Source organism: Vibrio sp. Vb2960, assembly GCF_033337665.1.
Classification (GTDB): Bacteria; Pseudomonadota; Gammaproteobacteria; order Enterobacterales; family Vibrionaceae; genus Vibrio; species Vibrio alginolyticus.
On record NZ_JAWORD010000002.1, the window covers coordinates 1 to 57,671 of the forward strand.

Sequence of the window (57,671 nt, forward strand, 5' to 3'; positions counted from 1 at the left end):
TTCTTTTAGTTGTTGATTTCATAACACTCTCCAATTTTGGGGGGTGGAAAGTGTCAACCTTATTTAGGACGGCACACTAACACAGAGAAAAGCCAGCGTTATTGCTGGCTTTTTTGTCTTTCTATTTAGAGACCAAATTGGCAACATTCTAGAATGTCTTCTCTTTTCGTTTTAGCGAGATTGATCATCAATTCTCTCTTCAAGTTGTTTCATTAAATCCTTTAACTGTAGAGAATCGAAATTGTCTGAATTCGGCACTTGGTAAGCGTCGTTGACTGTGTAGAGCATCAAACTTTTGCTAGAGAAGAACTCTTTCTGTATTTGGACTTTGACAATGTCATCAAGAGGTAGACGGAAGTAAACCGTTGAGCCCTGGCGGTACTTCAAGGTGTTGGTGCTTGCATCGATATCTAGCGTTTTAGGATTGAACGCGCGGCGCGTGAAGTACGTTGAGAGCAGTTTCAATCCTATTATTGTGAGTGCTACGAGTCCAAACTCGACGACCTTGTCTGCTAGGTAGGAAAAATAGAACAGCGACAACAATAAAGTTCCTAGCAAGAAAGGGTTGTTCTTGGGCAGATTTTGTGAAGTTTCATGGATAATCATCCGACATATTCCTCGACTTTATTCAGAAGCGACGAACGTGAGTTGGTAGACACAAACCTTTCGTTCTTTGCCTTGCATGCGCAATGTTTTGTCACCGATGTAAGGGATATTTAGTTTTTGGATCACCGATTTAGAACGCTGATTGTCCACCAAATGCATCACGGTTATTCCGTTTAACTCAAAGTGCATTCGAGCAAATTCGAGTAAGGCTTTGGAGGCCTCGAATGCATAGCCTTTCCCCCAATGTGGCACGCCAACCCAGTAGCCTAATGTACCGTAGCCCTCTTCGATACACGGTAAACTCACTGCACCAAGTAACTCACCAGTGTTTCGCAAGGTAATAGCGTACGCCACGCCTTGATGCTGCTGATACATCGGATCGTGCCTATCTATCCATGCTTGCGCCATCGGTCGCTCATAAGGATGAGGGATGTTTGCTGTCATGTCGGCAATTCGCTTATCTCCAGCGAGTAAAGCCACTTGTTGGCAGTCATCGATATTGAATGGCCGGAGGACGAGTCTTTCGGTAGTAAGAATCGGTTGTATCGTCATGCATTTCTTCCTTGATGAGACGGCTATAGCTGCTAGCAACTGGTTTGCGAGATAAATCAAGATAACAAGGCGTCTCGAAAGCTCGATCTAGCCAGCTGTAAAGTTGTCATGCGCCTTACTAAATAATAAGCCCGAACAATTGCTTATGTGTAATGTGTCGTATTATTACACACATAAGCACGTTTGCTCATATTGATGGTACAAAAGTTGAGGTCTGACCAATGTCTCAGTTTTTTGATACTTTCGTTCAATTTTTTGAAGATAGGGCACAAAAAATTAAAGGAGCTTTTTAATTGTGGAATTATTTTGAACAAAATATGTCAATTGTCAGTAGGACGAAAAAGTAGGGAGAAGAGAAATGCCGGATATATATTGCGCAGCTTGTAGAAAATCAACGCAACATAAAGTGATTATGAAGCGTTGCGAGCCTCAGTCTGTTGACTCGTTAACAGGCAAAATGGTGAGTTTTACACAGCTGATGGCGAAATTTGTATCAGGTGAACATTATTACGAGATGGAGCCTCAATACTACTGCCGTTGTTGTAATCATCGTGCAATTGGAGAGGTTGTTCCACATCCTGCACGGCATACATCGGCCGCACTCTAACTCTGAGTGATAGCCATGATTAATGGCTAAATAGGGCGGCGTTGCCCGAACGACATATCTATACAGGCGTGTCATGCGCTTTCAAATTTGCGACTCCGCGGGAGCCGATAGGTTGCTTTTTCTCTTCATATCACGGTTACTAAGTGAGCGGCAATAATCATAGCTCTTTCCCTCCTTCGTTGTTTTCTGGTTATTCTCTGCTGAATTTCACATGCTGTGCATTTGATGGTTTGCAATTGTTTGAGCAACGATTAATGTGATGCTTTCTAAGTGGTTACAAGGAAGTGGGTTAATGAGTTATCAATTGGACCGGATTGATTTACATATTTTGAGAGTGCTTCATTCGAGAGGCAGAATTCCGGTTGTAGAACTAGCAAAGCTGATTAACTTAACGACTTCTCCATGTTCTGACCGTGTAAAGCGACTAGAAAAAGAAGGGTATATCAATGGTTATCATGCGGAGTTGAATGCGGAAAAGTTGGGGCTGGATGTGCAAGTATTCATCCATATTCGTTTAGACCAAACCAGTTTTTCTATTTTTGAAAAGTTTGCGAAAGCGGTGGAATTGATGCCTGAAATTGAAGAGTGCTACTCGCTCTCTGGAGATTTCGATACCATGATAAAAGTTCGTGTTAAGAGCATGAAAGCGTATCAGGAGTTTATGTCGAGCAAGTTAGGCACGCTTCCGGGCGTGATTCAAACTCGTAGTGAAGTGGTCATAGAAGAACATAAAACGGGATTTGGTGTTAATCCCGAGCTCCTTGGTTAGGCGAGGCATGTGTTGATCCTCCTTATTTAGCGTGGCTTGGTATATTACTTTTTCACGATTAAAAAAGGAGCCGAAGCTCCTTTTTAATAAATCGGTGAGCGATTATGCCCCGATAAAGGTGCTGATAACGCCAATTAAACCACCAAAAACACCGCCCCAAACGACTAGCCAGCCAAGGTGTTGTTTGATCATCTTTTGCACCATTTCTTTAACTAATGCCGGTGTTAATTCGCTTAAACGTTGATCGATGATACCTTCAATGTTCTGCTTTATCTCATCCATCATTGCAGGAGATTCGAATTGCTCTTTCAGTGCTTCTTTGATGTTATCGCTCTTGCTCAACTCAATGATGGATTCTTGCATCTTTTCGACGAAAGGTTGGCGCATGGGTTGTAGCGCTTCCGAGCCGCCAAACATCGCTAGCATGCCACCAAACTGAGAGCCTTCAATTACTTCCACTAGGGAATCAAATGCTGGATTTAAATCTACTTTCTCAATTACTGGTTGAAGATCGATGTTCACACCGCCCGCCATTTCTTTATTCAAGAATCGGTCAATGTTCGCTTCAGTAAAAAACTGTTCCATCATCAGGTTTTTGATAGCCAGTTTAAACTCTTCAAATCGCGCGGGGATCACGCCAGAACCGTATAATCCAGGCACTTTCTCAAACAGCATATGGATGGCAAGCCAGTTGGTGATGGCGCCTGAGAACGCAAATAGCCCCGCATACCAAAGATAGTCGTTTTGTAATTGATGACCTCCAGCCATCAAAGCGATAGCGAGGACATTCGTTAGCAAACTTTTGTTCATAGTGACCAGTTATATGTGAATATCGGAAAGAATAAGTGGGCCTGATTCTATACCTAAGTCACATTGAGATGCTAGGTTTTGCCGTGATGAGTGACCGTGTTGCGAAGGGATAAAAATGGATGTACAGAAAAACAAAACCCGACAATCATTGTCGGGCCACTGCTTTTTCTTAGAAAAACTAAGATTCTATTTTTAATTTTAGATGCGGTAGATCTTACAACAAAGTTGGCATTTCCATCTTTCTGAGTAGCCAAATAGCTTGTCAGCCCAACTTGGTTTGAGTTGTACGATCTGCATTGAACCACATTTACACATAAGCTAATTACCTTATTGTTAATATAATAACTAAGCCATCTATTGAGTATAGCTGTTTCTCAAAAAGTGAAATGACAAATGAAGACGGCTCAATACTCTGTATTGTGTTCATTGCAATGGATACGCAACGAGGCGGTATATTAGCAGAAAAAGTGTGAGCTTTATCATGGAGAGTGTTTCATATATGAGAAACCACAATGGCTATATGAGCGTCTAGCCATGGATTAAAATAAAAAACGGCGCTTAAAGCGCCGTTTTTATTGAGCTTATCACTCGTTAAGAAGCGTGTTGATTGTCTAGCTCTTCAGCGATAAATCCGCCAGTTTGATGAGCCCAGAGCTGGGCGTAAATACCGTTATTCGCAATGAGTTCTTGATGAGAACCTTGTTCAACGATGCTGCCTTTATCTAGCACGATGAGGCTATCCATTTGTGCTATGGTCGATAATCGGTGAGCGATAGCAATAACCGTTTTCCCTTGCATTAATTCATTCAAGCTTTCCTGAATCGCTGCTTCGACTTCTGAATCCAGAGCCGATGTTGCTTCATCCAGTACCAGCAATGGTGCATCTTTGAGTAGCACACGAGATATTGCGATACGCTGACGTTGGCCGCCAGACAGTTTCACACCACGTTCACCAACTTGCGCATCGTATCCGACATTACCAAATGGGTCGGTCAGAGTTTCGATAAACTCATGGGCATGCGCTTGCTTAGTGGCTTTCAGCAAATCTTCTTCTGTCGCATCTGGATTGCCATACAAAATATTGTCACGAATTGAACGGTGTAGCAGAGAAGTATCTTGGGTCACCATACCGATCTTTGAACGCAAAGAGTCTTGTGTGACTTCTGAGATGTTCTGTCCATCGATCTTAATGCTGCCGTCTTCGACATCGTGGAAACGAAGTAACAAGTTCACCAAAGTCGATTTTCCGGCGCCGGAGCGCCCAACCAAGCCTACTTTCTCTCCTGGTTTGATGTTGAGATCGAGATGGCTAATTACGCCTTTGTTCTCACCGTAATGGAAGCTGACGTTATCAAAGTGAATGCCACCTTCAGTGACTACTAAGTCTTTTGCGCCTGGTTTATCTTTAATATCAATAGGCTTAGAGAGCGTTTTCATTCCATCGACAACGGTTCCCATGTTTTCAAAGAGGGCGCCAACTTCCCACATAATCCACATCGACATACCGTTTACACGCAATGCAAGACTAACAGCAATCGCAATCGCGCCAACGCTAATGGCACTATCCAACCACAGGTAAATCGATAAAGCAGCAACGGAAAAGACCAAAATATAGTTTGAGATCTCTACAGCGACGTCGAAGCCGGTCACTAGGCGCATTTGACGATAGACCGTATTCAAAAATCCTTTCATGCCTTGCTCGGCATATTGGGTTTCGCGCTGGCTATGAGAAAACAGTTTGACGGTTTGAATATTGGTATAACTGTCGACGATGCGCCCTGTCATTGTCGAACGTGCATCGGCCTGCGCTGAAGCGACGTCTTTGAGCTTAGGGACAAAATAGATTTGGATAGCGATGTAAGCGAGTAGCCAGACGATCATTGGGATCATCAAACGCCAGTCTGCCGTCGCTAACATAATGATCATGCTGGTGAAGTAAACCGTAACGTAAACAAACACATCCATAGCTTTCATCACGGTTTCGCGCACCGCTAATGAGGTTTGCATGACTTTCGTTGCGACTCGGCCTGCAAAATCATCTTGATAGAAGTTCAAGCTTTGATTGAGCAAATACCGGTGTGCAAGCCAGCGTATAGACATTGGGTAGTTGCCCAATAACGTTTGATGAACGAGCAACGAGTACAAGATCACCAATATAGGCATGACAACCAGCAATAAGGCTCCGTAGAAAATCAAATCCGATTTGTTGTCTTGTAAGAACGTTTCTGGATTGCTGGTAGACAACCAATCAACCAATTGTCCCATGGCGCCAAACAACATTACCTCAACAACAGCCACAATTGTGGCCATCAAAGACATGATGATCAAAGGCTTTTCATAACCACGAGTGTAATAACGCAGAAAAGCGAACATCCCTGAAGGAGGCTGATCCGGTGTAGATTTGGGGAACGGCTCTGTAAAGCCTTCAAATCGTTTAAACATAACTCATCCTAAAGTTAAAACAGTGCCATTTGGGGTGGCTAAATCCATCGATTCACGCTGCTTTGGACGAAACCGCGTGTATGAGAGTTTCTTGCCTGCTCCTCGATAAAGCAGACCGATTGACGAGAGGGGCGAAAAAATAGTCTAACCGATTGTGTCTTAAATGTAACTAGTTGGTTATGAGTGTGATTGTCTATGGTTCTGATTCTTATGATGAATTCTTATCATGTTCATCACGGTGCCATAAAATCTTAAACCTGCAAAGTGACAATAAAATTTAGGGAAAAATAAACTTAATGCAGCAAAAAACACTTTTGTGCAATTAAATTAATTGTCAAAACAGCAAAACTGAAGTTAACAATAAATTTACAATCTCCTCATTCTAGTGATAAGGAATATATTGGATGCTATTACACGAATCAGTGACCCAATTTGCTAATGGGAAAGAAGAAAGCACGCAAAGTGCTCAGCGCCAAACCGCAAACTGCGTAGTGATGGTGCCACCGAAAGAGTTTCGTTTTAATGAAGAAACCGCACAAGATAATGAGTTCCAACATAAAGTGTCACTCAGCCAAGAAGAAGTCTCACGTCGAGTAATGGCCGAGTTCGCGAGTATGGTTGCAACGCTGCGTCAAGAGGGCGTTCAAGTTGTTGAGTTTGATTATCCAACTTCAGATGTTGCGACGCCAGACGCGGTATTTCCAAACAATTGGTTTAGCACTACGCCAGATGGCACGTTGTACACCTTTCCAATGGCCTGTGAAAACCGTCAAAAAGAAGTACGTCCCGATGCGCTTGTGGCAGCACTAGCGCAAGCAGGGCGAGAAGTTCATCGACGCAGCAGTCTAACTGAATATCTTGACGAGCAAGCGTATTTAGAAAGCACGGGTGTGATGGTGTTTGACCACCTAAATAAAACGGTCTATGCCGCACTCTCACAACGTTGTGATCGTCTGGTTTTAGAAGATTACGCCGATCGTATTGGCTATGAACGAGTGATTTCTTTCCAAACTCGTTTGCCGTCTGGTGCGCCGATTTATCACACCAATGTGATGATGGCGGTTGGCGAACAGTTTTGCGTGATTTGTGACGAAGTGATCCCAGAATTTGAGCGTCGTTTTGTAATGAAGTCACTCGCCAAAGACAAGCAAGTCATCTCAATTTCGCTTGAACAGATGAACCAGTTCTGCGGTAACATTCTGCAACTGGAAACGATCAACGGCGACAAGGTGATTGCGATGTCGCAATCGGCGTACGATGCATTCTCACCAGCACAAAGAAACCAATTGGCAACGCACGGTAAATTGCTGCCATTCGACGTTTCTACCATAGAATCTATTGGTGGTGGTTCGGTTCGTTGCATGTTGGGTGAAGTGTTCTTACCGAATCGTAAAGCTGTGCTTTAATAAACTGCACATTTCTTTTCAGCCGCAGTGAAAGGCTGACGAAGCGTTCTCTTCAAGGGTTTTTAGCCGTTAGCTCTGTGGCAGTACAGACTAACGGCTTTTTTGCGCTTTTTAGTTTTCTGAAGATTTGCGTAGGCGACGCTTGGTTTAAGCGCCTAAAATAGGATGGTTCACCTAGCAGATTGTGGTAAAGTCCGCGCCTGCGTTTTACCGCATCTTCATTGTTTTTATTGCCTCTTCAACCAAAAGTACAAGGTTTCGCTAATGCCATTTTCTACTCTCTCATTGAGTTCTGAGCTGATTCACGCCCTGCCAAAAGACTTCAAGAAACCGACCGATATTCAAGCGTTGGCCATTCCTGAGCTGTTGGCTGGTCAAGATCTATTGGCTTTGGCAAATACAGGCAGCGGCAAAACCCTTGCTTATGGTTTGCCTTTGTTGGAAAAGCTGGGTGTCAATCCAGAGCAAAAAGCGCTGATTCTTGTGCCAACTCGTGAGCTGGCAATGCAAGTGAGTGAAGCAATTAACCAAGTTGGTCAAGTTCTTGAACTCAACGCAGTGTGTTTGTGTGGCGGCGTTGATAAAGAGCAACAACAGCAGGCGCTAGCGACAAATCCTCATATCCTTGTCGCGACGACAGGTCGTTTGGTTGATCTGGCAAACAACGGTTTAGACTTAAGCAATATCCATTACCTAGTGTTGGATGAAGCGGATCGTCTGTTGGATATGGGCTTTTGGCCTGATGTTCAAAACATCGCGATGCAAACCTCCAATCAGCGCCAAACCGCAATGTTCTCGGCAACGTTTTCAGATGAGTTGAAGAGTAAAGTGAAGCTGCTTATGCAGGCACCAAAGCAAGTCACAGCGCATCAAGAAAACAGCACGAATCAAGACATCGTTGAAACGTTGTACATGGTCAATAAAGGCAGTAAAACCAAGGCATTGATTGAACTGATTCAAAAAAACGCGTGGACTCAGGCGTTAGTCTTTATTGGTGCGAAAGAGAATGCTGATGGCTTAGCGAAAAAGCTGAATAAAGCGGGCATCTCAACCAATGCACTGCATGGTGACAAGAGCCAAGCAGAGCGAGAAGAAGCACTGGCGCAGTTTAAATCTGGGCAAATTCAGGTGTTGATTGCCACCGATCTACTAGCGCGCGGCATTCACATTGAGCAATTGCCTGTAGTGATCAACTTTGAACTGCCAATGCATGCAGAAACCTATGTTCACCGAGTAGGACGCACCGCTCGCGCAGGCGAACAAGGTGTGGCGGTGTCATTGGTTTGTCATGGTGAAATGGACGCACTAAGCGCGATTCGTCACCTGACTCAACGTGCATTACCAGTGCAAGATCTGGCAGGCTTTCCAGTAACGGATAAGCCATCAACTGGCGAGAGCAAACGCGCGCCACGCGATAAAAAAGCCAACCGTCGAACTCATGCTAAGAAGAGCATTAAGCAGTTTCAAGGTAAGTCGAAACGCCCAGCCCCGAGTGCGAAGTAAAACAAAAAACACGCTCTTGACGGCATAGTCGGTTCAGAGCATGGCTTACAAATTTTACTTTTGAGTATTAACGGCAGTTGGGCCAATCAAGCGCATTTCCCAATCTTCGACTTCACCAGTTTCTAGACGGCGCTCGACCAGCTTGCCCCAAGACTCGACTAACGGCAGCTCAGACAGCTTAGTGAGTTCTTTTCTATCTAAACAGCCAGTGAAAACCGCACCCATGATGCGAGCCAATGGCCATTCTGGATAAGGTCTTTCACACAGAATAATATCGTCACCTGCACCGATATCGCCTTCTTCCAGCACTCGGAAATACCAGCCTGTTCGAAGCGTATCTTGCAGTCTTCTCGCCATGTCGTGTTGGTCAAAGCGTACGTTAAGTTTCCAACAAGGCATACGACCTTGCGACACTTCCAGTAGTGTTGAGCCGATGCGAATTTTATCTTTCAAGCAAATCGTGGATTCGGTGACGCCTTCGGAGCTGATGTTTTCGCCAAAGCCGCCGGCGGATTGGAAAATTGGTCTTTCGCCTAATTCTTGTTGCCAGATTGGGTAGTGTTCGCTTGGGTAAATATGAAGCGCTTTTTGAATGCCACCATGAAAGCGCGGATCACCTTGCTCATCACTGATAAAACCGAGCTCTGTTGCATGCTGGCGCTCAGGCAGCACTTGTTTGTTGATTGCGCTTTGCGCACCATGAGCATAAGGGACGGTTTTCCCTGCTAGCACAGCTTTTACGACGCCGATTTTCTTCATGTAACCTCCTTATTATTTGAATGAGAGATAAAGTGTTTACCTTCATTCGCGATGCGGAGCATGATAGCCTAGTAAACTTGTGTCGGTATAGGGATGAAAAGACAACTAACAATGCTAGCTCGCCAAATTGATTCGAAGTCAGGCGTCGTCACCTCCAATGAGATGATGGCCGCGAATCCCCATTCTCCTGTTTTAGTGAAAACCATCGACATGCCAAAAGGTTACACTGATGCGCTGCATCAACACACTTGGCATCAAATCATCTTTCCTATCAAAGGGTTATTGCAAACACAAACTGAGCATTATCAGCATTTGGTTCCGCACACCTCTGCGTTATTTGTTCCTGCGGGTGTTCAACACGAGTCGATTGCTCTAAGCAATACGATATTTGTTGGCATTTACCTCAACCCTGAGTTTGGCGCAACGTACGAGCCACAAGTGAGAACCATTGCTTTAACGCCGTTTTTAAATGAGCTTTTACAAGAGATCCGCAGACAGTGTGAAGGTGAGACAAGCCACGAAGAAGTGCTGCATTTGCTGGCGGTGTTGCATGATCAAATTTTGAAACGCAACGTGCAGACATTTCAGTTATTGCTACCACAAGACAGACGACTAAAACTGATTTTCGAGCAGTTGACCGACGAGCCCGCGTTGAGCTGTTCGCTAAAAGACTGGGGAGAGAAAATTGGGGCGTCTGAGCGCACTTTATCACGGTTGTTCGCCAAGGAATTCAATACTTCATTTCTGCTTTGGCGGCAACAAATTCGGCTAATTTACTCGCTTTCTTTGTTAGATGAATCGTTGCCAATCCAAGCCATTGCAGACCTAGTGGGTTATCAAAACGACTCATCCTACATCAAAGCATTTAAAGCCTATTTTGATATGACGCCACAACAGTTTAGAGTGAACGGCGCATCGCGCAGGTAGAAATACAGAGTTTCGACTTCACTTAATGCTTTTGAGTAGAAGTTACGAAACTTCCTTTTTGAATTTCAATTACATGGTATGAATAACAATGGCACCAACGATAAATACTCGAGTGAATCAATTCTGTTTTGGTCAACCAAAAACGTCGCTGTCGTTGGAAAAAGAGCCCCTCAAACCGCTTGCTCAGGGCAAGGTTCGGGTGAGACTCGAAGCTACAAACATTAACCCAAGTGACTTGCTTTCCATTCATGGTGTTGGGCAATACCGCCGCGTTCACGTACCACCTCGCGTGCCGGGATTTGAAGCGGTTGGGCGTGTGGTGGAAGTCAGTGCAGTCGGTCAAACTGACCTTCAAGTTGGGCAAAAAGTGTTGGTGGCGATGAGTGGGACTTGGCAATACTACATAGATGCTTCGCCCGAGAATCTTTTTCCGCTACCTGAACGTTTGGAGAACGGCTATGCCTGCCAGTTGTACATCAACGCGTTAACCGCGTGGGTGATCACCACTAAAGTAGCTAAGTTGAACAAAGACGATGTGGTGATCATCAATGCAGCAGGGTCAGCGATCGGTAAGATATTTGCCCAGCTCGCCCATTCACTGGGTTTTGCACTGATTGCTGTGACCTCAAAGCGAGACGAGTATCCGTACGATACCATTCCAGTGTTGGACGCGAAGAAAGACTTACAAGCGCAGCTGCAAACGCGCCAACTGCCACAACCAACGGTCGCTCTGGACGCGATAGGTGGTGACGCTGGCACGGATCTTATTCGTACCATGAAAGAAAACGGCCAATACATCAACTACGGAACATTGTCGTTAACGCCTTATACGCCTGAGTTTTTTGAATCGATGAAGGCCAACAACATCGACTTTAGTACATTCTTTTTGCGGTATTGGGAAGAATCGGTAGGTAAAGGCGGGAGAAAGACGGTGTTTGCTGAAATGTTAGAACACTTTATTAGCAGCGAAATAAAGTTAAACGTTGCATATGATCTGCCGTTAGAGGACTTTCAAACAGCGATTGAAATGGTTGAGCGACGCTCGTCTGCAGTGTCAGGAAAAATCATTTTGACGCTGTGAATTACAGTGAGCCTGTTGAGAAAAGGGAGGATAAAATCCTCCCTTTTTTATGGGTTTATTTGTAATGATGGGGCTATTTTAGATGGAAGATTTGCTCTGTTTCGAGCGATGTCATCGCACGTACTTGACGCCAAATGTAATAAAAAATACCGAACATCATCAACATACTTGGGATGGCAATCATTGGGTAACTGTACAGCGTCATTTTTCCTAACTCTTCGTTAAAGGCAGCAGTACCAGAAGGGCTAGTCACAATCCAAGTCGCAAGGAAGTAGTTCATTGCAGATGAGAACGCAAAAGTACTTGCAAACAGGTAGTTAGAAGACATAAGGCAACGTTCGAACGCATCGGTTTTATCATTTTCTTTTAAACGTTGGTTAATCAACGCGAGGTTCAACACTGTGTCATTCAGTACTAACTTCTGCATCAGCGGGTAGCGGGTAAACGTTGAACCCAAAACCGCTAAACCGATCAGGCCAGGAATCAGGGCTTCTTTTAGTGCTAACCAGCGTGTATCAAGCTCTAACAAGCCGATGCCACCAGTTAGTAGAACACTGATAAAGCCCAGAGCAGAAATAAAGTTAAATTTCTTGTTACGGACAAGGTCCATACCGCCATAAATGATAGGAAATAGCAAAGCGACAACCAGCGCCATTGCTGTCCCTAGATGCTCATCGCCACTAAACTTCATCAAAATGAAGGAAGGGATAAATACGTTGAAAAGGATTTCAAATAAGGGATTCGGCTTTTTCGCCGTCGTGTTACTCATAATGTTTTACTGACTCTACTCTATGTCGGCTGTTATTGTACTTTGACAAGAAGTGTTCATCTAGTCGCGCTTGATGTAAAGCGTTAAAGCGTCGAGTTGTGTAACGACTTATGAAATAGACCGGAGCATAGCCAGTTAGTTTACATGGTTGACTACTTTTTGTGTCTTAATGACTCTCCTTCTGTGCGATGATCTGATTACGCGCTCTGAATAATCGAGTCGCCACTGTGTTGTGGTTGAGCCTCAAGGCTTGGGCAATTTCATCATGATTCAACCCAGCCACTAAGCTCAAGAGCAACGGCTCTCGGTATTTGGGTTCGAGAATCATCATTTGTTTTTGAAGCCAATCTTGGGCCATGTCGTAGTCACTGCCAGGGTAGGTTTTTGTCTGTATTGCACACTCATCAATGTCGACAAAATCGTACTGTTTTCTATCAAAGCGCCGAGCATTCTCACGACGCAAAATAGTAATGAGCCAAGACTTCGCGGCGTTGGGGTCATTTAATTTATCAAAGAATCGCCACGCTTTCAGAAAGGTTTCTTGCGCTAAATCTTGAGCAAGGTGGTGATCTTTGCATAACCAATACGCGAGACGGTAGATCTCTTGGTATCGATCTTTCGTCAGTGCTTCGTAACGTTTATGTTTTTCCATAGCATTAAGATAAAAAGTTTGGAGAGCACGTTGTGTCTGCCAGATGAACGACAACCCTTTTTATCGCTTTTACAGTGATAAAAAGGGTTGTTCGATTAGGAAGACAAATTCGAAGAGTTAACCTTCCAAATATCGAAGGGTGACTCTGATTTCTTTCTTACACGCTTAAAATGGTTGGTTGGAAAAGCGTGAGTACTGGATGGCATCTGCGACTTCCTGAGCTTTAGACTCTGAAGTCATAAGGTGAAGTAGCTTAAGAGCAGCTTGATAGCTAACTAGGCTACCGTTCGAAGTGATAACGCCATCATCAATGACAAAATTCTGGTCGACTTGTACTTTGACAGCAGGGTAATCTCTTTGAAAGCCGTTTTCACCTCCGGCCCAAGTTGTTGCTTTTTTACCGTTTAAAAGGCCAGCTTCGGCTAACAAATACGCGCCAGAGCAATTACTTGCCATCCAATCTGCCGCCTTTGATGTCGTTTTAATAAAGTGAATGAGATCTTTATTTTCGATTAGTGCATCCATGTCATAGCTGGATGTTAAAACCAGTACGTCGAGTTCCGGCAGATCACCAATCCAAGCATCCACACCAATTTTTAATCCTTCTTCAGTGGTGATGGTTTTCTGATCGGAGACGGAAATGGTGAGCACGTCATAATCACTAAACCAGGTGAGACGACTTGCGACGCCAAAAACCTCTAAAGGCGCAGTAACATCAGAGGTCAGTACGCCATCGTAAACCAGAATACCAATTCGTTTATCTGCGGCATGTGCTGTTTGAAGCACCCCAAAGAATAGGACTAGTGTCGCTATCAATAGTTGTAGTGCATTCTTCAATCCGTTTTTACCCATGTTTTTTTCCTCGCTAACAGAGCATCAAGTTATTGAGGTCCATTATATTTAGGCTAATTAGTGATTGAAGAGCCACTTGGTCTTTACTAAAGTGAATAAAATTCATGAATAGAGTTCATTGGTTATATGGATAAGATACGGTCCCTACGATTTTTTATTGCCACTTTAGATGGCGGTAGTTTTGCTGCGGCTGCCAAAGTGTATGGCACTGACCCTTCGACCGTGAGCAAAGCCATACATCGTCTCGAAAGCGATTTGGGTATACAGCTTTTTCAACGTTCTACGCGACAGAGCCGCCTGACAGAAGCTGGTCGTCGGTACGCAAATACTGCTAGGTTTGTACTGGAAGAGCTGGCGGCATGTGAGGATTCATTAAAAAGTCACAATGATGCGCTTTCAGGGCAGCTTAAGATTAATGTGCCAGTCTCGTACGGTCGCCTCTATATTCGTCCTTTATTAAAAGAGTTTTGCCGCCGCTACCCTAACATCACTATCGATATTCATTACGATGACGCCTACGTTGATATTATTGAGCAAGGTATTGATGTGTCGATTCGCTCTGGTGTCGTTCACGATAGTCAATTGATTGTGCGTCAGTTGAGCCCTATCGATTTTATCATTTGTGCCAGTCAGGATTACTTAGCGCGCCATGGTGTTCCGAGTGGCCCGGATGTATTCAATGACCATTCTTGGGTTCGTTTTCGTTTTAAACAAACGGGGAAACTGTTGCCGATTCGGATGCCAGAACCAGACGGTGCGAGTGAATATGACCCCGAAAGAAACTACATTGTAAATGACGGTGAATCCATGGCAGAGCTTTGCGCAGAAGGCTTAGGATTAACTCAGATCCCTCATTTTATCGCGAGAGACTGGCTTAAAGCGGGGCGTTTAGTGCCGATATTTCCGAGCATGCGCCAAGCAGGAAATGGCGTGTATCTTCTCTATGCCAACCGGGAATATGTGCCTGCCCGAGTTAGGGTGTTCATCGATTTTATCACTCAAGCAATACAGGATATGGATGAAACGCCATTCCATACTTGGGCTGAAACGTTGCCGATTTATCGACCGAACCAAGGCGATTGAAAACTTCATGTGAGTCTTTGGTTAAAAATCCCTAAGCTATATGGTGCTTTTATTGGTTTTTGTTAGTTTATTGGGCGTTATTATCGAAAAGCGCAGTTTGCTCTTCGTCACTCATAAAGGAAAGACAATGCCAACTAAGATCTTAGTGCCTGCTTTGGCCCTACTTCTCAGCGCATGTGGCGGCGATGGGGAGTCGTCAGCCCCAGCAGAAAGCGGCTCACAAAACACAGGTTCCACATCGTCACAAGGCACATTTGCCGAGCAGATGCTTGCAGCGGTCAACAGCGCCCGCTCTACTACACAACAGTGTGGCGCAACCACCATGCCACCTGTAGGGGCCCTGACTTGGAGCTACGATTTGGAAAGCGCCGCTTATCGACATTCAAGCGATATGGCGAACAGCGATTTCATGAGCCACACAGGCTCTGATGGCAGCAAAATGTCAGATCGAGTTAACGCAACGGGTTATGCTTGGAGCGCCATTGGTGAGAATGTCGCCGTAGGGCAAAGCACCATTAACGCCGTCGTGAATGCTTGGTTATCGAGTGAAGGTCACTGCCTCAATATCATGAGTGCGGATTTCGATCAGATGGGCGCGTCGCTTGTCGAAAATCACTCTGCAAGCTACGGGTATTACTGGACTCAGGTTTTTGCCAAACAGCGCTAATGAGATAAAGAAGCCCGATAGATAAAAAATAAAACGCCAGCAGTCACTATCTGCTGGCGTTTTATTATTTACATCTCTTTTAGCTTGTCAGGTTACGAAGTTTTGGGTCATCCGCCAGGTATTCAACAAATTCAATCTCAAAACCGGCAGGGTCAACAAAATACACATTCTTGCGGTATGGCTCATCAGCCCCAGGTTGGGCAATCGGATAACCTGCATCGGTTAGTCTTTTGATGATTGCATCGACGTTGTTGGTCACATAAGCAAAATGCGCTAGCCCAACTTGGTGCCCGCTCAACTCGCGGTTTTCTCCTTCGCCGTGGTCACTCATGGCTATGTATTGATACTCGTCGCCAAAATGTAGCCAGTTTCTTGGTTTGCCACTCCATTCGCCTTTACCTTCATCACGCACGTACCAATGTGGAAATGCAGTTTGGTAAAACTTCAGCATTTCAGGGATATCTTTCACGACTAAGTTAATATGTTCTAGTTGGATCATGAGGTGCTCCTTTTTGTCATTTTCTAGCCAACGATGAATATGCTAAAACCTCAAGTTAAGTTGAGGTAAAGGGCTTTTTTAAAATTTTTTAGGGTTGATATCTTTGGAGCTGGATACATTGAGAGATTCGGTGGGTTTGGTGCTTTGAATCTGAGAGCTGGGTTAGGGGCTTGCAACCTTGTTTCACCTTTTGTTTGTTCGTGTTCTTGCTAATCAATTTCGATCGAGTTTGTGGTGAGTAGATTCCCAGCCTCACCTAGGTTCGCGGGAATGACGGAAAGAGAGTGCTAAACGAAGAGCGTCATTCTGAAAGAGCCTAAGCGAGTATTCAGAATCTACTTTCAGTGTGTTGTTATGTTGCGTTGTGAATTGAACTATCCGCGAGCACAGAACCAGTTCCTCCCTTTTGAGCTCTGCGTGTTGAGAGCTTCGGAGTTTGATACAAGGGGAGGTTAGGTGGGGTTGCTGGTTGAATGTTGGGTAAGGTGCTTGCAACCTTGTTTCACCTTTTGTTTGTTCGTGCTACTCATTTTCGATCGAGTTTACGGTGAGTAGATTCCGAGTCTCACCTAGGTTCGCGGGAATGACGGAAAGAGAGCTAAACGAGCAGCGTCATTCTGAAGGAGCCTAAGCGAGTATTCAGAATCTACTTTCAGTGTGTTGTTATGTTGCGTTGTGAATTGAATTATCCGCGAGCACAGAACCAGTTCCTCCCTTTTGATCTCTGCGTGTTGAGAGCTTCGGAGTTTGATACAAGGGGAGGTTAGGTGGGGTTGCTGGTTTGAGGTTGAATGTTGGGTTAGGTGCTTGCAACCTTGTTTCACCTTTTGTTTGTTCGTGCTACTCATTTTCGATCGAGTTTACGGTGAGTAGATTCCCAGTCTCACCTAGGTTCGCGGGAATGACGGGGAGAGAACGCTAAACGAACAGCGTCATTCTGAAGGAGCCTAAGCGAGTATTCAGAATCTATTCGCAGCGCGTTGTGATGCTGGTGGAGTGAACTGAATTATCCGTGATTGTAGAGCCATTCCCTCCAGTTTGAACTCGGAGCGCTGAGGGATTTGCTTACACCTCTCCCCAAACCAAAAAAGCCAGCAGTAGTACCTGCTGGCAAAGTCTTTGGGCTTCTAGGTTTTTTGATTGTATTTCTTGTTACTCATCGCTGTCACGGTGCCCCGATTGGTTTTCCGGGGAAGAAAACACAGCACCGTGCGCTTTGTGCTCAAGAAATTGGAGATTAACCTTGCTTACGGATTAGGTAGTCAAATGCGCCTAAGCTTGCTTTTGCACCTTCACCCATCGCAATGATGATCTGTTTGTAAGGAACGGTTGTTGCGTCACCAGCTGCGAATACACCTTCTAGGCTAGTATCGCCACGACTACCGACTTCGATTTCGCCGCGCTCAGATAGGGCTACTTCTGAATCTTTTAGCCATTCTGTGTTCGGTACTAGACCGATTTGAACAAAGATACCTGACAGCTCAATCTCTTTGATTTCATCTGTGTTGCGGTCTTTGTACTTCAAGCTTGTTACGCGAGTACCGTCGCCCACAACTTCAGTAGTTTGCGCCATCGTGATGATGTCTACGTTTGGTAGTGAGTTCGCTTTGTCGATAAGCACTTGGTCTGCGCGAAGTACGTCTGCAAATTCAAGAACCGTTACGTGTTCTACGATACCAGCAAGGTCGATAGCCGCTTCGATGCCTGAGTTACCACCACCGATAACTGCGGTTTTCTTGCCTTTGAACAGTGGGCCGTCACAGTGTGGGCAGTACGCGACGCCTTTGTTGCGGTACTCTTGCTCACCCGGAACGTTCATTTCACGCCAGCGTGCACCAGGGCTTAGGATGACACTCTTACTTTTCAGTGTTGCGCCGCTTTCAAGTTGGATGTGAATCAAACCGTCTTCTGTGTGTGCTGCGCCCATTAGCTTCTCAGCTTGTTGCTCAGTCACGACATCTACGTCGTATTCTTTTAGGTGTTCTGCTAGGTCAGTTGCTAGTTTTGGACCTTCAGTACGTTTTACCGAAATGAAGTTCTCAATTGCCATGGTGTCCATAACCTGACCACCAAAACGCTTAGCAACAACGCCAGTACGAATACCTTTACGAGCAGCGTATAGTGCAGCTGCGCTACCACCAGGACCACCGCCGACAACAAGTACGTCATATGGGTCTTTTTCGCTCAGTGCTTTCGCCGCTTTCTCGCTCGCGCCGTCATCCACTTTGTTTAGGATTTCAGTCAGAGACATACGACCTTGACCGAATAGCTCACCGTTCACGAATACGCTTGGTACTGCCATGATGTCGCGTTGTTTCACTTCATCTTGGAACAAGCCACCGTCGATCATGGTTGCTTTTACTTTCGGGTTGATTGCCGCCATCATGTTGAACGCTTGAACCACGTCCGGACAGTTTTGACACGACAGTGAAATGAAGATTTCTACGTCTAGATCTTTGTCTAGTGCTGCTATTTGCTCAATCACTTCTGGTTCTAGTTTGATTGGGTGACCGCCAGAGTGAAGCAGTGCCAATACTAGAGAGGTAAATTCGTGACCCATTGGCAAGCCTGCAAAGCGTAGTGCTGTGCCTTTAGCTGGGTTAGTTACCGCCATCACTGGTTTACGTGCGCTTGCGTTGTCGTCACGTTCAACGGTGATTAGGTCGCTCATCTCTGCGATTTGGTTCGCTAGAGACAAAATGTCATTCGATGCTTTGCTTTCATCTAGACTAACCACTAAACGAACTTCTTCTTTTACATTAGCCAGATATTGTTTGAGTTGTTGTTGGATCGCTTGGTCTAACATAGTTGTTACTACCTTAATTAAATAGTTACCAATCAAAACAAGTATTTGTTCATTCTTGCTAGCTAAAATCGTTGATAACTGCGTTATAGATTTTGTAGTTAGAGTAACTAGCTATCGAAAACCTATGCCTGGTTCTAAACGATTTTTTCTACGCAATTACTGCACACCTACTTATTCAGATAGGCAATAAAAAGTGGTTACTGTAGATAAAACCTGAGGGGGAGAGAGCAAATCAGGCAGAAGGTCGTCAAGGTATCTAACCTGAAGTGCTCTCTAATTCAGTTCTAATCAGAAAAAGGAAATCGGGAACTGATTAGAACTTAAATTTCAGTGGCTTAGATTTTGCCAACTAGGTCTAGTGATGGAGCTAGTGTCTCTTCACCTTCTTTCCATTTAGCTGGGCAAACTTCGCCTGGGTGCGCTGCTACGTATTGAGCTGCTTTCACTTTGCGTAGTAGGTCTTCTGCGTCACGACCGATACCTTCAGCAGTGATTTCCATTGCTTGGATAGTACCTTCTGGGTCGATTAGGAACGTAGCGCGGTCTGCAAGACCTTGACCTTCACGCATCACACCGAAGTTGTTTGTGATGTTGCCTGTTTGGTCGCCAAGCATGTAGTACTGAATCTTACCGATTGTGTCTGAGCTGTCGTGCCATGCTTTGTGAGTGAAGTGTGTGTCAGTTGATACTGAGTAAACTTCTACGCCACGTTTTTGTAGCTCTTCGTAGTGGTCTGCTAGGTCGCCCAGTTCTGTTGGACATACAAACGTAAAGTCTGCTGGGTAGAAGAAGAATACTGCCCATTTACCTAGAACGTCTTGTTCTGTTACTTCAACGAATTCGCCGTTTTTGTACGCTGTAGCTGCAAATGGTTTGATTTGAGTATTAATCATAATTTACTTTCCTTTGAATGTTTTAAGCTGAGCTGTTGTTGCTTTCGGAAAGTATATTCTCATCGGAGTGTGTTTAAGGAAAATCGCTTGTAACTATCCTATTGATAGCCATTTCCTATTTCCCTTGATAGGGAAATCCGATGTAAGTGAGTTTGCTTTGATAGGTTTTATTGAAGATGAAGGCAGATTAGCAATAGAGAATACCGATGATTACTTTGAGTAGATCTTCTCGCTAAGATCGAAGGAGCCTGCATCTCGGCAGGCTCTTTCTAATAGGAAGTGAGGAAGCGGATGTTTCTATCTTGTTAGCTCAGATTGTCGAGCACTTTGCCACACAGCTTCTTCAGCATGATCATTTCATCTAGCTCTAAGGTGATTTTACACATCATGGCGTTTGGCACTGACTTAGCTTGTTCTTTAAGGTCACGACCTTGCTCGGTGAGGTTGAGTACGCGGACGCGCTCATCGGTTTCACTTCGGCCGCGCTCCACATAGCCCTTTGCTTCTAAGCGTTTAAGCAGAGGTGTGAGTGTGCCTGAGTCCAAATGCAGTTGTGACCCCAACTCTTTCACACTGGCACCGTCTTTCTCCCACAGCACCATCATCACTAAGTACTGCGAATAAGTCAGATCAAGCTCGTCCAGCAACGGGCGGTAAGCTCGGATCACTGCGTTTGCTGCGCTGTAGAGCGGGAAGCAAACTTGGTTTTCGAGTAAGAGTTTATCGTCGTCGGTCATGGTGTTGTCGGTGTAACACTGGCTCATTGGCGTTGCCTACCTGCTCACAGAGAAAGAGAGTTATAAAATAAATTGTGCACAATATAGTTGCAAACGATCTTTACTTCGATATAAGATTGTAAGCAATTAAATTGCGCACAACTTAAATTAAGAAGGACACTCGCATGACTACTCTATACAAAACTCAAGCTACCGCTTTGGCTGGTCGTAATGGTCAAGTAAAAACAGATGACGGTCTTCTCGATCTAGAGCTGTCATACCCGAAGGAAATGGGCGGCACAGGCGCAGCAACTAACCCAGAACAGCTTTTTGCAGCGGGCTATTCAGCGTGTTTTTCTAACGCGATTTTGCACGTAGCACGTGAAGGTAAAGTAAACCTGAAAAGCGCTCCTGTAACGGCAGAAGTGGGCATCGGTCCGAACGATAACGGCGGCTTTGCACTAACAGTGAGCCTAGCCGTAGAGCTAGACATGCCACAAGAACAAGCGCTAGAGCTAACGCGCATTGCACACCAAGTTTGCCCATACTCAAACGCAGTTCGTGGCAACATTGATGTGGCAGTAACGGTAAACGGCGAAGCAATTTAAGCGGTTCTTATCACTGCACAAAGACAAGAAAGCCTGCAAGTACGCAGGCTTTTTTTGATTGGTATGAGTCGAGAATACTTAACGCGACTCTAGCGGGTAAGAGCGGTAGCTCCACATGCCGTATGTACGCAGTGCATCGCGGTAGATACCAAGCAGTTCGCTATCGCTGGCTTTGGCTAAGTCTTTCAGTGGCTTGTCTGGGTAGCTTACGGTGTCGAAAGTGATGCCTTGTGGGCCAGTTTGCCAACTTGCGATTTCAAACAATGTTTGACCACGGCGCACGTGACTCGCTGAGCTGATGATGGTCGCGTGTTTAATGTTATGACGCGCCAATGCGTAGCTGCTAAATAGAGCGTTACCTACCGTGCTGGTGGCGTAGTTTTCTTCAATGATGCGATCTTTGCTGATGCCTTTTTCAATCAGCCAATCCGCCATTAACTTGCCTTCGGTTTTGTGGTTCTTCGGTACACCACCCGTCAATACGATCAACGCGTCTGGATTTGCTTTCGCCATTGCTAGCGTGGTTTCCAGACGCTCAACCAAGATTTGATGCATTGAACCATCTGGGTTCAGCGCGTATCCCAACGTGACTATAGCGCCTTTGTCATCCAGTTTGCCTTTATCGGCTTTCTCTTTTAGTGGCGTTGCAAGTACGCGGTCTACGGTGTCGAAGATGCGTTGGATATCTGCCGCTTTACCTGCATTGAGCTTCATGAGCGTCGCCATGTGTTTCGCTGATTCTGCTTGGTTGCCCTCAAAGCGTTGCCATACCGCTAAGTAAGCGTGCAAATCCACATCGTCTGGTGCGACAGAAAGAGCTTGTTCAAATAGTTCAATCGCGCGGTCTGCATTCTTGTTGTAGATCTGTGCGTTTGCCGCAGAAATCAGTAGGTCAGTGCGGTACGGCTCAAGTTTGTAGGCTTCTAGTAAGCGGTCGGTAACAATCTCCATGTTGCTCGGCATTTTGGCGGTAAAACCCGCATGCGAGATACGCGCAGGGGATTTGAATGCTTGTACCGCGTCATTCAGCAGTTGGTCGACAACCTGACGTTTAGTGACGATCTGTGAGTAGTCGGTGGAAGATTGGACGGCAGCATCGTTAGCCGCGATAGAGTATGGGGCAGCAGTCAGCGCAATCACGCTACCAAGAGCAATGGCAAGTAAGTTCTTCTTCATGGAATGTCCTAGAGGTGCTGTAGTACCTAGTTTTTATTGTGCCTAGCGTTGTAGGTCGAACGGGGTCGATAGAATTTTTTCAGTCTAGGTTCGCTTCATGAATAATCTGTGAAATGAATCCCAACTCAGCCGAGCGAATGAGCGCGCGTGGTCAAAACGCGAAGTAGGATCACGAAAATATTGAGGTATTCGTTCGTGTTCTAAGTAATTGGATTAAAAGATAAACAGCGTTTGGAAGAACGGATTTAAGCAACCAGAGTAAGAAATGAAAAAGCCTGCAATGATGCAGGCTTTTGGTTTATTTGATGGCAGTGCAGAAGCTAACGTCTGCATGGTGCGTTTGTGGGTCGAAGCTGTGGTAAAGCTCGAAGCAAGGACGGTCGTCGTTCTCAATACCGGATTCAATCACTTTGCTCATGACATCATCCCACGCTTTTGAGTATTGGCTCGGGTCAGTAATGTGCTGGCGCATCACCGCATATTGACCGCCGGGGAAATCTTGCAGCTCAATGCCTTTCGGAACTTCGGTATCTTCTGGCACCATCAAGCAGATATCAGTGCGACACTTCTCGTCTGGCGTGATTTCTGGGTTGTCGTGGTAGATAAAGATGCAGGTATTGCCCGCCAAACCTTTCATTCCTGCCCATTGATACAGGCGACCTGATGGCTCTTCATAGCCTTGGCCGTAAGGGCCGTTTACACGAATGTAAGCCAGTTTTGCTTTTTCAAAGTTTTGCGTTTCCATTGTCGTGCTCCATTTGGTGAGTTCAGAGCCAGTATATGAATCGCTTGGTGTTACTTCGTTTCCATTCTTGCGCAACGTGTGTCCAATCTTGCTGTTTCGTGCTAATTCAGAAAACTGCTGGTAGTTTTCGCAGTCACGAAAGGCCGTTGGTGTAACGCCATAATGTTGTTTGAAGGCTTTGGCTAAGCTCTGTGAGCTAGAAAATCCGTACTCTAGGGCAATGTTCAATACCGGTTGCTTGGATTTGAATAAGTCATCGGCGGCGGCTTCTAGACGCAAACGTCGAATGAAATCGGCTAATGTCTCGCCTTGCACGGCTTTGAAGGTGCGATGAAAGTGATAAGGGGAAAGGTTCGCCAGCGCGGCCACTTCTGGCAGGTTGAGTGGCTCATTAAAGTGTTGTTCTAAATAACGAATCACAGGAACCAGTCGTTGGTGGTAGTCGACGCGCATCGGGGTATTTCCTTGTTCTGTTCAGCTTGTTTTCTCTGCTCAAAGCCTACCGCAATCCAACAAGCTTGCAAGGGAGCAGGGTGAGAAATGCGTGGCGAGATGAGCGTCAATCAGTCACACTCAACGAGCAGATGTTTAAGCAAAAACGTTGCGCTCATTACCTTTACTAACCGCTAGGACAATCATGATAGCTTGGAAACAGTCTCTGCCTGAGTACGAATGGCTCATTCATCAAGTTTGGTACTTGGAAGTGCCAGAGGGTGAAGTCATTGATCCCAAGCCGCACCTTATTCCAAACCCGCGTGCTCATTTACTCTTTACGCCACCAGAGCAAGGCTACAGCTACGACACGGGAGACACTAAGCTTGCTGGCAAAGGCTGCCATTTATTAACGGCTAACGAACACTTGCTGCTGTTGGAAGATACGGCTCCCATCAAGCGTATTGGTATCACCTTTCGCCCAGAGGGTTTGTATGCCATTGAATCACGGTTTCGTGATGCACCCCAAGTTAGCGCAATTAACCAATGCGAATGGTTTGATTGGCTCAACACGGCGTTTGATGAGCGCTTTCAACAGGGGTTATGGCAGCTAGAGTTGCAAGATTCACCGCAATGTTTGCTGAACTACATCAAACCGTTTTTGGCATCGCAAAAAGCGGTGGCCGTGATGGACGCTCAAGCACTACGTTCACCTGAGTTAGCGATGGATATTGATGAGATAGCCAAACAGTGCGCCTGTTCTCGAAGAACGCTTGAGCGCAGTTTCAAGCAGGTGGTGGGGTTGAGTGTTAAGCAGTATCAACAAATGGCACGTCTGGAGCAGATGATTTTGACCCTCTACAAGCAACAAGAGGCGATTGATTGGGCGAGCTTCTCACAGCAATTTGGTTTCAGTGACCAATCGCATTTGATTCGTACCCTCAAACAGCAGCTAAGAAAAACACCGAGCAAGCACTTGAAAAAGCGCGACTTAACCATCGATATCTATGGCGATTTTGAGTCGTAATACATCGCTAATCAGCCCGAAAGTTGTCGCAAAAATCCAATTTTTCTCTTATTCGCTGGGCTACTATTTTCAGCAGATAACGAGGTAACACATGTCATATCAAAAACTAAAACAAGGCGAAGCCATCCCATTTAACGAATCGTTGACTATCCAACTGATTCAAGGCTCTGATCTACAAGATATTATCGAGATGTTGAACGACGATAAGGTCAATCAATATCTGTTCTTCGCACCTGCTGACAACAGCCTATATGAAGGCTTCTTTGGCCCTATTATTGAAAATACGGCACAAGCGATTAAAGACGATGTTTGGCCAGATAGCCCAACGTTCGTGATTCGCGACCAACAAGGTCAGTACATGGGAATGTGTTCAGTGACCGCAGTGATGTTCTTAACTGGCAACTACGAAGTGGGTTATCAGTTACCTACTTGCGCATGGGGCAAAGGCGTTGCGACTCACGCTTGCCAAATGATGACCGAGATTGGCTTTACTGAGTTAAACGCCCATAAAGTCGGTGCCGATTGCTACGCTTCTAATGCTGGCTCTTACAAGACGTTAGAGAAAAATGGTTTTACTCAAGAAGGACGTCAGAAAGACTACTACAAACTAGAACAAGGCTTTGACGATAAACTTTACTACGGCATGACCGCAGAACAATTCGCGTCTTTAAATCGCTGATTATTAGCCGACAAAAAAGTAGCTAAAAACAAAGTAGTGAACAAAAAAGGCCGTTAACCCACATGCTCGGGTTAACGGCCTTTTCTATATTCAGCGCTAAATGGCTAAGGCTTAGTTGCCTTGGTTTTGGCTTTGAAGCTTCTCTTTTGCTTCTTCAACCTTTGAGAAATCCAATCCCAACTCGTCTACCGCTTCTTTAATTAGCGCAGGGTTTTGCATCACTTGTGCCATCAGCATTTGTAGCTTCTCTTGTGGCAGACCTAGTTGGCTGATGGTTGCCATTGCTGCGAGCGGGTTTTGCGTCAGAGTCTGGAAGATTTCGTTGATCTGTTCATCGCTGATGTTGTTCTCTTTCAGCAAGGCGATAATTGGGTTCATCATATTTCCTTTCAATCAGTGTATGACTTGGTTGCCAGTATTTGTTCTAGCAGAATAATTGGGGCTCCCGCGCAATATTTCAATACCCGGTTAGTTCCATATAACCAGTCCCAGAATGAGAGCCATCAATACGCACTGGGCCTTCCCAATAAGGCACCGAAAGTGGCATTTTCGAGTTCGGATTGAGGGCAGAAACGGTTAGCTCGATTTGCTGATTAGGAATCGACACTCGCCACTCGGTTGGATACTTTCGCCCTTGGATTTCAGTTTGCTTAGTCGCCTCTAACTGAATGTCTTTTTGTGAGATAGCGATGCCAGAGCCGTCTTGCTGCATCAGTCTTGCACTGGAGTAACTGGCTGCTCCGGTTTTGGAATCCCGCAATTGGAACACCACCAAGCTGGTGTCGTCACTCAACCTTAGGGCAAACCAGTCCCAGCCTTGTTGTGAGTCGAGTAAGAACTGCGAGCTCCACTCTCGGTCTATCCAACCTTTGCCGGATACTTGATGGGTTTCGCCGTCGATAGTGACCTCACCAGACACATCAATAAACGGCTGGCTGTAGTAATACGAAGCCACCTGACCATCGGCACTTTTGGTGCTGTAACCTTGTTCGCCTTGCTTTTGATAAGGTGCGCTGCTGGTAAGCGTCAGCGAGTAGCCAAACTGTTCGGAGTTTGCCTTCAATGTGGCAGGGAAGAGGTCGTTGGTTGAAGAAGTCCACTGCCAATCATCGAGGTAAACACGAAAGGGTGAAGTGTCGACGCCGGCTAGAGAGGCTTGAGCGCGTGACCATTTTTCATCGGCGTAATGTTTGTCCGTTGTAGTGACCGCGCTGTGCGCCATGTAGATTTGTTGAGCTTGCCATTCGGTTTTCTTTACGTCATCTTCGCCCGTTGGCGGCGCAGTAGCAAAGCGAAATTGTGTCCACTGAACGCCAATTGGGTTGCCTTCTTCATCAATTAAGTTAGCGGTTAAGTACCACCATTCATGACGAAAATTCGGGTGCGCTTGATGATCGGTAGGAAAGGTGAGTTCAACCCCTTTTTCTACGGGTGTGAATAAGTTGCTCTCGCTTTGCGTGTCTCCACTGCCCAGCAACGTGCCCATATTTTGCGTGCCCATATTTTTTTGTTGGGCATCTTCACAACCGAATAGGAATAAGCTGCTTATGAGTAGAGTAAGTTTGCTTGCCAATCGAACCATCACAACACCTCGCTTTGCAAACTGGATACGACAGGCTTACTGACCAATCGCCACAGCGGGATCAAGGTTGCAATCACCGCAACCAAGATGGTGATTGCTGCAATGCTCAGCGCGTCACTCCAATTCCACAGATAATTTAAGCTCCAACCAAAAGCTCGTAAGGTGACGATGTCTGTCAGTACGTAACCCACCATGGCTCCGAGGGGCAGGGCGATAACCAGAGTAAAACTGACCAAAGCGACGATCTGTCCGACCACCATGGTCATTAATTTACTACGACTAACGCCAAGTGCATACAGCCTTGCAATGGCGGCTTTACGCGCGTCGAGCAACATGAAACAAGCGCTGAACAAGCCAATCACCGCGACCATCAACGTCACGCCGTTGAGCGCACGCGTAATGGCGAAGGTCTGCGAGAATATATCCAACGCGATGGATTTGATTTGTGCCTGATCGTAGAGCTGACTTGGATGCAGATTCAATTGCTCGCGTAGTTGCTCGTAGACGATTTGTGGGTCACCTGAGACTTTAATTCCAAGGCTTGTTGGCAAGTCGGTAAAGCCGCTCTCTTGCCATAATTTGGGTGCCAATAACACTTCACCATTGGGTGAGCCGTAATCATGGAAAATCGCTCCAACAAGTAGAGTCTTGCTTGGAATTGCATCAAGCGTGAGCTCGCTACCCAGTGATAAACCCAGTTTGACCGCGGTTGGTTCACTGATCGCGACTGACTCACCTTGGTAAAAACGCTGCCAGAAGTTCTCCAAATGCGATTTGAACACCATGGTTTGTTCTAAGGTGTCTTTGTCTTTGGTGCCAAGCAAAATTGGTAAGCCTTGCAGGTTATCGTCGACGTAGTATTGCTTGTAGACGGTCTCAACCTTGTCGAACTGCCCTAATGCTCGCTCTACATCAGCGATTTCTCCTTGGGCAGGGCTGACGTAAATGTCGGCGTGTAGCCTTTGTTCTAACCACTGTTTTAGGGTGGATTCAAAGCTGCCAACTAGCGTGTTCATCCCCATATTGGCAGTAACGGCGAGTAGCAGTGCCATCATGGCGAGAGAAAGCGGAGAAATCAGCTCGCGTAGCTCGGCAAACAGATACTGCATCAAACCGGAAGTGGTGCGCTTTTCACACCAATTGGCTAACACGCTGAGTGTTTTGGGTAGGTACAAAGGAATCGACACCACAAGCACGCCGAGCCACGCCATGGTGAAGCGGTGGTGCTCACTCAGCCATAACCCTGCGAGTGCGAGAGCCGTCAACGCAGCACCTATCACGAACAATTGGTTTTCGTTAGAGGCTTCCGGCGCTTGATAAAATCCGCCATGAGAGGAAAGCGGCTGGCGCACTCGCTGTTTAAAGTGCTGCCAACATGCCAATAGGGTTGCGGTTAACGTGAGTAGCAGGGCTTGCGCCCACCATTGCCACTGCCAAGTGCCGGGCAGCAGTGTCGCGCCATAAAGTTGTTCTAGAGTCAGTGCCACGGTCGGATGTAACCAGTGGCTAAGCTGCATGCCCAATACAAAACCGAGGGAAGCGCCGATGGTAACGAGAATAGTGAGTTCAACTAACAGCGCAGAGAACACAATGCTCGGCGCAACACCCGCTTGTTGAATTTGCACTAACAGCCGATTGCGTTTAAGCAAGCTGTACTTTACGCCGTTGTAAGCGATGAACAGCCCGACTAAAAACGCGAGTAAGCTCATTGCCGTGAGGTTGAGGTGAAAGCTGTCGGTCAGCGAACCAAGGTCGGTACTTTGATTATTGGCAATCCATTGTCCTTGCTCACCAATAAGGTTCTGCCAATTTGCTTGCGTGTCTTTATTCCCTTTATCACCCGAATGGAAAACCGCAATGTAACTGAGCTGTCCTTGTTTATTGAGCAGTTGCTGGGCAAAGCCAATGTCCATCAACATTCGGCTACCTAACTGCCATTCGTCAGGTAGCACCACCACTTGGGTTGGAATGTCGTCCAGAGTTAGGGTTTCTACCTCTCCTAAGTTTTGATGTTGAGATTGGCTCATCATCACGATTGGCTTGCCGGCTAAAAGCTCAGGCAAAGGTAAAGCACTATCGAACAAAGACACGTTCTGTTCACTATCTGATGAATAGCGAGAACGTGAAGAGATAGCGGCAATCAACTCGCTACCTTGCACTGACCAGCGACGCCCTTGTTCGTCTCTCACTCGCCCTTCGATTATCGGCAGTGCTGCACTGAGTCCGTTTTGTCTAAGGGCGAAGTAGAGCGATTCAGGCAGATAGTTTTGACCTGCTGGTGGAATAATTACGTTCTGAGCTTGTGCGCTAAGCTGCTCGGTAGACTCTGCATAACTGCGCTTGGCATTGAGGTTGATGGCTTGCACCGCAACAAACAAGGTCACTGCCAGCACGATACCGATCAGAATTGCGGCGGCTTGCAGTGGCGCCTGCCGATAGTGCGCTGCAAATAGATTCAGGGCGAGTTGAGTATGAGTGAATCTGATGTTTGATGGCTTAGCTTGCTTCATGGCGAAGCTCATGTTTGTTTTGGTGATGACTGTTCTGTAGCTGACTATTATCTAATCGCAGCCGTGTTTTCATAAACTCAGCGCATTCAGGGCTGTGGGTGACTAACAGCACTGCCGTATTGCCTTGGGTGGTGATTTCACTGAGTAGCTTCATCACTTCTAACCCCGCTTTTTGGTCGAGGTTACCTGTGGGTTCATCAGCAAGTAGCAGTTTAGGTTTGTGTGCCAATGCGCGCGCAATAGCGACTCGTTGTTGTTGGCCACCGGAAAGGGCAGAAACATGTCTGTCGAGAAGTTGGCTGATGCCTAGAGTCTCGACCAAATAATCGCACCAGTCGTTCCATTTCTGCTGATTCAAATACAGAGGGAAGGCGATGTTTTGCTGCACGTTGAGCGGCGTTAACAAGTTGAATTGCTGGAAGATAACACCGAGTTTTTGGTGTCGAAATTGGCTCCATTGTGGGTCTTTCCAAGCCGCTGTGTTATCACCATCTAACCACAACTCACCATCGGAAAGCGGCTCAAAGCCAGCGATGACATTGAGTAAGGTACTTTTGCCGCTACCACTTGCACCCGTCAACGCAACGCTCGCTCCTGTGTTCAACGTAAAGTCTACGCTTTCTAACACGCGATGTGTCTCTTTGCCATCGACAAAGCTTTTGCTGGCGTGTTTGAGTATGACAAGTGGGCTTTCCATTTCCTCTCCCTGTATCCAAAAGGTGTCGTTTCTTTTGGCAATGCTTATTGCTGTTCGTTCTTTAGAAACTTTAGACAACAATCAGATAAAAACAGCGATTTACATCGATTTCTTAATAACTTGTACTGAAAAGAAGAGGGAAGAGATTAAATGAGGAAGGGATATGACAGACATTAAAAAAGCCCGAGTCAGACTCGAGCTTTCAAATACATTTAGCGTAGTCAGCTTACACGTAGTACGCTTCAACTTCGCCTTTAAGCTTGATTAGCATTGGGTTACCGAAACGGTCTTTTGCTTTAGGAGAAGCAATTTTTACCCAACCTTCGCTGATGCAGTATTCTTCTACGTCCGTACGCTCTTGGCCGTTGATACGAATACCGATTTGGTGCTCGAAGCATTCTTTGATGAAGAATGGGCTACGTGGGTTACCCGCTAGGCGATCTGGTAGCGCTGGTTTAGCTGTATCTGTCATTTTGTTTGACCTTGAAGTCATTAAAAAAAGTGCGTCATTGTAGTCAGTGCAAGGCGAGTGTTCAAGGATTGTGACTGGTTTTTAATGGACTGAACTGCAATAAAGCCCTAATTTTTATCTATCTCCTTTTGCTCTTTCGGTGAGTCCTTTTAAAATTAATTCAATCATTGTCTTTTTATCATTTTGATTCTCTTACTAGTAAACAATTTCTCAGGTTCTCGTTGTTTATACTATGGTTATTAGGTGCGATAAGTATTAGGAAAACAAATGGAACTTGTGATCTTAGCTATCGCTAGATTTCGAAGTGATCAAAAAGAAGCAATGAGTAAAAACTTCGTCAATTTAGCGCAGTGCTTAACTGAGAATGGACATCATGTTGTCACTGTTACTCCAACTGAGTTTCGTTCTCATATTAAGGTTGAACAACATACCTTTCGTAATGAGAGTCGATATGAATCTCTGTTTGAGGGGCTGATGAATCTTATTTACTTATGTAGAGAGCTCAACAGGCTGATCGAGAAAACCAACAGTGCGAAGGTTAACCTACATATTGCTACGCCTATAGAACTATTGGTGGTTTTTTTCTTTTTAAAATCTCGATATCAAAAGCAGACGACTTTATCCATTTGGCAGTCATATTTGACCTTAGACGAGGTCCGTAATAACAAGCATTATTTTTTTCGGAATTGGTTTAAGTATTTACATTTATTGCTATTTAATTCGTTTATCAGTGCGCCTTTATACAAGCGTTTGTTAGACAATTTTTGTCAAGCGATTGTGCACAGTAACTACCAGAAATTTCAGTTATCTTCTCTGTCTCATTTGCCAGTCTATTTCATTCAAAATGGGGTTTTTTCTGAGCACTTTTCGCGACCCATTCCTGCAAAGAAGACACAAAGAATGTCTTTACTTTATATCGGGCATTCTAAGCCATCAAAAGGCGTTGACGCTTTAATTGAATTGGCTGCAATACTAAAGAAGCGAGAATGTATCGATTTTGATCTAACGCTCTGTCTCAGTGGCTTCGGCGACCAAGCAAATATAGAGAAACTTGTTTCTAAACATGAGCTACATCACCAAATAGAGTTTAAAGAGAGCATTGATATTTCAGTTGAGATGGCGAGTGCAGATTTGTTGGTTTTACCACTAAGGACATGTGTCGGAACGAGCCTAACACCTAACCTAATCGTGGAGGCGGTATCTTGCGGATTACCGATTGCGATTCCGGATTTCGAGCAATTATCGGATGTCATTCAATTCGGTTCTAATGCCATTGAAATTGATCTGGATGATTTAGAAGCGAGTGCAAGTGCGATAGAGAACGGTTTTAAGTTAGGTCAACTTGACCAGATGTCTAGAAATCAAATAGAGCAGTTTAAAGTTCGTTATACGTTAGAAAGTTTTGTGTCTGGCTATGCGCAAACACTCGGCCTTGGGTAGGAGGGAGTATGGATAAAATTAGCTTTATCGCTCCGTGTTTTAATGAAGAGTCTGTCATCGAGGAGTATTACTCGCGTTTGTGCGAAATTGCTAAGCAATACGATCAGTATTTGTTTGAGTTTGTTGTAGTTAATGATGCTAGTGTTGATAAAAGTGCAGTAATTTTAGACAAGCTGGCTATGGCGGATGAACGATTAGTGATCGTGCATCTTGCTGCGAATGTTGGGCAGCAAACCGCTTTGTTTGCTGGAATCGAAGCTGCAACTGGAGATATTAATATTACCATTGATATCGATCTTCAAGATCCCCCAGAAGTTATTACACAGTTCTTGGAAGAGATCGATAAAGGCTTTGATATCGTCCATGCCCAACGCTTGTCGAGAAGAAATGAAACCGCTTTTAAGCTAATTAGTGCAAAATTGTTTTACCGCTTTTTATCCCTTACTTCTCCCGCTAATTTAATTGAAGATTGCGGTGATTTTCGAGCATTTACTAAGCCAGTTAGAGAGGCCATTTCATGTTACCGAGAGAAGCACAAATACTTGAGGGGTATTTTTGCCATTATCGGATTTAATCAAACCATTATTCAATATGAACGTGATGGTAGACATGCAGGAGAAACGAAGTATTCACTTACTAAGATGTTTGCTTTAGCGTCAGACGCGGTACTTAATTTTTCCCGCTTTCCTATTCAACTGATGTTTGTTATCTCAACATTGATGTGGTCACTTGGCTTGTTATATCTCACCAAAGCACTAGTAAGTAAGTTCGTTTTTGGCACAACTGTCGATGGTTGGACATCAATCATCTTTTTCCAAGTCTTTTTCTCAGGGATTTTATTGTTCTTTATTGCCTTAATCGGCTCTTACGTCGGGCGAATTTTCGAGCAAGGTCAAGACCGACCCGATTACATTATTCGTTACACAAGGAATATAAAGAGTAGCGATGAAGATAGTTAAGTTTGGTTCAGTGGGTATCATGAATACTCTGGTCAGTTACCTCGTTTTTTGTGTTCTTATTTATTTTGATGTCTATTATTTGACATCTTCTGTTTTGTCTTTTTTAGTGGGTTCTGCCTTTAGTTACATCATGAACTCAATATATACGTTTTCTGTTTGTACAAATGTAAGAAGCTTTTTTAAATTCATCACCATAACGGCAGGATCATTGTTCTTGAGTGTTTTGCTGCTTTATATCTTTAAAAGTATTGTAGGCATTCATGTTCTCATTTCGCAGATTTTGGTCGTGTTGATTCGTTTCCCAATTGTATATCTATTAATGAAACGCATCATCTTTAATCAAGCTCATTTTTTTCAGCGCTGAAAAGAGGTGACTTATGAAAACGAATCGGCAAGAAAAACAAGATTTCTACAGTGATTCTGAAACGGTGAAAAAGTATGAAGATCTACGTTTTTCAAATGTTGGTGGACAATTTGTACATCAGTCTGAAGTGTCTTTGTTTTCACAGTTTCTTAATATCTGCTCCTTGCAAGAGTCAATTCTAGATATACCCTGTGGCACGGGAAGAATGCTTCCAACTATTAAGGCGTCTGGCTTTAAAAAAGTTTATGCGGCAGATTACTCTGATGAGATGCTCGCAGTTTGTTACGAGAACCCTTTGTTCCAAAAAACACATTTTTCTAAACAAGACATCTATTCAACGACATATCCAGAGCAGCAGTTTTCAGTAGTATTATCTAGTCGTTTTCTGTTTCATTGCGATGATCAAGATCGGTTGTTTTCGGAGTTTGAACGGGTAATTGCACCAGAAGGATATCTTATTTTTGATAGCCTAAGGTGGTCTCCGCGAACTTGGACCCGACTTTTTTCTGAACAGCTAGGAGGAGATGTTTACACCAATAGCACATCTAGTATTTACAAGCTGGCAGATGCACACGGTTTCGAGGTTATAGACTCTCAAGTGATCCTGCTCTTTCCTAGCTTTGTCTATAACTTTATTCCAGGCATTTTAATGCGCCCGTTGATATGGCTTGAGTCAATTTGGCCGAGTTTACTCAAAACGAAACAAGTTTGGATACTTAAGAAGCGTGAGTGAAGCAAGAGTTAGATGGCTACTTGGGATTAACTTAAGTCTGTTATTCGGTTTTTATGTTTACATTATATTCAATCTCGCGCTCGTTAATGATGATTACATGGCGCTTTATACCACATGGTTAATGAGCGTTGGGAAACGGCCGAATCTTGACTTCAATGTTGATAGCTATACTTTGCTTTTTGATTGGATGACGCCAGTTTACTTTTTCTTTGGCGAACGATTCGAGCTTATTTACGTTTTTCGTTCGTTTTTTGTTTTGTTTTTGTTGGCGATAGGTTGGCAAGTCTATGTGCTTCTTCGCCAAATATTTACAGTCAATATTGCACTCACTACATTGTTATTGCTCTTTGCCTCTTCTGCGATGGTGATGCGTGGCATTGACCTTCGTCCTGACCTCGTTATTCTTTTTCTTTGGTTACAAATAATCATTGTGTTGTATGTGTGCCCAGGAAGTGATGCTCATAAATTGTTTTGGGTGGGGTTATTATTCGGGCTTGCGATACTCTTCAAATTTAAGGCGATTTTGATTGGCGTAGTGATTGGGCTCTTCGGGCTTATTCGGCTAATTCAAAAGCGCTCCGTACGTGACTTTGTCTTGGATGTCAGTGCGCTTTTGTTAGGCATTATCTCTTGCGTAGCTTTGTATGTTGCGACCGTTGGAATCTCTTCACTTGAACTGTTTTTGTACACGACGTTTGATTTATTTCTGTATTCGACATCGCATGTTAGTGACGCAAACTCTCTGAAGGTTGATGTACTGATACAGTACTTTTTACATGATATTGTTTATTGGCTGTTTGCTCTCATAGGAGTGGGAATATGTGTCGGTAAGTGGAAAGTACTGTCGTTTAAGCAAGCTCAGTTTTTGATAGCTTTGGTTATATTAGCTGTGTTGTCGGTTTTGGCTAACCCTCACTATCATGCATATAACTTGGTCACACTTTACCCTATACTTGCGGTATTTGTTGCGTTCTCAATCCAGTACGTTGTTTCATCTACTCGGGAGTGGTCGAAAGGGACGGTCGTCACTTGTATCGTACTATTCTTGATTGTGATTGCTCGTATCCTCCACTATCCGGTACAACATAATAATCAGCACCAAGTCGCCCTACAAACATTCATAGAAAGGCACACGCAAGTTGACGACGCTATCTTTGCCTATGAAGGAATAGGTCTTTTTCGTCCATCTACTTATCATTGGCGAACATCTGCCATCAAGATAGACAACTACTATCGGGGTCAGTATGACGTTTGGCAGGAAATTCGTGCAGTAAAGCCGATACTCATCGTCGAAAGTTATCGAATTCCTGATTGGTTATTAGAGGAGGACCGTGATGCTCTTCGGCAACACTATGTATCTATTGCTCCGTTTATTCTGACTCTTGGGTTAAAAACACAATCTAGTGTTCGAGGCGATTTACTGCGCTCGGGTTGGTACGTGCTTGAGAGTGATCGCTTGAACCGTTGCTTTATTGATGGTGTTGGTGTGTCTGTCGGAGAGAAGATATGGCTCAACTCCGGAGCGTATACACTGATGTCCCAAGATGGTACTTGTACTCTTCATTGGTATTTTTCTCACCTTGGCATTGAGGCGCTCAGGCAAAGCAATCCTGAGAGTTCCCCCTATTTGTTTGGCCCTTAGCAAAAAGTTGTAGAACCTAGTTTTGTTCCCCTACAACCCCTTCAAATACTGCGCGTTGGTTGTTGGTTGAATCATGGCATTCAGCGTTTGGACGGCTTGTTCACTGTGATCTTCAAGTAGAGCTAAGAGCGCGTCAATCAACTCAGGTTTGCTTGCTGAGACTTTCGTTTCGGTCTGGATATCACGCAGATCGATCAACACATCGGTAAACAATTGCGGCAGATCGTGCAGCACTTGCAGGTTTAAGATGTTGTGCTCGCTGTAGATTGAATTGTGGCTGCCTTTCTGTTTTTGCACCACGTAAGGATTGTCTTTTAAGTTGATGATAGACGTGCGTTTATCACAGCGTTTCAAACAACCTTTGTTGACCTTCACCTTACGGCATCCTTCGGTTTGTTGGAACAAACATTGGCGGCTCGTGAGTAGGGTATTTGGATGAAAAATGCTGTAGAAGCTGCGCATGTTTTTCGGACGCTTGATATGGCGCATCTGCTTCATATTCAGCTCGTTAGAAACAAACGCGCCACTTGCCGCGAACTCGTCTTGAAGGCATTTAAACGCGTATGAGTTCACCGTGTTCATTTGTGGGCCTGCCACCCAGCCTAAGCCGAGCTCTTTTGCGATCATGCTGACGCCTGAGTTGTTGGTGATCGACAACTCAGGTTGGATGGTTTCCAAAAATACGCGCGCGGCTTGGTAGTCTTCGCCAATCAAAATGGCAGGGAACCAAGGTTTGAGCATTGGGTTGGCTTGGAACAACTCAATCATCGCGCTCAGTTCACCAGACAATCCCATTGGTAATTGATAGTAAACATCAATGTCGCGGTATTCGCACAGCATGGCTTCTTGTGCTGACGAGATCAGAACCGATAATTTTGGCGCACCTTGGCGAGGTTCTGGTTGAGGTAACGCTGGCAGAGTTGGTACATCAATCGACCCTTTCAAGCTGCTGCCGGATACTTGTGTCGAAGTGACATCGAACGACTTGGTTTGCTCTGCCACTTTCTCAATGATCGCGGTTTTGTCGTCGTAGAGTTTCTTTTTCACCGCTTGCACATCATCAGCAGACTGGCATTGATAAACCTTCGAAAAATGCTTTACAGCGTGGTCGCGCGGGTTGTCGATGTACATCGCCTTGCCGAAATCACCTTGCAAAAATGCGTTGGAGAAATCACGGTTGAACACCGTGTACAACTCGGTTGTGTCTTCAGAGAGTTCCAAACCCTCGCACAAGCGATCGATTTGCTGACGCCAATTGTCGACCACGGTATAGACGTAGTGCGATTTCTTGATTCGTCCTTCCACTTTTAATGAATACACGCCAGCATCGGCAAGCGCTTCCAAGTCCCCAAAGGCGGAATTGTCTTTCATATTGAGTGGGTAGTTGTTGCCCGTTTTGGTCGTTTCGTACTGTTCGCGACAAGGTTGGCTGCAGCGTCCACGGTTACCTGATGCACCATTGCGAGCGGAACTTATGTAGCAAATTCCGGAGAATCCGATGCAGTATGAGCCGTGGACAAACACTTCCATCATTACGTTGTGCTCGCGACCAAATTGCGCCAGATGTTTTATTTCATCGATGTTAAGTTCGCGAGATAAGTTTACTCGGCTTGCGGTGAGCTGGTTGAGAAAGAGGATCTGGCCTTCGTTATGCGTGTTTAGTTGCGTTGAAGCGTGCACATCCAAATCGGGAAAGTGATGTTTGAGAATGTAGGCCAGACCGAGATCTTGCACGATCACGCCATCGATTTTGGTGGTGTTCAGTTGGCTGAGCAAGCGAACAATCGCTGGAATTTCACTTTCTAAAATCAGCACATTCAACGTTAGGAAAATCTTACAGCTGTGCTGATGGGCCAACGTTAACACGCCATTTAAGTTATCTAAGGTGAGGTTGGTCGCTCGGTTACGAGCATTGAAGCGGTCGAGCCCACAGTAAATTGCATCGGCGCCAGCGGCAATGGCGGCTTTGATGGAATCTAAATCACCACCGGGTGCTAATAACTCAAATTGATCGCGTGTCACTACTTTTCTCTTTCTTACTAAAATAGGCGGCAAATGTTACGTATTTCACGCTTTTGATGCTCGGCTAGTTAATACTTTATTAATCTGAATCAATTAATCCGTGTTACACGGTCGACTATTGAGTGGGTAGAGTGCAATTCGCGATAGCGGAATCTGACTTCTATAGTTTTCCTACACTTGGTTTTTCTATATTTAGTTTTCGACTCAGAAAGAGGAAGGGACGACAAATGAAAAAAGTAATCATCGGGTTGGTCGTGGCGTTGACGTCATTGAGTGCGTTGGCTGGTGAGGGTGTGGTAACCGTTGCGAGCACGCATTCAGCAAAAGATACGGCGGATAAATTTGTCGCTATCGCGCAAGAAAAAGGGTTGAACGTCTTTGCGCGGATTAACCATCAAGAGAACGCCGTGAAAGTCGATATGACGTTGCGACCAACTGAAGTTATCGTGTTTGGGAACCCTAAAGTGGGCACGCCACTGATGATCTGTGCGCAGGAAGTGGCGCTAGATTTACCCCAAAAAGTGTTGGTGTATGAAGATGCTGAAGGTAAAACGTGGTTAGCTTACAACGATCCGATGTATTTAAAACAGCGCCATCATATTGAAGGCTGCGACGAGGTATTGAACAAAATCAGCGGCGTGCTGGGCAATTTAACCCACGCGGCGGCGAAGTAGGGTGCAGTATTAGGGCTGCTTGTTATGTTGAAGAATAAAAAAGCCCCAATGATTGGGGCTTGAATGAAGCGAAGTATGTCGTTTAGAAATAGTGGAAGATCGGCGGTTCATGCATCAAGAAGTTTTGATGGGAAATGTTCCACGCATAGGCGCCCGCTAAGGTAAACACAACATAATCACCAATATCGACGTGGGCGACGTGTTGATTGCGTGCCAGCACATCTTTGGGCGTACAAAGCTGGCCGACAAAGGTCGCTTGTGCATGCTGAATTGGGTGAGAAATCTCATGGTGTTGCTCGCTTTTCAGGATGACGAATGGATGATCATGGCTCTGCGCTGCTGGCGTGCGGAAATGGTGGGTTCCTCCGCGTGCGATGACAAAGTTTTCGCCAAGATTTTGCTTAATATCCAGTACTTCCATCACGTAATAACCGCATGCCGCCGTGATGAAACGTCCGCATTCAAAACGCAGTGTCCAGTCTTGCACTTGCTCTTTAGCGATGAGGAATTCCAACTTGTCGCAAAACTCCATCCACGGAAAGTGTTGCTCAGGGTTTTGGTAGTTGATGCCCATGCCGCCGCCCAAGTTGATCATCAGCTCACCGAGTTCGAACTGCTGCTGCCACGCCTTCACGACTTGGAAATAGCGCTGCATTAACGCTAAGTGACGTTCAACATCAAGCTGATGCGACATCAAGTGAAAATGGAAGCCTTTCAGTAACACTTGCGGGAAATCGCGCAGCAACATCAAAGCATTGCTCAGTTCGGACTCGTCCAAGCCAAACGGAGTCGGCTTGCCGCCCATCGCCAACTTGCTGAGCGTGATGTCGCCAATATCAATGTTCATACGCAAAAAGATCGAAGTAGGGCGGTTGAGGCGCTCGGTTAGTGCTCCAATGCGTTGTAGCTCGGTGAGGCTTTCGACATGAATTGCATCGACATCAAGCTCAATCGCTTGTTGCAATTCACTTGGCATTTTTCCTGGGCCACCGAAGATCAATGGCTTATCGAGTTGTTGCTGGTGGAGGTGTACCAGCTCCCCGCCAGATGCCGCTTCAAAACCATCGACATACGGCGCGAGCGTTTTGAGAATCGGGCCTGATGGATTGGCTTTGGCTGCGTAAAATAGCTCGACATTTTTCGGCAAAACGTGACGCAGTTGTTTGATGTGTTCTTCTAAGGCGTTTAGGTCATACAAGTACGCGCACAAGGGTTGATTTTGCTGCTGTGCGAGCGTGTGAACTTGTTGGCAAACGCGTGTCGGTAGAGAGAGTGAATTAGACATGTTGCGCTCCTTTTTCGTGTTGCTGCCAAGGCGCGGCGACTTGGGTATAGCCCGACTCCTTATCGGCTTTTTGCATCAAACGCGTGGTGAAATTATTTTTGCTTGGGAAGTGACCGCCATTCTGCAACGCTTCTAGTTCCGGCTGTTTTCCATTCACTGACTGCCAACGCACAATGGCACTTTGCACCGCATTCCACAACGTTTGCTCTAGTGGCTCATCACCTTCTGCGATGAAGAAAATCGCTTCGCTGATGTTGTTGATAAAGGTGCAGTATCCGATGCGATTCCAGCCTTGTTCGCGACTGTAGTAAACCGATTGTCGCGCGCGTTCAGACAAGTCAGTTAATGTTTCTGCTGGCCAGAACTCCGGCAGTAATTTAGTGCCTTCCAAATCACGAATCCAAACACAACACGGCATCTCTTGCTCAAAGCCAATTAAGGTGTTTTGCAAATGCGGCTCAAACGCCACCCCGTGTTTGAAGTAGTAATTAAACACGCCCGGGATCAGGCAATGCAAATAGCGTTCAAACCACAGTGTCGCGATGTCGGAATAGCGATTTTGCGTAGTACGCGCTTTGTTTTTAAGGCGTTGAGCAATGCAACTGTTGCCGTTTTTGTCGTAAGCAAACAGAGCGCCAGCGAGGGTTGGTTTTAAGATGTCGACTTCGCTCAGCGAGAAATTTTCGCGATACAAAATCCCAAACGATTCGCGTGCTTTGGTGTTGTCGTCCCAGTTGTGCTCAGCGACACTTTCTAGATTCAACGTGGTGGCGTAAGGCTCTGTCATCACTTTAAATACGGGGTTGTGCAGCTGCTCGTTTTCTCTAATTGGTTTAAGAATCGACGTGAGCTGCACGGCGCTGTCGAGTTCGTACCACGCGTTTTTGCGCACGCAATTGGTTAATCGTACGTTGATGGAGAATTTCGCAAACCAATCCATATCTGGGTGGTAGAGGGTACGAACTGAAGAGGTCGGCTGCATCTTTTCACCACCTAAACCCAGTGGCGTGATCTTGCCTTGTTCAATGGCACGCTTCACGCTTGGGTTGCTCAAAATGGTGTAGCTTTCCCAAGGATGGCAAGGGTAGAGGGTCTTCCCATTGCTGGTGGCGTGTTGTGGCGCGAGCTGTTGTAGCATGTGCTGAGCAGGGTTAGCTTCTCCGTCGGAACTCAGCACATCAAGTAAGGACGTATCCACTTCAAACCAGTACAACGGGACTTGCGCGCCGACTTCTGGAGAAAACGCCAAGAGATCATCCATGGTGACGCCCGAACGACTTTTCGGGGTCGGATGGAAAGTATGCCCCCAAATCAGAGATTGTTCCGAAGCGATAAATTCGTTGTGATGCGATTTGGGCGCGACGTTGAGAAACTGCTCGGTAACCAGCACGCTATTTTCCAGTTGTTCGATCAGCTCATGGTTAAACGGGATCGCCAATACCTGCTTGAGATAGTTAAGCAAAAGCGTAAGAGTTTGCGTGGCATCCAATTTCGCCCAACCAGATCCCGGCATTTTCGCCCAAGGCAGTTCTGCCAATTTGATTTTGCCCAGTTTGCTCGCGTAGTGAATCGGCAAAACCAACACGCCATTTTGTTGAGAAAGATGAACGGCTATCCGCTGTTTAGCGGGATAGTTGCGTTTTAACGTTTGGGGTAGCGATGTCGATTGGTAGTGCCATTCCATTTGTTGATTCGGTAGCGCAAATTCACGTAAGTAACAATTAAGAACACCCATTATCGTGTTGAGTTGGGCTTTCTCACGGTTGAGCTGCACCTCATGCGCGCGCAACTCGCTAGTCTGAGAGGATTGAGTTTGTAACATGTTGATTTCCAAATTTTGAATGGAGAACCAGCGCGATCAAGGTGATTACGCTGACTATCGCAGAAAGTAGGAAAGGAACCTCAAGTAGCCCCAAGCTAGAAATGAAAGAAGCGCAAAATCCCGCTGCCACGCCACCCCATTTGGACATGGCATCAAAGCGAGAAAATACTTTGCCACTGAGTTTGCGATCCAGATTGCTCGCAAGATGCTGATGCAATCCGTGATAACAACACACCATCGCGATGCCGAAGATAATTCTCGCAGCAATGAGTGCGGTTTCGGATGCAATCAAATGCAAGGCAGAGCTCACGGCAAGCAATGCAAACCCAAGCCACAACGTGCGCAGCGGTTGATGGCGATTCAGCCCATCTGACAACACGTGGATTTTGCCTGCCAGCAACAGATAGACACCATGCGGCAGTGCGTACAAAAAACCGATCCATGCGTGGTTAGTGATGCCATATTGCTGCACAAACGGCGAGAAATAAGGAAAGGTCACCACCATAGAAAACGCAAACCCGAACTGAGCAAAGAAGATCCAACGAATGGCATGCATTGCGTTTTTCTGCGCAACAGGTTGTTCTTGCTGAGATTCTGAGTTTGGCTTTTCGAAGTTTCGTTCGGCGGGTTTATCCACTGGCAGTGTTAGCGTGATGCCCATCGCAATCAAAGGCAAAACGCATAACCAAAGGTACGCGTTGAGCGGGTTGGTCTCTGACAAGCTCCAGCCGAGCCCAATAGGCGCAACGATCAGCGCCAAGCGAGCAGATAGTTGGGTTTTATTGAGTGACTTGCCGAGTGTTTTGGCTTCTTTAATTTGACTAGATAAGTAGCTGTTCGAGGCGGCCATGGTGCCGCCAAAGGTTCCTTGAACAATAAGACCAAACACAAACATGGCGAGGTTGTCTGCCAAGCCGCACAGCGCAAACCCTGCTGCAAGGCCAAGTTGCGCACGCAAGAGTGAGCGGCGGCGACCGTAGCGATCGGCAAAGTTGCCCCAAAATCGCGCTGCCAACGCAGTACAAAACGTAGGTAGGATAAACAATACCCCTGCCCAGTCCGCATCAATGCTTGCGCCCAACGTTGGCAACACGACGGGTAGAAATAGCGGCATACCTAACGCGGCAAACGCAGCGATAAAGTGGCACAACAACACGCTGTAGATGAGTTTGGTCATAATCGTTTAACGTACGCTTTTTTTGATGGCTTCTAAGTAGGCGCGTTGCGCTTCTTCGCTAGAAAGCAGCAAGAAGTTCGGAGCCGACAAACCATAGAACTTATTGATGTCGCTCGCGCCGGAGGCTTCTTTCGAGAGCAAACTGCCAGAGCTCAACAAGTACTTGGCGTACAAATCAGGAGCTTCTTGCAGTAACTCGCGTGCCAGTTTTGTCTCTAACCCTTCGCCTTCCAATCGGTTGAGTTGCTCTGCAATGCTTTTGGCCACGATGGCGTAAAGCGATGCTGAAGAGGCAATGCACTTCGCTGCCATGGCTTCTACAATCGCTGCAATATCCAGTTGTAATGTGATGGTGGTAAACATCTGACCGAGCGCCAATTCATTGTCGACTTTGATGCGTTGGTCGAGCAGTTCATCACAATCCACGGGATTTGTTCCTGCGCCGTGTTTTTGGGCAGCATGCTCTGTTGCAAAGTGGAAGCGCTCAGGCCAAATTCGCGCCGCGTCGTTGTCTTTCATCGCGAGCGTCATTTTGCCCTGTTGATCAAATGCAACGATGGCGTTTTGTTGGTTGGACTCCAATGCGATACCATAACGCAGCCACAAGGTAAGGTGTACTTGGCATAATAGGTCGACGTAATCTTTGAACCACGCCAGCGTATCTTGTTGATAGTACTGCTCCGCCAAATGTTCTAAGAACAAGCGACCATCAGGCATTGGGCTAGCCAGTGCTGCAACCGGAACTAACGCTTTGTCTTCGCAATGAGTAAGTGGGTACTCACGTACGATGTACGCGAAGGTTTTATCCTCGCCGACGTGTCCACCGTGCTTTTCGTTGCAATGGAACAAGCGACTGTTTAAGTCGGCGTCCGTTTGTTCAAGGTGGCTGAGTAGGCGTTCAAACCAGTGGCCGTCATACAGTGTTGAAGGCTTGATTAAGCGAATGTTTTTCGTGCCTAGCGATCGCATGATCAGCGGAACTTTGATGTGAATATGCGGCGCGTCGTTGACTACCACAGTACGAACGGAAAGCGTTGGCGTCACGTCTAGGTACGTAAACGGCGCTTCTATCACACCTTCGGGTAAGGCTTCTAAAGATCGCAGGGTGAGCGGATGTGCAGGGAACAGAACGTGGCTCAGTGCAAAATCAGCAGGAAGCCCAACTTGCTCCATGGTCGGCCAGCAATCAGGTTGTTCGCTGGTTAATGTCACCAGTGATTTTTCAATCGCAATCCAATGCAGAGCAAAGCTTGGTGCAAACTCGGGCGCGTACTTAGCAAGGTCTTCATCGCTCAGACCAAACTTCGCCCGCGCAGTTGGATAGTACGGATGGTCAAGGTAAGAAGCGATCTGGTCGGCTAGCAGCAGCTTTTTATGCCAAGAACCAAGCTCGGATATTGGTTGAGAAATGTGGTCTGCGTGATGATGAAACGCTTGGTCACACAGCGCTTTGTGTTTCTCTGCACATTCCAGTTCTTGAAGGTATCCCGCCAGCAACTCGTGAGAGCTCTCATGCGCCAGTGTCGTTAGTAGCGCAATCCACTCTTTGTAATGCTGTTGATGCTCGACTTGGCCATTTTTCTCCACCCACCAACCTTGTGGTGTTTCGTCATTGGCGTGACCGTAGCGCCAGTGCTGCATGTAATACGTTGGCGCAACGGGTAAATACAACGTGAAATCAGAGTTGGCAAATATCAGCCAGACTTGCTCGTCTTGAGGAACAATTACCCCTTTTGGCGCGTCGCTACTGAACTTGGCCTTCGACAAAATGCCAAACATGTCTTCGCGCAAGCAAGTGTCGATCAATCGTTGCGTTAGATACAAAGCGTTGTCATTCATGCTGCCACCTCACGAGTCGGAGCTAGATTGAAATTGTTAAGCGCGTTCTGCAGTGCTTGGTCGAGGTTTCTCCCCGATGGCGAGACAATCGAAATTCGGGCGAGATAATCCTTGTTGGAATAACTCTGTTGGAAGAGTTCTCCCGCGTTTTTTAGTACTTGCTGCTGGGTGATGACATCGCCATCGTGTTGGATGAAGGAGGTTGAATCTCCATCAATCACACCACTGTGATCCGCAACCACATAGTGCACGTGTGCTGAGCCATGAATTTGGTAATCGCCGTCCAATCTTCGGCCCAAATGCAGACCCAAAATTGTGCTAAACCAACCAAAGTGAGCGAGATTGTTGAGCAAGAATTCGCGGCCATCTCCAATACTGCGGTAGTTAATTTCCACCAGAACTGGGCCGTTTTCCGTAATGATAAATTCGCTGTGGCAAACTCCAAAACCAACGCCGAACGCTTTCAGTTGAGCCAAGCAAGCTTCTCGGTGAGCAATGCCGTTTGGTCCGTTCCAGTCTGCGGCGGTTTCGATGAAGTAAGGCGGCTCAGAGAGCGACACATCAAAACCGCCCACGGCGATAAGTTGGTTACCATCTCCTAAAGTTTCGAGCGTAACCAACGGTCCTTGAAGAAACTGCTCCACCAGAATGGTGGCGTTTGGGTGCTTTTGCCAAAACGTATCGCAGTATGCATCGAGCTCGCTTTGGGAGTCACAGCGCTGTACATCTATACTTGCCACGCCTTCTTTGGGTTTTGCTACGACAGGGAAGGCCATGCCTAATGCCACATTCGAATGGCGATGCAGCAAACAGCTTTGTGTGTTGGGTAAGGATTTTTCATTTAACACTTGTCGAGTTAAGTGTTTGTTTTTGGCCTTTAACGTGACAGACCAATCTTTGGCTGGTAGACCAAAAAATTGCGCGCAGATGGCGGTGGAAGTTTGTAAGTGATCACTATTGCTGAAAACAGCGTCTGGCTTTAGTTCATTCTCCGTGATGGTTTCGATGAGTTCTAATGGGTTGAAGACATCACATTCTAGAATGGTATCCGGATTAAAGTGACTATCACGACTCGCCAACTCTAAATGGCTGAGCTTATGGTCGGTGATAAGAACGACGTGAAGGTCCATCGCTTTAGCTGCAGGCACGAAGCCGTGAGTGACTGCATCGTTAACGACATGACTTACGATAATCATCGTAGATTTCATGAGCTTTCCTAATTTTCTAACATTTTCTTCTAACGTTGATAAAGTCGCTCACGGTCGTCTTCCAATGTGCCTCTCGCGAGACGGAGGGCAGAAGTTTTAGTGTTTATTGTTATTATGTTTGGTTTTTTTTGTTGTTAGTTGTGTTTTTAGGGTAAATAAATATAGAGCATAAAATTAATATTGCAAATAGAAATAATATTTGTTCTTATTTCCATCCGTTGGCTTTATAACAACTAAACGGAATTATGGAATGAATAAATTATTGACCCTGACCCCCTTGGCGGTCGCGATTGGTTCTTCACTAGTAGCACCAAGCGCAGTGGCTTCAGAAGAGACGAACTCAACCTCATCAGCAACTGAAACGATTCAAGTCTTCGGTCATCAGTACGAAGGTTATGCTGAACACATGCCTCAATCAGGCACCAAAACCGATGTGGAATGGCTTGATGTGCCACAAGCGGTATCTGTAGTAACGAAAACAGAAATGCAAGACCGAGGCGCGGTGCGTTTAGTGGATGCGCTAGATGGGGTAGCCGGGGTCAATAACACCTTGGGCGAAGGCAGCCGTGACCAGTTCATGATTCGCGGTTTTGATTCACTCAACGATATGTATCGTGATGGCTTGCGAGATGACGGTACGTTGCAGTCTTACCGCAGCTTAGCGAACGTTGAACGCGTTGAAATTGTGAAAGGCCCTGCGGGCGCATTGTATGGCCGTGGCTCGGCTGGGGGCATCATCAACTTGGTGACGAAACGCGCTAACGGTGAGAATTTTACTCACGTAAACGGTAGTGTAGGCAGCAACAACCAATATGTTGGTCAGGTCGACAGCTCAATGGCGTTTACAGATAAGGTCAACGGGCGTATTAACTTGGAATACCGTCAAGCCGACTCGTACGTTGATCATGTTGATTCAAACGATTTCTTCATTGCACCGACCATTCGTGTGTTACCAGCGGAAGGTCACACCATTGATATTGACGTGGAATACGCCCATCAAGAACTAGTGCCGTATCGTGGTGTGCCATCAAAAAATGGCAAGCCAGTTGATTTGCCAGTAAGCACTTACTTTGGCGGCACAAACGACTATCAGGAGTCAGACAGTCTCCGTATTGCGGTGGATTACGAATGGCGTCTGAATGATCAATGGGTATGGAACAACCGAGCGGCGTTCAACCATATCGAACTTGAGCAAAAAGGCACGCGTCAGGGCAAAGTGACGGGTAATGAAGTGTCTCAAACCGTTAACAACTTTGGTTACGATCCACGTACTACGACCACTTTACAATCTGAGTTGGTTTGGGAAACCAGGGACAATCAATTGATGGTGGGTGCAGATTTCAACCAGATCGATATCGACCTAACGTTGGCAAGTGACAAAACGCTTCCTCCGCAAAATATCTACGACCCAGTCGTTGGTCCAACGCCTGATCCGGGCTTTAAGCCATTTCGTGACAATACCACCACCACGACAGGTTTGTATGTGCAAGACGTCTATACGTGGGGTGACCTTTCTTTGATCGGTAACGTGCGTTACGACTCGATGGAGCTAGAACAACAAAAAGCGGGCTCAGATAAGGAAAAATTGGATGATGACAAAGTCAGCTACCGTGCTGGTTTGGTATACCGCATCAATTCCGACACATCCGTATACGCCAGTTTAGCGCGCTCTTGGCAGTTACCGTACGCTGGTATCTACATCAATCCAAAATTGGCGGAATTCTTCCACACCGACTTAAAAGAGGTGGGTGCGAAAGCGTACCTTTTGGATAACGCATTAATGTTGAATGCGGCACTGTTCCAGATTGATCAAGAGCAACCACAAACTAACGTGGACGGCGATGTGATCGATAAAATTGAAGTGCGTCACCAAGGCATTGAATTAGAGGCTCGCGGCCAAATCACCAAACAGTGGGACATCTCTGTGGGTTACAGCTACTTAGATGCGGAAGACAAAGCCACAGGCAAAAAGCCTAACGATGTATCAGACCACTTGTTCTCTCTTTGGAGCACTTACCAATTGGATGACAACTGGCGTTTAGGCGGTGGTGTGAAGTACGTGGGCGACCGTTACGCAGGTAACGACGAAGCCGTCGCACTTGGCGATTACACAACGGTGGATTTGATGGCGGCGTACACCACTGGTCGTCACAAAATCCAAGCGAACGCTTACAACATTTTGGATGAGAAATACATTCTTGGCGCAACAAACGGCACGTCTGGCTTAAACCAGATTGGCTACGGCGCACCAGCCGAGTTCATGCTCAGCTACGGATATCAGTTCTAGGCTTTTTGTGCGTAGTTAGCGCCTGTTAGCCGATTTTTTCCTCATATTGAGGATGTTTAGCCCCGAGAGCCTACGGGATGTATTCTGCCCGAGGCTCAATTTCTCGCAAAGGAGATCTTAATGTCTTACCAGAATTTGGATGGTAAAGTGCGTGTACGTGCTGGTTTGTCTACCACTTACAGTGTGCTAGCGATTGCAATCGCTTCTGCCACATCCATGAGCGCGGTTGCCGCTCCTGCTAAAAAAGAACAAACTACCGCGATGGAAACTGTCGTTGTCACTGGTAGTGTGATTGGTAACTCTGAAATTGAAGACGTCAAAGAGTACCCTGGTGCTCGTACCGTCATTACCCGTGATCAAATTGAGAAAACCGCCGCAGGTTCGATTGATAACGCGCTGCAGCGCGTGCCGGGTATTAAAGTTCAGGATGAAAGCGGAACGGGCGTATTGCCTAACATTTCCGTACGTGGTTTGAAAGCAAGCCGTAGTGGTCATGCTCAGTTTTTGATGGATGGTGTACCGCTAACACTTGCGCCATATGGTCACACTGGTCAGTCTATCTTCCCAGCAACACTGTCGATGCTTGATCGTATTGACATTGTACGCGGTGGTGCCGCAGTACAGTACGGCCCAAACAACGTCGGTGGTGTGATCAACTTAGTGACCAAACCGATTCCACACACGTGGCAAACTGAAATCAGTAACCGCCTTACCGTGTTTGATGGCGGTGATGCGCCACTGAATGATTTTTACCTGCGCACGGGCGGCTGGTTAAGCGACACATTCGCGCTGCAGTTGGAGGGTAACTTCCTAAAAGGCGAAAGCTTCCGTGAACATTCCGATACGGACGTGAAGAACTTTCAAGCTAAAGCACAGTGGCTATTGAGTGACACTCAAGAGATTCAAGCATTCCTGCAACGTTACGATGCTGAAACGCAAATGCCGGGCGCACTTTCGCCACAAGATTACGAGCAAGATCGTCACCAATCGAAACGTCCTTACGATGATTATGAAGGTAAGTCGACGCGCTGGAGTGTTAAGTACATCCACGATTTGCCATTTGCCGACAGTGCTGAGCTAGAAGTGCTAACGTTTGGCCATAAGTCAGAGCGTCTTTTCAAGTGGGGCTTTAACAGCGCGGGTGGCCATTGGGCTGATCCGGCTTTGCCTTCTACGAAAGTAAGTACTTCACCACGAGAGTTCCGTGTTTATGGTATCGAACCAAAGCTTGCTGTTTTTGTTGATGGAGGTGCCATTACGCAAAACTGGATTATAGGGACTCGTTACATTAATGAAGACATTCAATATAAAGTGACACAAACACCAGTGTCAGGCGGAGCCACAAATGTACCGCGAAACTGGCACCTTGATACCGATGCGTACGCAGGATATGTGAGCAACGAAGTCGGGTTGTTTAATGGTGCATTAAAAGTCACGCCCGGACTTCGTTATGAATTTGTTGATATGTCCTATAAAGATTTGGGCAGCGGGCAAGAATCTGGAAACAAGGTGACTGAATTATTGCCTGGTGTGACGATCGCATATAACTGGAATGAACAATGGCTGAGCTATGCCAATGCGCAGAAATCTCTTCGCGTTCCTCAGCTTGTTAATGTTCGAGGGGTCGGTAAGGAAAGCAGTGAGTTGGCTTGGAACTACGAACTTGGCGTTCGGTATGTTCAAGATTCAACAAGCTTCAATGCAGCTTTGTATCGCATTGACTTTAAGGATCAGTTGCAGTGGCGGAGTGCGACAAATACGTCTGAAAATATAGGTAGAACCCTTCACCAAGGTTTAGAGCTTTCTGCTCGTTACGTGCCTGAAGCACTACCTGCACTGAGTTTAGGCGCAAGCTATAACTATCTAGACGCTACGCTTGAAGAAGAAGGTGAGAATAAAGGTAATCAACTGCCTTACACCTCTAAGCATCAGCTTGGTTGGGATGCAACCTACGCATTTTACGGCATGGACACCACGCTATCGGGCTTCTACTTCAGTGATTCGTATACCGATAACGCCAACACCAGTGCCGAAGATGCAACAGGCGCAACGGGTAAAGTACCATCTTACATGGTGTGGAACTTCAACTTGGGGACGGATTTATACAAAGACGACAAAGGCAAGTTACGCATGAATGTTGCGGTGAACAACTTGTTTGACGAGGAGTATTACTTCCGCGGGATTGATACAAGCCCAGTTGGTCGGTACCCAGCTCCGGGACGCTCTTACACACTGGATCTGAACTATCAGTTTTAAGAGTTTCGTTCACCGAGTTTGAAAAGAAAAGTCGCCAATTTACCTTGGCGACTTTGCCGATCTTAGGTACTGGAAAACTCTTAACACTGGAAAAAAGCAAGATGAAAAATAAAAAACAATTTACGATCAAACACTTTTCAACCGTTTTGCTGATGCTACTGAGCTCAGCTTTGATGTCATTTAGCGCATTTTCTCAGGTGCGCAGCGTGCAAGATGAGCAAGGCACTTTTGAGCTAGAAGCGATACCTCAACGTATTGTGGTTTTAGAATTTTCGTTTGTCGATGCATTAGCGGCAGTCGATGTCTCACCTGTAGGCGTCGCCGATGACAACGATGCCACACGAGTTATCCCTGCTGTTCGCGCCAAGATTGAACCTTGGCGATCGGTCGGCATGCGCTCACAACCGAGTTTAGAGGCTATTGCGGTGCTCAAGCCGGATTTGATCATTGCTGATGCAGAACGTCATCGCGCGATTTATCAAGATTTGCAGCGAATTGCGCCAACTTTGCTGTTAAAAAGCCGTGGTGAGACATATCAAGAAAATCTCGAATCCGCACACAAAATCGGCGTGGCAATTGGCAAACAAGCGAAAATGACACAACGAATTGAGCAGCACAAACAGACAATGGCGGAGTTCAAACAGCATTTTGCAACACAAGAAACCATTCAGTTTGGTGTGGTTTCTGACAAAGGGATGTGGCTGCATAGCCCGGTTTCTTACGCTGGGGGCGTTTTGAGTACGCTGGGCATCCAAAGCCCGCTGGCTCCATCTGAGCAAAAAGCGTATATCCCAACCAGTTTCGAACTTTTACTAAAAACCAACCCTGATTGGTTGTTAGTTGGACTTTACTCTCAACCAAATATTGTGGATGAGTGGCGAAAAAACCCATTATTTAAGCTGCTAACCGCTGCGAAAAAACAGCAACTTGTTGAGGTATCTCCTGAACTGTGGTCGTTAAATCGCGGCATGTTGGCTGCGGAAGAAATTGCCCGCAATCTTGAAGCGTTATTGGAGCGCTCATGAGTTCGGCGATAAGCTCGGAAAGCGCGTCTTCGGTTAGCAAATCGCATTGGAAAGCGAGCTTGTTTGTCTGTGCTATGGCGTTGTGTACGCTCTCAGGCTATGCAGCCTCAATGATTGGCTGGTCCAACTTTTCTTTGAGCGTTAATGATCTGACAAGCTATTGGTTTGCGTTTGATGAGGGCAATATGCTGCATCAAATCCTCGCGACGCTGCGTGCGCCTCGTACCTATGCTGGGTTATTAATTGGCGCTTCGCTTGCGGTATCCGGAGTGCTGATGCAAGGATTGACTCGTAACCCTTTGGCGTCGCCATCCATTCTCGGCATTAATGCAGGTGCGGCGTGTTTTATGGCCTTGGCGTCCATCGGCGTACCATTCTTTAGTCAATTGAACCCAATCATCAACGCAGTACTCGGCGCGCTACTAAGTGGTGGTGCGGTCATGTTGTTGGGCGGTTTTTTCTCCGCGCGTTCTCACCCATTGCGTTTAGTGCTAGCGGGCATTGCCATCAGTGCGTTGCTGATAGGGTTAACTCGTGCGTCGGTAATTTTGGCGGATGACATGGCTTACAGCGTGTTGCATTGGTTAACGGGTTCACTCTCCGCGGTAGATTCTGAGCAGTGGCAGCAACTGTGGCCTTTTGCGACTTTAGGTTTGGTGCTCGCCATGGGCTTAGCGCGAAACTTAAATTTACTCGCGTTGGGGGACGAAGTTGCTGTCGGGTTGGGTGGTAACATTCGTCTTACGCGATTAATCAGTGGTTTAGCGGTTGTGCTGTTGGCAGGAACTAGCGTAGCGATTGCTGGACCAATTGGCTTTGTCGGGTTGTTAGTGCCGCACTTGGTACGCCCGATTGTTGGTCACAACTATCACATTCTCATTCCGGTTTCCGCCTTGTGTGGCGCGGCATTGGTGACGTGGTCAGATGCTTTATCACGCGCGATTGCCTTTCCGGCTGAAACGCCAGTGGGCGTGATTACCGCGCTGTTGGGCACACCTTGCTTTATCGCGATTGCAATGAGGAAATCATCATGATGAATCAAACCAAACTGTTTGCATTAGTTGGATTGTTGCTGATTGCGTCTTCTCTCACGCTGTTTGTTGGCGCGGCGAACATGTCGGCTCAACAGGTTTTTGCATTACTGTTTTCTTTCTCTGACTCGGACTTTGTGATTCACCAATATCGATTACCGAGAATGTTGCTCGCCATTGGCGTGGGCGCTGGGTTGGGGCTGTCAGGCGTTTTAGTTCAAGGCGTCATCCGTAATCCACTTGCCTCACCAGATTTAATGGGGATAAGCGCCGGAGCAGGACTGGCGGCTACCGCTTGTTTGGTGCTGTATCCGAATGCGCCAGTGGCAATGTTGCCGATGGTCGCCATGGCGGGAGGCTTGCTTGCTGCTGGCTTTATTGCTGTGCTGGCTTACTGGTCGAAACCAACACCAGCACGTTTGGCGCTGATTGGTGTTGCTGTCAGCGCATTTTTAGCCAGCGGTATCGATTTTCTTCTGATTGTGCACCCTATCGAAATCAACACGGCGATGGTATGGCTAACCGGCAGTTTGTGGGGACGAAACTGGCAACAAGTGCCGTTTATTTGGAGTGCTCTATTGCTGCTACTGTCATTGGCGTTTTGGCTGGCTTGGCGGCTAGATGTTATGGGACTGGGAGAAGAAAGCGCTACTACGCTTGGCATGAAACCAAGACAGACCCAAATTCTTGCGCTGATTGCTGCCGTGTTATTGGCGAGCATCAGTGTGTCTGTGGCAGGCACGATCAGCTTTGTTGGCCTGCTTGCGCCGCATCTTGCGCGTTTGCTGTTTGGCCACAGCCACAAGTTGTTGATTCCAGCCGCTGCAACCCTTGGCGCTTTGTTGGTGATTTGCGCCGATGGTTTAGCGAGAGGCTTACAGCCACCAATTGAGCTACCAGCGGGAGTGCTGACATCTGTTATTGGCGCACCATATTTCATTTTTCTTTTGTATCGTTATAGAGGTTGGTAAGCATGTTACGAACGCAGAACTTATCCGTCGCGTACGGCAAACAGACCATCATTCCAGATCTCTCTTTGTCGATTCCTCAAGGTAAAATTACCGCACTAGTTGGTCCAAATGGTTGCGGTAAATCGACACTATTAAAAACCTTGGTACGCATCAATAAACCTGCTTCTGGCCAAGTGTTGTATGACGACAAACCACTAAGCAGCTACGGTGATAAACGCTTGGCGCGTTCGTTGTCTTTGCTGCCGCAGATTCTTGTCAGTCCTGAAGGTATTACCGTCAGAAAACTGGTCGAATATGGCCGCTCGCCTTATCTCTCTCATTGGGGTAGGTTAAGTCAACAAGACAAAGCTTTGGTCGAGCAAGCAATGCAAGATACTGGCGTGATTGAGTTTGCTGACAAGCCAGTTGAATCGCTGTCTGGCGGTCAAAGGCAAAGGGCGTGGATTGCGATGGTAATGGCGCAAGATACCGACGTAGTGATGCTTGATGAGCCAACCACTTACTTGGATCTCTCTCACCAAGTTGAGCTGATGAAACTCATGAGGCAGATGAACGACAAAGGCAAAACAGTGGTCGTAGTGCTGCACGATCTAAACCAAGCGTGCCGTTACTGCGATCATTTGGTGGTGTTGGAAAAAGGTCAGTTAGTCACGCAGGGAACGCCGCAAGAGGCACTGACAGAAGGTATGTTGGCATCGGTGTTTGATTTACAAGCGAGAGTATTTAACGACCCAATCTCAGGCACGCCGATGTGTGTGGCGGTGTAGGTTTACGTCTTTCGAAAGCTATCTGCAATAAAAACGTCGATCCATAAAAACAAACCCCGCTAGTAACAAAGTCGCTAGCGGGGTTTGTTGTTTTTAAGAGCGTCCTTAATGTGGCGTTTAAGCCAGTTTAAACGTTGCCACTTTCGAGTTGAGATCCTCAGCTTGCGATTTCAGCTCAGCAGATTGATTCATCGATTCTTCGGCACCAACTACCAAGTGATCGGTCACATCTTTAATGGACGTGACGTTTTGCGTGATTTCATTGGTTACGTGCGTTTGCTCTTCGGCGGCTGTCGCAATTTGCGTTGCCATATCGCTGATCAGCGCAACGGCCGCGTTGATTTCATCCAGAGCCAGTGCTGCGCGATCTGCATCTTCCACCGAACCTTGCGCGAGCTGAGAGCTTGTATCCATGATGGTCACAGCGCGTTGTGTGGTTTGCTGCAAAGTCTCGATCGTCGAGCGAATCTCTTCGGTTGAGGTGTGTGTGCGTTGTGATAGCACGCGAACCTCGTCTGCAACAACGGCAAAACCGCGACCTTGTTCACCTGCACGCGCCGCTTCAATCGCCGCATTCAGAGCCAGTAAGTTGGTTTGTTCTGCGATGTCTCGAATCGTTGATAGTACGGTTGAGATGTCTTGCGCGTGCTGGTTGAGCTCGCCGATGACAACGCTCGCTTGGTTGACTTCAGAAGACAAATTGTTGATGGATGACTTGGAGTTGATCACTAACTCATGACCATTTTGTGTGCTCGCTGAAGAGTCTTGAGCGGCTTTAGCCGTCTGCTCTGCATGTGCTGCAATCTCTTGCGTTGCCGATGCCATTTCAGTCACAGCGGTCGCCACCATCGTGATTTCTTGTTGCTGATGGTTCAGATCGGAAACCGATTGATTCGCGCGATTCGTGCTCAGCTCCGATTGTTGGCTCAGTTCTTCCGCTTGGTGACGAATGTGACCAATAAGTTGCTGCAAACTTTCAACGAACTGGTTGAAGTTTTCAGCCAGCTCACCAACTTCGTCACGGTTTTCTACTTTGATGCGTTGAGTTAGGTCGCCGCTACCGTTTGCGATTTGTGCAAGCGCATTCGAAACGTTGTAGAGCGGACGGAACAAGATGTTACATAGCAGATTAAACAAAGCTACGCAGATAACGACGACGATGGTGGTTGCGATGATCTGATCCCAAACAGCATCGTAGAGTGGGGCAACCAACGAGTTTTGATCTAACACCGTCACTGTTGTGAGCTTGGTACCCTCTATGTGGCGCGCGTAAATCACATATTCGGTGCCGTTAATAGAGACGCGACGCTCTGTACCTGAACGTGCGGCAGACGTAATGTCGTTGTTGTTGAGGCCTAGCTTGCTAACCGGTTGATTCAGCAGTTTACCGTTGTTATGAGTGAAAATATTGCCCTGTTCATTGGCAATAAACATATAACCTTCACCCGGTAGGATCACTTGGTTCAGGCTGTTCAGGATATCACCGATCTCTACGTCAGCACCCAGAACGACGGTTTGACCATGCAATTGCAGGGCTTTACCGAGCGACACGACGTTAGCCCCCGTGGCTGCTGCGACGGTTGGGTTATCCATAAAGACTTTCGATGGGTTGGCGATTGCATTGGTGTACCAACCCCACTTACGAGGGTCGTTATTACCTGGTGGCAAAACCACCCCATTAGCGTTGTCTTGTGACCCGTCCGGGTAAGCGAGGAAAACGTTATCGAACGCGCCAGAGTCTCGGACTTGTTTCAAATGCGTAACCAGAGAACGTTTCTCTGAATCAGAAGAGAGTGACGTTAGTGCGCGCTCTTTAGAGAGTAGCCAGTCCTTTACGTATTGATTGTAAGATGCGCTAGTGCTTTCTAGTCGCTGTGCGACTTCGACATCGAGCCTATTTAATGAATCTCGAAAAGACAGCCCCTCTACCAGCACTCCCCCTAGAATGATGGCGGCACTGGCAGAGATTGCCAGTTTGTTTTTTAATGATAGATTTTTGAACATAAAGCGAATAATAGATCTTTGAATAATAGTTGTTGTGTTTTTATTCTCATCAGTGCTCTCTGCGCTGTTGAATATGCAGCAGAAAGTCAGATTCGAATCTGTTCAATAATTATATTTTATTGCTCAAAATAAATACTGACTCCATGTCGCGAATTTGAGTTTTACACCAAATAAGCAAAAGGATTTGGAACGATATTATTTATGTATTTGTAAAGTAAGGATTTGTCGATTTTTGTAAATGAGAATTGATTTCAATAAATGGTGATCTTTATCACATTTGCGTGTCTGATAATCCATTAAAAATGTGAAGGTTATAGCACCGGATATATATTGATTAGCTTAATCATTGTTATGGGCAATCGTTATGCGCAGTATATTGTTAGTCCCCGCGTTATTAGTGTCAGGGTGTGCTCTGATACAACAGTCGACGCCGATTCAACCTGACGCCAACTGGCACGTGGACCAGTTATCGAACGGTATGAAATACCATCTCTATCCAACAGAAGACCAAGAAGTCTCGGTCCGTTTGGTGATGAATATCGGCTCATTCCAAGAAACATCTTCTCAAAAGGGTTACGCTCACTTTGTTGAGCATATGGCGTTTAATGGTAGTGAGCATTTTACCGGTAACGACGTTGTCAAACTTTTTGAGCAATCTGGTGGTAGCTTTGGCGCTGATATCAACGCTTTTACCAGTTATCAGCAAACGTCTTACCAACTTGACCTTGCGAATAATACGAAGCTAGAAGATGCCCTGAAGTGGATGAGAGATATCGGTAACGGACTTGAGTTTGCTCCTGAGCAAGTAGAGAAAGAAAAAGGGGTGATTCTCGGGGAATGGCGACGCGCCAATCCGGATGATAAGTCCTTTTCTATGCATGCTTACCAAGCCTCGATTGAAGGCACTATGTATGGTGAACATGACCCAATTGGTACTCGCGAAGCGATTCAAAACGCTTCCTCAAGTAAGTTAAAGGCGTTTTACGACAAATGGTACCAGCCACAAAATGCCGAGTTGATTGTGACTGGTAATATCGACGTAGATTCACTGTCCAAGATTATCAAAAGCAAGTTCTCGAACTGGGAAAGTACCTCGGATACGGTAATAGAGAAGCGCCGTGATATTCGAGTGAACAACGAAAACAGAATCTTGCCAAGTAACACGATGGAATCACCAAGTCTTCATTTAGTGATTGAGCGTGGTCTAAGTGGCGGCACGACGATTGAGCAACAACATGAAGTGTGGCGTGATGAAGTCGCAACACAACTCATTCAACAGCGTTTGATCCGTGTACTCAGTGATGCCGCTGAACCTTTTCAATACGCTTATGCAGAGCCCTATTACTCTAACTATCAGCGTATGATGTCGGCAGGGATTTCGTTTGCACCAGATCGCCGCGAACAAATGCACCAGACTTTCATTCGTACCTTGGCGTCGTTAAGAGATTATGGTGCGACTCAATCCGAGTTAGATAGCGTTATGTCAAATTGGCAAGGTGAACTTGCAAATATTGATTCAGATTGGAGTCAGCGCAAGCCAAACAGTTACGCAGAAGCACGTGTTTTTCAAATTGGACAAGACAGTGTCAGCCAATCAAAAGAGAATTACGCCCAGAGTTTGGCAGAATTCATCAACAACGAGAATTTAGAGAGCATTAACACACAATTGACGGCTTTATTATCTCAGCAGCCAAGCTTTTTTATTGGTTTGGGGAAAAGCGAAACGTCAGAGCAGTTCAACGGTGTATTTGCCGCTCTAAACAGTGCCTATCTTCAAACTGGCGAAAAACCGCTAGAGATGTATGACAAAGTGGATGGATTCTTAAAGCCTACCCAGG

General features: G+C 46.1%; 50 protein-coding genes (1 of these 50 running past the window's edge). 24 read left to right on the forward strand and 26 right to left on the reverse strand.

Features of this window, described 5'->3' with window-relative positions:
- Positions 1-171 precede the first annotated feature (171 nt).
- Both R7O03_RS02035 and R7O03_RS02040 read right to left on the reverse strand, forming a co-directional pair.
- Positions 172-606 (reverse strand): hypothetical protein, encoded by a 435-nt coding sequence (locus tag R7O03_RS02035; protein ID WP_318131376.1) that lies wholly within the window; start codon positions 604-606, stop codon positions 172-174.
- Between the two features lie 18 nt (positions 607-624).
- Positions 625-1,158 (reverse strand): GNAT family N-acetyltransferase, encoded by a 534-nt coding sequence (locus R7O03_RS02040; protein ID WP_054578586.1) that lies wholly within the window; start codon positions 1,156-1,158, stop codon positions 625-627.
- A gap of 358 nt (positions 1,159-1,516) precedes the next feature.
- Between R7O03_RS02040 and R7O03_RS02045 the strand changes: the two genes are divergently transcribed.
- On the forward strand, positions 1,517-1,765 hold the full coding sequence (locus R7O03_RS02045) for a hypothetical protein (protein WP_081007959.1): 249 nt from the start codon (positions 1,517-1,519) through the stop codon (positions 1,763-1,765).
- 292 nt (positions 1,766-2,057) lie between these two features.
- Positions 2,058-2,534, forward strand: coding sequence for an Lrp/AsnC family transcriptional regulator (locus R7O03_RS02050; protein WP_005374595.1), 477 nt, complete (start codon positions 2,058-2,060; stop codon positions 2,532-2,534).
- Positions 2,535-2,636: 102 nt separating this feature from the next.
- On the opposite strand, the gene R7O03_RS02055 is transcribed toward R7O03_RS02050, so the two are convergent.
- Together R7O03_RS02055 and R7O03_RS02060 are read right to left on the reverse strand one after the other, a co-directional pair.
- Positions 2,637-3,344, reverse strand: a complete 708-nt coding sequence (locus R7O03_RS02055) for a DUF445 domain-containing protein (protein ID WP_005383549.1) — start codon at positions 3,342-3,344, stop codon at positions 2,637-2,639.
- A gap of 591 nt (positions 3,345-3,935) precedes the next feature.
- Positions 3,936-5,786, reverse strand: a complete 1,851-nt coding sequence (locus R7O03_RS02060) for an ABC transporter ATP-binding protein (protein WP_318131377.1) — start codon at positions 5,784-5,786, stop codon at positions 3,936-3,938.
- 404 nt (positions 5,787-6,190) lie between these two features.
- On the opposite strand from R7O03_RS02060, the gene R7O03_RS02065 reads away from it, so the two are divergent.
- Both R7O03_RS02065 and R7O03_RS02070 read left to right on the forward strand, forming a co-directional pair.
- Positions 6,191-7,192 (forward strand): arginine deiminase-related protein, encoded by a 1,002-nt coding sequence (locus R7O03_RS02065; protein ID WP_005383547.1) that lies wholly within the window; start codon positions 6,191-6,193, stop codon positions 7,190-7,192.
- Positions 7,193-7,456: 264 nt separating this feature from the next.
- Entirely contained in the window at positions 7,457-8,695 is a 1,239-nt protein-coding gene (locus R7O03_RS02070; protein ID WP_053303953.1) for a DEAD/DEAH box helicase, read from the forward strand.
- A 54-nt stretch (positions 8,696-8,749) separates the two neighbouring features.
- On the opposite strand, the gene R7O03_RS02075 is transcribed toward R7O03_RS02070, so the two are convergent.
- Positions 8,750-9,454 carry an MOSC domain-containing protein gene (locus R7O03_RS02075; protein ID WP_053303952.1) on the reverse strand — a complete coding sequence of 235 codons (705 nt, stop codon included), beginning with the start codon at positions 9,452-9,454 and terminating at the stop codon, positions 8,750-8,752.
- A 111-nt stretch (positions 9,455-9,565) separates the two neighbouring features.
- Here R7O03_RS02075 and R7O03_RS02080 point away from each other — a divergent pair, with 111 nt between their 5' ends.
- Entirely contained in the window at positions 9,566-10,381 is an 816-nt protein-coding gene (locus R7O03_RS02080; protein ID WP_053303951.1) for an AraC family transcriptional regulator, read from the forward strand.
- An 88-nt stretch (positions 10,382-10,469) separates the two neighbouring features.
- The gene (locus tag R7O03_RS02085) at positions 10,470-11,462 is read left to right on the forward strand and encodes a zinc-dependent alcohol dehydrogenase family protein (RefSeq protein ID WP_053303950.1); all 993 of its coding nucleotides are present in this window, start codon (positions 10,470-10,472) and stop codon (positions 11,460-11,462) included.
- 73 nt (positions 11,463-11,535) lie between these two features.
- Here the strand turns inward: R7O03_RS02085 and R7O03_RS02090 are convergent, their stop codons facing one another.
- The 3 genes from R7O03_RS02090 to R7O03_RS02100 all read right to left on the reverse strand — a co-directional run bounded on the left by R7O03_RS02090 (position 11,536) and on the right by R7O03_RS02100 (position 13,735).
- Positions 11,536-12,231 (reverse strand): VC0807 family protein, encoded by a 696-nt coding sequence (locus R7O03_RS02090; RefSeq protein WP_053303949.1) that lies wholly within the window; start codon positions 12,229-12,231, stop codon positions 11,536-11,538.
- Positions 12,232-12,397: 166 nt separating this feature from the next.
- Entirely contained in the window at positions 12,398-12,928 is a 531-nt protein-coding gene (locus R7O03_RS02095; protein ID WP_255209459.1) for a sigma-70 family RNA polymerase sigma factor, read from the reverse strand.
- Positions 12,929-13,048: 120 nt separating this feature from the next.
- Positions 13,049-13,735, reverse strand: a complete 687-nt coding sequence (locus R7O03_RS02100; RefSeq protein ID WP_005374612.1) for a DJ-1/PfpI family protein — start codon at positions 13,733-13,735, stop codon at positions 13,049-13,051.
- A gap of 126 nt (positions 13,736-13,861) precedes the next feature.
- On the opposite strand from R7O03_RS02100, the gene R7O03_RS02105 reads away from it, so the two are divergent.
- Both R7O03_RS02105 and R7O03_RS02110 read left to right on the forward strand, forming a co-directional pair.
- Positions 13,862-14,818, forward strand: coding sequence for a LysR family transcriptional regulator (locus R7O03_RS02105; RefSeq protein ID WP_017820076.1), 957 nt, complete (start codon positions 13,862-13,864; stop codon positions 14,816-14,818).
- Positions 14,819-14,945: 127 nt separating this feature from the next.
- Positions 14,946-15,485: a CAP domain-containing protein gene (locus tag R7O03_RS02110; RefSeq protein WP_053303948.1), complete on the forward strand. Its 540-nt coding sequence runs from the start codon at positions 14,946-14,948 to the stop codon at positions 15,483-15,485.
- A gap of 79 nt (positions 15,486-15,564) precedes the next feature.
- Here the strand turns inward: R7O03_RS02110 and R7O03_RS02115 are convergent, their stop codons facing one another.
- The 4 genes from R7O03_RS02115 to R7O03_RS02130 all read right to left on the reverse strand — a co-directional run bounded on the left by R7O03_RS02115 (position 15,565) and on the right by R7O03_RS02130 (position 20,447).
- Positions 15,565-15,984 carry a VOC family protein gene (locus tag R7O03_RS02115; RefSeq protein WP_005374615.1) on the reverse strand — a complete coding sequence of 140 codons (420 nt, stop codon included), beginning with the start codon at positions 15,982-15,984 and terminating at the stop codon, positions 15,565-15,567.
- Between the two features lie 1,237 nt (positions 15,985-17,221).
- Positions 17,222-18,790 (reverse strand): alkyl hydroperoxide reductase subunit F, encoded by a 1,569-nt coding sequence (gene ahpF, locus R7O03_RS02120; protein WP_005374617.1) that lies wholly within the window; start codon positions 18,788-18,790, stop codon positions 17,222-17,224.
- Between the two features lie 335 nt (positions 18,791-19,125).
- Complete coding sequence (gene ahpC, locus R7O03_RS02125; protein WP_005374632.1) at positions 19,126-19,683, reverse strand: alkyl hydroperoxide reductase subunit C; 558 nt, start codon at positions 19,681-19,683, stop codon at positions 19,126-19,128.
- Positions 19,684-19,988: 305 nt separating this feature from the next.
- Complete coding sequence (locus R7O03_RS02130) at positions 19,989-20,447, reverse strand: MarR family winged helix-turn-helix transcriptional regulator (protein ID WP_005383518.1); 459 nt, start codon at positions 20,445-20,447, stop codon at positions 19,989-19,991.
- A gap of 137 nt (positions 20,448-20,584) precedes the next feature.
- On the opposite strand from R7O03_RS02130, the gene R7O03_RS02135 reads away from it, so the two are divergent.
- Positions 20,585-21,007 carry an organic hydroperoxide resistance protein gene (locus tag R7O03_RS02135; protein WP_005374640.1) on the forward strand — a complete coding sequence of 141 codons (423 nt, stop codon included), beginning with the start codon at positions 20,585-20,587 and terminating at the stop codon, positions 21,005-21,007.
- A 78-nt stretch (positions 21,008-21,085) separates the two neighbouring features.
- On the opposite strand, the gene R7O03_RS02140 is transcribed toward R7O03_RS02135, so the two are convergent.
- Positions 21,086-22,183, reverse strand: a complete 1,098-nt coding sequence (locus tag R7O03_RS02140; protein ID WP_053303946.1) for a YdcF family protein — start codon at positions 22,181-22,183, stop codon at positions 21,086-21,088.
- Positions 22,184-22,481: 298 nt separating this feature from the next.
- Complete coding sequence (locus R7O03_RS02145; RefSeq protein WP_020195560.1) at positions 22,482-23,381, reverse strand: AraC family transcriptional regulator; 900 nt, start codon at positions 23,379-23,381, stop codon at positions 22,482-22,484.
- Positions 23,382-23,565: 184 nt separating this feature from the next.
- On the opposite strand from R7O03_RS02145, the gene R7O03_RS02150 reads away from it, so the two are divergent.
- Positions 23,566-24,387 carry a helix-turn-helix transcriptional regulator gene (locus R7O03_RS02150; protein ID WP_318131380.1) on the forward strand — a complete coding sequence of 274 codons (822 nt, stop codon included), beginning with the start codon at positions 23,566-23,568 and terminating at the stop codon, positions 24,385-24,387.
- Between the two features lie 91 nt (positions 24,388-24,478).
- Positions 24,479-25,066, forward strand: coding sequence for a GNAT family N-acetyltransferase (locus tag R7O03_RS02155; protein ID WP_239932321.1), 588 nt, complete (start codon positions 24,479-24,481; stop codon positions 25,064-25,066).
- A 111-nt stretch (positions 25,067-25,177) separates the two neighbouring features.
- On the opposite strand, the gene R7O03_RS02160 is transcribed toward R7O03_RS02155, so the two are convergent.
- From R7O03_RS02160 to R7O03_RS02180, 5 genes are all read right to left on the reverse strand, one after another.
- Positions 25,178-25,444, reverse strand: a complete 267-nt coding sequence (locus tag R7O03_RS02160) for a DUF2999 family protein (RefSeq protein ID WP_038135740.1) — start codon at positions 25,442-25,444, stop codon at positions 25,178-25,180.
- 79 nt (positions 25,445-25,523) lie between these two features.
- On the reverse strand, positions 25,524-26,648 hold the full coding sequence (locus tag R7O03_RS02165; protein ID WP_318131383.1) for a lipocalin-like domain-containing protein: 1,125 nt from the start codon (positions 26,646-26,648) through the stop codon (positions 25,524-25,526).
- The gene (locus R7O03_RS02170; protein WP_318131385.1) at positions 26,648-29,158 is read right to left on the reverse strand and encodes an ABC transporter permease; all 2,511 of its coding nucleotides are present in this window, start codon (positions 29,156-29,158) and stop codon (positions 26,648-26,650) included. The genes R7O03_RS02165 and R7O03_RS02170 overlap by 1 nt, the downstream gene beginning before the upstream one ends.
- On the reverse strand, positions 29,145-29,855 hold the full coding sequence (locus tag R7O03_RS02175) for an ABC transporter ATP-binding protein (RefSeq protein ID WP_053303941.1): 711 nt from the start codon (positions 29,853-29,855) through the stop codon (positions 29,145-29,147). The genes R7O03_RS02170 and R7O03_RS02175 overlap by 14 nt, the downstream gene beginning before the upstream one ends.
- A 226-nt stretch (positions 29,856-30,081) precedes the next feature.
- Positions 30,082-30,327 (reverse strand): DUF3297 family protein, encoded by a 246-nt coding sequence (locus R7O03_RS02180; RefSeq protein WP_005374689.1) that lies wholly within the window; start codon positions 30,325-30,327, stop codon positions 30,082-30,084.
- Between the two features lie 267 nt (positions 30,328-30,594).
- On the opposite strand from R7O03_RS02180, the gene R7O03_RS02185 reads away from it, so the two are divergent.
- From R7O03_RS02185 to R7O03_RS02205, 5 genes are all read left to right on the forward strand, one after another.
- Complete coding sequence (locus R7O03_RS02185) at positions 30,595-31,767, forward strand: glycosyltransferase (RefSeq protein WP_239945510.1); 1,173 nt, start codon at positions 30,595-30,597, stop codon at positions 31,765-31,767.
- Between the two features lie 8 nt (positions 31,768-31,775).
- Complete coding sequence (locus tag R7O03_RS02190) at positions 31,776-32,726, forward strand: glycosyltransferase family 2 protein (protein WP_130545676.1); 951 nt, start codon at positions 31,776-31,778, stop codon at positions 32,724-32,726.
- Positions 32,713-33,090: a GtrA family protein gene (locus R7O03_RS02195; RefSeq protein WP_318131387.1), complete on the forward strand. Its 378-nt coding sequence runs from the start codon at positions 32,713-32,715 to the stop codon at positions 33,088-33,090. The genes R7O03_RS02190 and R7O03_RS02195 overlap by 14 nt, the downstream gene beginning before the upstream one ends.
- A 13-nt stretch (positions 33,091-33,103) precedes the next feature.
- On the forward strand, positions 33,104-33,823 hold the full coding sequence (locus R7O03_RS02200; RefSeq protein WP_318131388.1) for a class I SAM-dependent methyltransferase: 720 nt from the start codon (positions 33,104-33,106) through the stop codon (positions 33,821-33,823).
- Between the two features lie 97 nt (positions 33,824-33,920).
- A complete protein-coding gene (locus R7O03_RS02205; RefSeq protein ID WP_318131390.1) occupies positions 33,921-35,465 on the forward strand; it encodes a glycosyltransferase family 39 protein in 1,545 nt (514 codons plus the stop codon).
- A 30-nt stretch (positions 35,466-35,495) separates the two neighbouring features.
- Here the strand turns inward: R7O03_RS02205 and R7O03_RS02210 are convergent, their stop codons facing one another.
- Positions 35,496-37,487: a U32 family peptidase gene (locus tag R7O03_RS02210; protein WP_213968212.1), complete on the reverse strand. Its 1,992-nt coding sequence runs from the start codon at positions 37,485-37,487 to the stop codon at positions 35,496-35,498.
- 227 nt (positions 37,488-37,714) lie between these two features.
- On the opposite strand from R7O03_RS02210, the gene R7O03_RS02215 reads away from it, so the two are divergent.
- The gene (locus R7O03_RS02215) at positions 37,715-38,161 is read left to right on the forward strand and encodes a DUF302 domain-containing protein (protein ID WP_213968213.1); all 447 of its coding nucleotides are present in this window, start codon (positions 37,715-37,717) and stop codon (positions 38,159-38,161) included.
- Positions 38,162-38,243: 82 nt separating this feature from the next.
- Here the strand turns inward: R7O03_RS02215 and R7O03_RS02220 are convergent, their stop codons facing one another.
- Genes R7O03_RS02220 through R7O03_RS02240 form a run of 5 tightly spaced genes read right to left on the reverse strand, consistent with a single transcriptional unit; the run spans position 38,244 to position 45,492 of the window.
- The gene (locus R7O03_RS02220; protein WP_053303937.1) at positions 38,244-39,446 is read right to left on the reverse strand and encodes a type III PLP-dependent enzyme; all 1,203 of its coding nucleotides are present in this window, start codon (positions 39,444-39,446) and stop codon (positions 38,244-38,246) included.
- Positions 39,439-41,268, reverse strand: coding sequence for an IucA/IucC family protein (locus R7O03_RS02225; protein ID WP_318131392.1), 1,830 nt, complete (start codon positions 41,266-41,268; stop codon positions 39,439-39,441). The genes R7O03_RS02220 and R7O03_RS02225 overlap by 8 nt, the downstream gene beginning before the upstream one ends.
- Complete coding sequence (locus R7O03_RS02230; protein ID WP_213970157.1) at positions 41,240-42,445, reverse strand: MFS transporter; 1,206 nt, start codon at positions 42,443-42,445, stop codon at positions 41,240-41,242. The genes R7O03_RS02225 and R7O03_RS02230 overlap by 29 nt, the downstream gene beginning before the upstream one ends.
- 6 nt (positions 42,446-42,451) lie before the next feature.
- Positions 42,452-44,284, reverse strand: coding sequence for an IucA/IucC family protein (locus R7O03_RS02235; RefSeq protein ID WP_318131394.1), 1,833 nt, complete (start codon positions 44,282-44,284; stop codon positions 42,452-42,454).
- Entirely contained in the window at positions 44,281-45,492 is a 1,212-nt protein-coding gene (locus R7O03_RS02240; RefSeq protein ID WP_318131396.1) for a hypothetical protein, read from the reverse strand. The genes R7O03_RS02235 and R7O03_RS02240 overlap by 4 nt, the downstream gene beginning before the upstream one ends.
- 250 nt (positions 45,493-45,742) lie before the next feature.
- Here R7O03_RS02240 and R7O03_RS02245 point away from each other — a divergent pair, with 250 nt between their 5' ends.
- From R7O03_RS02245 to fecE, 6 genes are all read left to right on the forward strand, one after another.
- Positions 45,743-47,779, forward strand: a complete 2,037-nt coding sequence (locus tag R7O03_RS02245; RefSeq protein WP_025768678.1) for a TonB-dependent receptor — start codon at positions 45,743-45,745, stop codon at positions 47,777-47,779.
- Positions 47,780-47,899: 120 nt separating this feature from the next.
- Positions 47,900-50,035: a TonB-dependent siderophore receptor gene (locus tag R7O03_RS02250; protein WP_318131398.1), complete on the forward strand. Its 2,136-nt coding sequence runs from the start codon at positions 47,900-47,902 to the stop codon at positions 50,033-50,035.
- Between the two features lie 101 nt (positions 50,036-50,136).
- Complete coding sequence (locus R7O03_RS02255) at positions 50,137-51,060, forward strand: Fe(3+) dicitrate ABC transporter substrate-binding protein FecB (protein ID WP_318070928.1); 924 nt, start codon at positions 50,137-50,139, stop codon at positions 51,058-51,060.
- 74 nt (positions 51,061-51,134) lie between these two features.
- A complete protein-coding gene (locus tag R7O03_RS02260) occupies positions 51,135-52,094 on the forward strand; it encodes a FecCD family ABC transporter permease (RefSeq protein WP_373417389.1) in 960 nt (319 codons plus the stop codon).
- The gene (locus R7O03_RS02265; RefSeq protein WP_318070927.1) at positions 52,091-53,062 is read left to right on the forward strand and encodes a FecCD family ABC transporter permease; all 972 of its coding nucleotides are present in this window, start codon (positions 52,091-52,093) and stop codon (positions 53,060-53,062) included. The genes R7O03_RS02260 and R7O03_RS02265 overlap by 4 nt, the downstream gene beginning before the upstream one ends.
- Positions 53,063-53,064: 2 nt before the next feature.
- On the forward strand, positions 53,065-53,829 hold the full coding sequence (gene fecE, locus R7O03_RS02270) for a Fe(3+) dicitrate ABC transporter ATP-binding protein FecE (RefSeq protein WP_318070926.1): 765 nt from the start codon (positions 53,065-53,067) through the stop codon (positions 53,827-53,829).
- Between the two features lie 117 nt (positions 53,830-53,946).
- Here fecE and R7O03_RS02275 read toward each other — a convergent pair whose 3' ends face one another.
- Complete coding sequence (locus R7O03_RS02275) at positions 53,947-55,833, reverse strand: methyl-accepting chemotaxis protein (RefSeq protein WP_025768674.1); 1,887 nt, start codon at positions 55,831-55,833, stop codon at positions 53,947-53,949.
- Between the two features lie 364 nt (positions 55,834-56,197).
- Between R7O03_RS02275 and R7O03_RS02280 the strand changes: the two genes are divergently transcribed.
- Positions 56,198-57,671 carry the 5' portion of a M16 family metallopeptidase gene (locus tag R7O03_RS02280; RefSeq protein WP_258481604.1) on the forward strand. It continues 1,277 nt past the right edge of the window, so 1,474 of the gene's 2,751 nt are visible here — the first part of the coding sequence; its start codon is at positions 56,198-56,200; its stop codon lies off the right edge, out of view.

Excerpts from the sequence above, each read along its gene's own strand:
- R7O03_RS02140 (WP_053303946.1), bottom strand. The coding sequence starts at position 22,183 with ATGAAGAAGAACTTACTTGCCATTGCTCTTGGTAGCGTGATTGCGCTG.
- R7O03_RS02115 (WP_005374615.1), bottom strand. The coding sequence starts at position 15,984 with ATGATCCAACTAGAACATATTAACTTAGTCGTGAAAGATATCCCTGAA.
- R7O03_RS02185 (WP_239945510.1), top strand. The coding sequence starts at position 30,595 with ATGGAACTTGTGATCTTAGCTATCGCTAGATTTCGAAGTGATCAAAAA.
- R7O03_RS02085 (WP_053303950.1), top strand. The coding sequence starts at position 10,470 with ATGGCACCAACGATAAATACTCGAGTGAATCAATTCTGTTTTGGTCAA.
- R7O03_RS02090 (WP_053303949.1), bottom strand. The coding sequence starts at position 12,231 with ATGAGTAACACGACGGCGAAAAAGCCGAATCCCTTATTTGAAATCCTT.
- R7O03_RS02050 (WP_005374595.1), top strand. The coding sequence starts at position 2,058 with ATGAGTTATCAATTGGACCGGATTGATTTACATATTTTGAGAGTGCTT.
- R7O03_RS02220 (WP_053303937.1), bottom strand. The coding sequence starts at position 39,446 with ATGTCTAATTCACTCTCTCTACCGACACGCGTTTGCCAACAAGTTCAC.
- R7O03_RS02135 (WP_005374640.1), top strand. The coding sequence starts at position 20,585 with ATGACTACTCTATACAAAACTCAAGCTACCGCTTTGGCTGGTCGTAAT.
- ahpF (WP_005374617.1), bottom strand. The coding sequence starts at position 18,790 with ATGTTAGACCAAGCGATCCAACAACAACTCAAACAATATCTGGCTAAT.
- R7O03_RS02180 (WP_005374689.1), bottom strand. The coding sequence starts at position 30,327 with ATGACAGATACAGCTAAACCAGCGCTACCAGATCGCCTAGCGGGTAAC.
- R7O03_RS02075 (WP_053303952.1), bottom strand. The coding sequence starts at position 9,454 with ATGAAGAAAATCGGCGTCGTAAAAGCTGTGCTAGCAGGGAAAACCGTC.
- R7O03_RS02105 (WP_017820076.1), top strand. The coding sequence starts at position 13,862 with ATGGATAAGATACGGTCCCTACGATTTTTTATTGCCACTTTAGATGGC.
- R7O03_RS02260 (WP_373417389.1), top strand. The coding sequence starts at position 51,135 with ATGGCGTTGTGTACGCTCTCAGGCTATGCAGCCTCAATGATTGGCTGG.
- R7O03_RS02245 (WP_025768678.1), top strand. The coding sequence starts at position 45,743 with ATGAATAAATTATTGACCCTGACCCCCTTGGCGGTCGCGATTGGTTCT.
- R7O03_RS02190 (WP_130545676.1), top strand. The coding sequence starts at position 31,776 with ATGGATAAAATTAGCTTTATCGCTCCGTGTTTTAATGAAGAGTCTGTC.
- R7O03_RS02265 (WP_318070927.1), top strand. The coding sequence starts at position 52,091 with ATGATGAATCAAACCAAACTGTTTGCATTAGTTGGATTGTTGCTGATT.
- R7O03_RS02225 (WP_318131392.1), bottom strand. The coding sequence starts at position 41,268 with ATGTTACAAACTCAATCCTCTCAGACTAGCGAGTTGCGCGCGCATGAG.
- R7O03_RS02235 (WP_318131394.1), bottom strand. The coding sequence starts at position 44,284 with ATGAATGACAACGCTTTGTATCTAACGCAACGATTGATCGACACTTGC.
- fecE (WP_318070926.1), top strand. The coding sequence starts at position 53,065 with ATGTTACGAACGCAGAACTTATCCGTCGCGTACGGCAAACAGACCATC.
- R7O03_RS02240 (WP_318131396.1), bottom strand. The coding sequence starts at position 45,492 with ATGAAATCTACGATGATTATCGTAAGTCATGTCGTTAACGATGCAGTC.
- R7O03_RS02230 (WP_213970157.1), bottom strand. The coding sequence starts at position 42,445 with ATGACCAAACTCATCTACAGCGTGTTGTTGTGCCACTTTATCGCTGCG.
- R7O03_RS02035 (WP_318131376.1), bottom strand. The coding sequence starts at position 606 with ATGATTATCCATGAAACTTCACAAAATCTGCCCAAGAACAACCCTTTC.
- ahpC (WP_005374632.1), bottom strand. The coding sequence starts at position 19,683 with ATGATTAATACTCAAATCAAACCATTTGCAGCTACAGCGTACAAAAAC.
- R7O03_RS02160 (WP_038135740.1), bottom strand. The coding sequence starts at position 25,444 with ATGAACCCAATTATCGCCTTGCTGAAAGAGAACAACATCAGCGATGAA.
- R7O03_RS02170 (WP_318131385.1), bottom strand. The coding sequence starts at position 29,158 with ATGAAGCAAGCTAAGCCATCAAACATCAGATTCACTCATACTCAACTC.
- R7O03_RS02080 (WP_053303951.1), top strand. The coding sequence starts at position 9,566 with ATGCTAGCTCGCCAAATTGATTCGAAGTCAGGCGTCGTCACCTCCAAT.
- R7O03_RS02165 (WP_318131383.1), bottom strand. The coding sequence starts at position 26,648 with ATGGTTCGATTGGCAAGCAAACTTACTCTACTCATAAGCAGCTTATTC.
- R7O03_RS02130 (WP_005383518.1), bottom strand. The coding sequence starts at position 20,447 with ATGAGCCAGTGTTACACCGACAACACCATGACCGACGACGATAAACTC.
- R7O03_RS02070 (WP_053303953.1), top strand. The coding sequence starts at position 7,457 with ATGCCATTTTCTACTCTCTCATTGAGTTCTGAGCTGATTCACGCCCTG.
- R7O03_RS02110 (WP_053303948.1), top strand. The coding sequence starts at position 14,946 with ATGCCAACTAAGATCTTAGTGCCTGCTTTGGCCCTACTTCTCAGCGCA.
- R7O03_RS02040 (WP_054578586.1), bottom strand. The coding sequence starts at position 1,158 with ATGACGATACAACCGATTCTTACTACCGAAAGACTCGTCCTCCGGCCA.
- R7O03_RS02055 (WP_005383549.1), bottom strand. The coding sequence starts at position 3,344 with ATGAACAAAAGTTTGCTAACGAATGTCCTCGCTATCGCTTTGATGGCT.
- R7O03_RS02150 (WP_318131380.1), top strand. The coding sequence starts at position 23,566 with ATGATAGCTTGGAAACAGTCTCTGCCTGAGTACGAATGGCTCATTCAT.
- R7O03_RS02045 (WP_081007959.1), top strand. The coding sequence starts at position 1,517 with ATGCCGGATATATATTGCGCAGCTTGTAGAAAATCAACGCAACATAAA.
- R7O03_RS02275 (WP_025768674.1), bottom strand. The coding sequence starts at position 55,833 with ATGTTCAAAAATCTATCATTAAAAAACAAACTGGCAATCTCTGCCAGT.
- R7O03_RS02060 (WP_318131377.1), bottom strand. The coding sequence starts at position 5,786 with ATGTTTAAACGATTTGAAGGCTTTACAGAGCCGTTCCCCAAATCTACA.
- R7O03_RS02145 (WP_020195560.1), bottom strand. The coding sequence starts at position 23,381 with ATGCGCGTCGACTACCACCAACGACTGGTTCCTGTGATTCGTTATTTA.
- R7O03_RS02065 (WP_005383547.1), top strand. The coding sequence starts at position 6,191 with ATGCTATTACACGAATCAGTGACCCAATTTGCTAATGGGAAAGAAGAA.
- R7O03_RS02250 (WP_318131398.1), top strand. The coding sequence starts at position 47,900 with ATGTCTTACCAGAATTTGGATGGTAAAGTGCGTGTACGTGCTGGTTTG.
- R7O03_RS02195 (WP_318131387.1), top strand. The coding sequence starts at position 32,713 with ATGAAGATAGTTAAGTTTGGTTCAGTGGGTATCATGAATACTCTGGTC.
- R7O03_RS02205 (WP_318131390.1), top strand. The coding sequence starts at position 33,921 with ATGGCGCTTTATACCACATGGTTAATGAGCGTTGGGAAACGGCCGAAT.
- R7O03_RS02215 (WP_213968213.1), top strand. The coding sequence starts at position 37,715 with ATGAAAAAAGTAATCATCGGGTTGGTCGTGGCGTTGACGTCATTGAGT.
- R7O03_RS02200 (WP_318131388.1), top strand. The coding sequence starts at position 33,104 with ATGAAAACGAATCGGCAAGAAAAACAAGATTTCTACAGTGATTCTGAA.
- R7O03_RS02175 (WP_053303941.1), bottom strand. The coding sequence starts at position 29,855 with ATGGAAAGCCCACTTGTCATACTCAAACACGCCAGCAAAAGCTTTGTC.
- R7O03_RS02100 (WP_005374612.1), bottom strand. The coding sequence starts at position 13,735 with ATGGGTAAAAACGGATTGAAGAATGCACTACAACTATTGATAGCGACA.
- R7O03_RS02255 (WP_318070928.1), top strand. The coding sequence starts at position 50,137 with ATGAAAAATAAAAAACAATTTACGATCAAACACTTTTCAACCGTTTTG.
- R7O03_RS02155 (WP_239932321.1), top strand. The coding sequence starts at position 24,479 with ATGTCATATCAAAAACTAAAACAAGGCGAAGCCATCCCATTTAACGAA.